This is a genomic window from Paraburkholderia sediminicola, assembly GCF_046026895.1.
Taxonomy (GTDB): Bacteria; Pseudomonadota; Gammaproteobacteria; order Burkholderiales; family Burkholderiaceae; genus Paraburkholderia; species Paraburkholderia sediminicola_C.
This window is the reverse complement of sequence record NZ_JAQQEU010000044.1, coordinates 1-57,671: the sequence shown is the minus strand read 5'-3', so window position 1 is coordinate 57,671 and position 57,671 is coordinate 1. Positions and strand designations below refer to the sequence as shown.

47 protein-coding genes and 3 pseudogenes (1 of these 50 running past the window's edge) are annotated in these 57,671 nt (G+C 62.1%); 18 read left to right on the top strand and 32 right to left on the bottom strand.

Going from position 1 to position 57,671, the window contains the following annotated elements; all coding sequences use genetic code 11:
- Nucleotides 1-1,129: the 3' portion of a propionate catabolism operon regulatory protein PrpR gene (gene prpR, locus PQR02_RS26315; protein WP_408238117.1), read on the top strand. 842 nt of this gene lie to the left of the window's left edge; only the last 1,129 of its 1,971 coding nucleotides appear in the window; the start codon falls outside the window, past its left edge; its stop codon occupies nucleotides 1,127-1,129.
- A gap of 58 nt (nucleotides 1,130-1,187) precedes the next feature.
- Here prpR and PQR02_RS26310 read toward each other — a convergent pair.
- A pseudogene (locus PQR02_RS26310) lies at nucleotides 1,188-2,098 on the bottom strand (LysR substrate-binding domain-containing protein).
- A gap of 121 nt (nucleotides 2,099-2,219) precedes the next feature.
- On the opposite strand from PQR02_RS26310, the gene PQR02_RS26305 reads away from it, so the two are divergent.
- The 3 genes from PQR02_RS26305 to PQR02_RS26295 all read left to right on the top strand — a co-directional run bounded on the left by PQR02_RS26305 (nucleotide 2,220) and on the right by PQR02_RS26295 (nucleotide 5,672).
- On the top strand, nucleotides 2,220-3,302 hold the full coding sequence (locus PQR02_RS26305) for a tartrate dehydrogenase (protein ID WP_408238123.1): 1,083 nt from the start codon (nucleotides 2,220-2,222) through the stop codon (nucleotides 3,300-3,302).
- A 422-nt stretch (nucleotides 3,303-3,724) separates the two neighbouring features.
- Nucleotides 3,725-5,083: an MFS transporter gene (locus PQR02_RS26300; protein WP_408238114.1), complete on the top strand. Its 1,359-nt coding sequence runs from the start codon at nucleotides 3,725-3,727 to the stop codon at nucleotides 5,081-5,083.
- A gap of 259 nt (nucleotides 5,084-5,342) precedes the next feature.
- A complete protein-coding gene (locus tag PQR02_RS26295) occupies nucleotides 5,343-5,672 on the top strand; it encodes a hypothetical protein (protein WP_408238111.1) in 330 nt (109 codons plus the stop codon).
- A gap of 99 nt (nucleotides 5,673-5,771) precedes the next feature.
- On the opposite strand, the gene PQR02_RS26290 is transcribed toward PQR02_RS26295, so the two are convergent.
- The 6 genes from PQR02_RS26290 to PQR02_RS26265 all read right to left on the bottom strand — a co-directional run bounded on the left by PQR02_RS26290 (nucleotide 5,772) and on the right by PQR02_RS26265 (nucleotide 13,437).
- Nucleotides 5,772-6,929: a glycoside hydrolase family 53 protein gene (locus tag PQR02_RS26290; protein WP_408238108.1), complete on the bottom strand. Its 1,158-nt coding sequence runs from the start codon at nucleotides 6,927-6,929 to the stop codon at nucleotides 5,772-5,774.
- Between the two features lie 114 nt (nucleotides 6,930-7,043).
- The gene (locus tag PQR02_RS26285; protein ID WP_408238105.1) at nucleotides 7,044-9,008 is read right to left on the bottom strand and encodes a beta-galactosidase; all 1,965 of its coding nucleotides are present in this window, start codon (nucleotides 9,006-9,008) and stop codon (nucleotides 7,044-7,046) included.
- A gap of 67 nt (nucleotides 9,009-9,075) precedes the next feature.
- Complete coding sequence (locus PQR02_RS26280; RefSeq protein WP_408238102.1) at nucleotides 9,076-9,927, bottom strand: carbohydrate ABC transporter permease; 852 nt, start codon at nucleotides 9,925-9,927, stop codon at nucleotides 9,076-9,078.
- Between the two features lie 20 nt (nucleotides 9,928-9,947).
- Nucleotides 9,948-10,853: a carbohydrate ABC transporter permease gene (locus PQR02_RS26275; RefSeq protein ID WP_408238098.1), complete on the bottom strand. Its 906-nt coding sequence runs from the start codon at nucleotides 10,851-10,853 to the stop codon at nucleotides 9,948-9,950.
- Between the two features lie 69 nt (nucleotides 10,854-10,922).
- Nucleotides 10,923-12,176: an ABC transporter substrate-binding protein gene (locus PQR02_RS26270; RefSeq protein WP_408238095.1), complete on the bottom strand. Its 1,254-nt coding sequence runs from the start codon at nucleotides 12,174-12,176 to the stop codon at nucleotides 10,923-10,925.
- A gap of 121 nt (nucleotides 12,177-12,297) precedes the next feature.
- Nucleotides 12,298-13,437 (bottom strand): ABC transporter ATP-binding protein, encoded by a 1,140-nt coding sequence (locus PQR02_RS26265; protein WP_408238092.1) that lies wholly within the window; start codon nucleotides 13,435-13,437, stop codon nucleotides 12,298-12,300.
- 205 nt (nucleotides 13,438-13,642) lie between these two features.
- On the opposite strand from PQR02_RS26265, the gene PQR02_RS26260 reads away from it, so the two are divergent.
- The gene (locus tag PQR02_RS26260; RefSeq protein WP_408238090.1) at nucleotides 13,643-14,659 is read left to right on the top strand and encodes a LacI family DNA-binding transcriptional regulator; all 1,017 of its coding nucleotides are present in this window, start codon (nucleotides 13,643-13,645) and stop codon (nucleotides 14,657-14,659) included.
- Nucleotides 14,660-14,684: 25 nt separating this feature from the next.
- Here PQR02_RS26260 and PQR02_RS26255 read toward each other — a convergent pair whose 3' ends face one another.
- From PQR02_RS26255 to PQR02_RS26230, 6 genes are all read right to left on the bottom strand, one after another.
- Complete coding sequence (locus PQR02_RS26255; RefSeq protein ID WP_408238087.1) at nucleotides 14,685-15,410, bottom strand: haloacid dehalogenase type II; 726 nt, start codon at nucleotides 15,408-15,410, stop codon at nucleotides 14,685-14,687.
- A gap of 54 nt (nucleotides 15,411-15,464) precedes the next feature.
- Complete coding sequence (locus tag PQR02_RS26250) at nucleotides 15,465-15,692, bottom strand: hypothetical protein (RefSeq protein WP_408238084.1); 228 nt, start codon at nucleotides 15,690-15,692, stop codon at nucleotides 15,465-15,467.
- A complete protein-coding gene (locus PQR02_RS26245; RefSeq protein ID WP_408238081.1) occupies nucleotides 15,683-15,841 on the bottom strand; it encodes a hypothetical protein in 159 nt (52 codons plus the stop codon). Before PQR02_RS26245 ends, PQR02_RS26250 begins: the two co-directional genes overlap by 10 nt.
- Before the next feature lie 4 nt (nucleotides 15,842-15,845).
- Nucleotides 15,846-16,847: a 4-hydroxythreonine-4-phosphate dehydrogenase PdxA gene (locus tag PQR02_RS26240; protein WP_408238078.1), complete on the bottom strand. Its 1,002-nt coding sequence runs from the start codon at nucleotides 16,845-16,847 to the stop codon at nucleotides 15,846-15,848.
- Between the two features lie 137 nt (nucleotides 16,848-16,984).
- Complete coding sequence (locus PQR02_RS26235; RefSeq protein ID WP_408238075.1) at nucleotides 16,985-18,160, bottom strand: L-rhamnonate dehydratase; 1,176 nt, start codon at nucleotides 18,158-18,160, stop codon at nucleotides 16,985-16,987.
- A gap of 24 nt (nucleotides 18,161-18,184) precedes the next feature.
- Nucleotides 18,185-19,522 carry an MFS transporter gene (locus PQR02_RS26230; RefSeq protein WP_408238072.1) on the bottom strand — a complete coding sequence of 446 codons (1,338 nt, stop codon included), beginning with the start codon at nucleotides 19,520-19,522 and terminating at the stop codon, nucleotides 18,185-18,187.
- A 139-nt stretch (nucleotides 19,523-19,661) separates the two neighbouring features.
- Here PQR02_RS26230 and PQR02_RS26225 point away from each other — a divergent pair, with 139 nt between their 5' ends.
- A complete protein-coding gene (locus PQR02_RS26225) occupies nucleotides 19,662-20,585 on the top strand; it encodes a LysR family transcriptional regulator (RefSeq protein ID WP_408238069.1) in 924 nt (307 codons plus the stop codon).
- A gap of 21 nt (nucleotides 20,586-20,606) precedes the next feature.
- Here the strand turns inward: PQR02_RS26225 and PQR02_RS26220 are convergent, their stop codons facing one another.
- Nucleotides 20,607-21,923, bottom strand: coding sequence for an MFS transporter (locus tag PQR02_RS26220; protein ID WP_408238066.1), 1,317 nt, complete (start codon nucleotides 21,921-21,923; stop codon nucleotides 20,607-20,609).
- Between the two features lie 222 nt (nucleotides 21,924-22,145).
- Here PQR02_RS26220 and PQR02_RS26215 point away from each other — a divergent pair, with 222 nt between their 5' ends.
- From PQR02_RS26215 to PQR02_RS26195, 5 genes are all read left to right on the top strand, one after another.
- Complete coding sequence (locus PQR02_RS26215) at nucleotides 22,146-23,045, top strand: LysR family transcriptional regulator (RefSeq protein ID WP_408238063.1); 900 nt, start codon at nucleotides 22,146-22,148, stop codon at nucleotides 23,043-23,045.
- A gap of 125 nt (nucleotides 23,046-23,170) precedes the next feature.
- The gene (locus PQR02_RS26210; protein ID WP_408238060.1) at nucleotides 23,171-24,493 is read left to right on the top strand and encodes an MFS transporter; all 1,323 of its coding nucleotides are present in this window, start codon (nucleotides 23,171-23,173) and stop codon (nucleotides 24,491-24,493) included.
- Nucleotides 24,494-24,552: 59 nt separating this feature from the next.
- Nucleotides 24,553-25,593: an amidohydrolase family protein gene (locus PQR02_RS26205; RefSeq protein ID WP_408238057.1), complete on the top strand. Its 1,041-nt coding sequence runs from the start codon at nucleotides 24,553-24,555 to the stop codon at nucleotides 25,591-25,593.
- A complete protein-coding gene (locus tag PQR02_RS26200) occupies nucleotides 25,590-26,270 on the top strand; it encodes an RraA family protein (protein ID WP_408238054.1) in 681 nt (226 codons plus the stop codon). The genes PQR02_RS26205 and PQR02_RS26200 overlap by 4 nt, the downstream gene beginning before the upstream one ends.
- Before the next feature lie 11 nt (nucleotides 26,271-26,281).
- Complete coding sequence (locus tag PQR02_RS26195) at nucleotides 26,282-26,680, top strand: hypothetical protein (protein WP_408238051.1); 399 nt, start codon at nucleotides 26,282-26,284, stop codon at nucleotides 26,678-26,680.
- A gap of 201 nt (nucleotides 26,681-26,881) precedes the next feature.
- Here PQR02_RS26195 and PQR02_RS26190 read toward each other — a convergent pair whose 3' ends face one another.
- From PQR02_RS26190 to PQR02_RS26175, 4 genes are all read right to left on the bottom strand, one after another.
- Nucleotides 26,882-27,205 carry a hypothetical protein gene (locus PQR02_RS26190; protein ID WP_408238048.1) on the bottom strand — a complete coding sequence of 108 codons (324 nt, stop codon included), beginning with the start codon at nucleotides 27,203-27,205 and terminating at the stop codon, nucleotides 26,882-26,884.
- Between the two features lie 72 nt (nucleotides 27,206-27,277).
- Nucleotides 27,278-28,339 carry a sugar-transfer associated ATP-grasp domain-containing protein gene (locus tag PQR02_RS26185; RefSeq protein WP_408238120.1) on the bottom strand — a complete coding sequence of 354 codons (1,062 nt, stop codon included), beginning with the start codon at nucleotides 28,337-28,339 and terminating at the stop codon, nucleotides 27,278-27,280.
- Between the two features lie 189 nt (nucleotides 28,340-28,528).
- Entirely contained in the window at nucleotides 28,529-29,911 is a 1,383-nt protein-coding gene (locus tag PQR02_RS26180; protein WP_408238045.1) for an undecaprenyl-phosphate glucose phosphotransferase, read from the bottom strand.
- Between the two features lie 41 nt (nucleotides 29,912-29,952).
- Entirely contained in the window at nucleotides 29,953-31,467 is a 1,515-nt protein-coding gene (locus PQR02_RS26175) for a mannose-1-phosphate guanylyltransferase/mannose-6-phosphate isomerase (protein WP_408238042.1), read from the bottom strand.
- A 619-nt stretch (nucleotides 31,468-32,086) separates the two neighbouring features.
- Between PQR02_RS26175 and PQR02_RS26170 the strand changes: the two genes are divergently transcribed.
- Both PQR02_RS26170 and PQR02_RS26165 read left to right on the top strand, forming a co-directional pair.
- Nucleotides 32,087-33,337, top strand: a complete 1,251-nt coding sequence (locus PQR02_RS26170; protein WP_408238039.1) for an O-antigen ligase family protein — start codon at nucleotides 32,087-32,089, stop codon at nucleotides 33,335-33,337.
- A gap of 89 nt (nucleotides 33,338-33,426) precedes the next feature.
- Nucleotides 33,427-34,062 carry a phosphatase PAP2 family protein gene (locus PQR02_RS26165; RefSeq protein WP_408238036.1) on the top strand — a complete coding sequence of 212 codons (636 nt, stop codon included), beginning with the start codon at nucleotides 33,427-33,429 and terminating at the stop codon, nucleotides 34,060-34,062.
- On the opposite strand, the gene PQR02_RS26160 is transcribed toward PQR02_RS26165, so the two are convergent.
- From PQR02_RS26160 to PQR02_RS26140, 5 genes are all read right to left on the bottom strand, one after another.
- Nucleotides 34,038-35,228 carry a glycosyltransferase family 4 protein gene (locus PQR02_RS26160; RefSeq protein ID WP_408238033.1) on the bottom strand — a complete coding sequence of 397 codons (1,191 nt, stop codon included), beginning with the start codon at nucleotides 35,226-35,228 and terminating at the stop codon, nucleotides 34,038-34,040. The two genes, PQR02_RS26165 and PQR02_RS26160, sit on opposite strands and share 25 nt — an antisense overlap.
- Before the next feature lie 64 nt (nucleotides 35,229-35,292).
- Complete coding sequence (locus tag PQR02_RS26155) at nucleotides 35,293-36,609, bottom strand: lipopolysaccharide biosynthesis protein (protein WP_408238030.1); 1,317 nt, start codon at nucleotides 36,607-36,609, stop codon at nucleotides 35,293-35,295.
- A gap of 28 nt (nucleotides 36,610-36,637) precedes the next feature.
- The gene (locus tag PQR02_RS26150) at nucleotides 36,638-37,648 is read right to left on the bottom strand and encodes a glycosyltransferase family 2 protein (RefSeq protein ID WP_408238027.1); all 1,011 of its coding nucleotides are present in this window, start codon (nucleotides 37,646-37,648) and stop codon (nucleotides 36,638-36,640) included.
- A gap of 337 nt (nucleotides 37,649-37,985) precedes the next feature.
- Nucleotides 37,986-39,110: a glycosyltransferase family 4 protein gene (locus tag PQR02_RS26145; RefSeq protein WP_408238024.1), complete on the bottom strand. Its 1,125-nt coding sequence runs from the start codon at nucleotides 39,108-39,110 to the stop codon at nucleotides 37,986-37,988.
- Nucleotides 39,111-39,173: 63 nt separating this feature from the next.
- The gene (locus PQR02_RS26140) at nucleotides 39,174-41,438 is read right to left on the bottom strand and encodes a polysaccharide biosynthesis tyrosine autokinase (RefSeq protein WP_408238021.1); all 2,265 of its coding nucleotides are present in this window, start codon (nucleotides 41,436-41,438) and stop codon (nucleotides 39,174-39,176) included.
- Nucleotides 41,439-42,857: 1,419 nt separating this feature from the next.
- Here PQR02_RS26140 and PQR02_RS26135 point away from each other — a divergent pair.
- Both PQR02_RS26135 and PQR02_RS26130 read left to right on the top strand, forming a co-directional pair.
- Nucleotides 42,858-43,820 (top strand): GlxA family transcriptional regulator, encoded by a 963-nt coding sequence (locus PQR02_RS26135; RefSeq protein WP_408238018.1) that lies wholly within the window; start codon nucleotides 42,858-42,860, stop codon nucleotides 43,818-43,820.
- Nucleotides 43,821-43,863: 43 nt separating this feature from the next.
- Nucleotides 43,864-44,871, top strand: coding sequence for an ATP-grasp fold amidoligase family protein (locus PQR02_RS26130; RefSeq protein ID WP_408238015.1), 1,008 nt, complete (start codon nucleotides 43,864-43,866; stop codon nucleotides 44,869-44,871).
- 166 nt (nucleotides 44,872-45,037) lie between these two features.
- Here the strand turns inward: PQR02_RS26130 and PQR02_RS26125 are convergent.
- From PQR02_RS26125 to PQR02_RS26105, 5 genes and pseudogenes are all read right to left on the bottom strand, one after another.
- Nucleotides 45,038-45,478, bottom strand: a pseudogene (locus tag PQR02_RS26125) (hypothetical protein); the annotation flags it as partial.
- Nucleotides 45,479-45,814: 336 nt separating this feature from the next.
- Entirely contained in the window at nucleotides 45,815-46,522 is a 708-nt protein-coding gene (locus PQR02_RS26120) for a substrate-binding domain-containing protein (RefSeq protein WP_408238012.1), read from the bottom strand.
- Nucleotides 46,523-46,535: 13 nt separating this feature from the next.
- Nucleotides 46,536-47,219, bottom strand: coding sequence for a 4-carboxy-4-hydroxy-2-oxoadipate aldolase/oxaloacetate decarboxylase (ligK, locus tag PQR02_RS26115; protein ID WP_408238009.1), 684 nt, complete (start codon nucleotides 47,217-47,219; stop codon nucleotides 46,536-46,538).
- 2 nt (nucleotides 47,220-47,221) lie between these two features.
- Complete coding sequence (locus PQR02_RS26110) at nucleotides 47,222-48,247, bottom strand: amidohydrolase family protein (RefSeq protein WP_408238006.1); 1,026 nt, start codon at nucleotides 48,245-48,247, stop codon at nucleotides 47,222-47,224.
- 69 nt (nucleotides 48,248-48,316) lie between these two features.
- Entirely contained in the window at nucleotides 48,317-49,666 is a 1,350-nt protein-coding gene (locus PQR02_RS26105) for an MFS transporter (RefSeq protein WP_408238003.1), read from the bottom strand.
- 1,257 nt (nucleotides 49,667-50,923) lie between these two features.
- Between PQR02_RS26105 and PQR02_RS26100 the strand changes: the two genes are divergently transcribed.
- Complete coding sequence (locus tag PQR02_RS26100; RefSeq protein WP_408238000.1) at nucleotides 50,924-52,684, top strand: tannase/feruloyl esterase family alpha/beta hydrolase; 1,761 nt, start codon at nucleotides 50,924-50,926, stop codon at nucleotides 52,682-52,684.
- A 92-nt stretch (nucleotides 52,685-52,776) separates the two neighbouring features.
- Here PQR02_RS26100 and PQR02_RS26095 read toward each other — a convergent pair whose 3' ends face one another.
- From PQR02_RS26095 to PQR02_RS26085, 3 genes and pseudogenes are all read right to left on the bottom strand, one after another.
- Nucleotides 52,777-53,853: a gallate dioxygenase gene (locus PQR02_RS26095; RefSeq protein WP_408237997.1), complete on the bottom strand. Its 1,077-nt coding sequence runs from the start codon at nucleotides 53,851-53,853 to the stop codon at nucleotides 52,777-52,779.
- Nucleotides 53,854-54,073: 220 nt separating this feature from the next.
- Nucleotides 54,074-55,219: a branched-chain amino acid ABC transporter substrate-binding protein gene (locus tag PQR02_RS26090; protein WP_408237994.1), complete on the bottom strand. Its 1,146-nt coding sequence runs from the start codon at nucleotides 55,217-55,219 to the stop codon at nucleotides 54,074-54,076.
- A 306-nt stretch (nucleotides 55,220-55,525) separates the two neighbouring features.
- Nucleotides 55,526-55,636, bottom strand: a pseudogene (locus PQR02_RS26085) (porin); the annotation flags it as partial.
- Between the two features lie 5 nt (nucleotides 55,637-55,641).
- Between PQR02_RS26085 and PQR02_RS26080 the strand changes: the two are divergent.
- Nucleotides 55,642-56,148: an MFS transporter gene (locus PQR02_RS26080; RefSeq protein WP_408237991.1), complete on the top strand. Its 507-nt coding sequence runs from the start codon at nucleotides 55,642-55,644 to the stop codon at nucleotides 56,146-56,148.
- On the opposite strand, the gene PQR02_RS26075 is transcribed toward PQR02_RS26080, so the two are convergent.
- The gene (locus PQR02_RS26075; protein WP_408237988.1) at nucleotides 56,060-57,226 is read right to left on the bottom strand and encodes a porin; all 1,167 of its coding nucleotides are present in this window, start codon (nucleotides 57,224-57,226) and stop codon (nucleotides 56,060-56,062) included. The two genes, PQR02_RS26080 and PQR02_RS26075, sit on opposite strands and share 89 nt — an antisense overlap.
- Before the next feature lie 40 nt (nucleotides 57,227-57,266).
- Here PQR02_RS26075 and PQR02_RS26070 point away from each other — a divergent pair, with 40 nt between their 5' ends.
- Entirely contained in the window at nucleotides 57,267-57,506 is a 240-nt protein-coding gene (locus PQR02_RS26070; protein WP_408237985.1) for a hypothetical protein, read from the top strand.
- The last annotated feature ends 165 nt before the right edge of the window (nucleotides 57,507-57,671 follow it).

Sequence of the window (57,671 nt, the reverse complement as noted above, 5' to 3'; positions counted from 1 at the left end):
GCTTGCCAGCAGCAGCGCGGCGGCGGGCACCGTGCTGACGTTTCAGGAATCGCGCGCCGTCGAGCGGCTCGATCGCACGCTGCGAGCGCGCCAGCGCGTGCAGCAGTTCGCCGCGCGATACCGGCTCGAGGATATCGTCGGCGCCTCGGCGTCTATCGAACGGGTGCGCTCGCTCGTGCGGCGCTACGCGCGCTCGGATGCGACCGTGCTGATTCTCGGCGAAAGCGGCACCGGCAAGGAGATGGTCGCGCAGAGCATGCATCAGTTGAGCGCGCGGCGCGACTTCGCCTTTGTCGCGATCAATTGCGGGGCGTTTCCCGAGGCGTTGCTGGAGAGCGAGCTGTTCGGCTACGAGGAAGGCGCGTTCACCGGCGCGCGCAAGGGCGGCAAGGCGGGGCTGATCGAAGTCGCGCACCGCGGCACGCTGTTTCTCGATGAAATCGGCGAAATGCCGCTGTCGTTGCAGAGCCGGCTGTTGCGCGTGCTGCAGGAACGCGAGGTGGTGCGGCTCGGTTCGACGGAGCCGACGCGCGTCGATATCCGGGTCGTCGCGGCGACGCATCGCGCGCTGACCGAGGGCATCGAAGCGGGCCGCTTTCGCGCCGATCTCTACTACCGGTTGAACATTCTGAGCATCGCGCTGCCGCCGTTGCGCGAACGTCCCGACGATCTGTTGCCGCTCGCCGTCGAATTGCTGCGGCAGGCCGCGGCGCGTGAACCGAGGCTGGCGGCGCGCGTGCCCGATGCGGCCGCCGCCGAACGGGTGCTGACGGGACTCGGCGCGTCGCTGCGACGTTATGCATGGCCGGGCAATGTGCGTGAATTGCAGAATGTGATCGAGCGGATCGCTGTCGAACTCGCTGACGCCGACATCGATGCCGACCCGCCGGACGAAGGCGTAACTGTCCTCACGCGTGAGATGCTGCGCGACGTTGCGCCTGAAGTCGTGGAGGCCCATGCACGCGCGGCGAAGCCTGCCGCGCTGACGCTGCGCGAGCGCAGCCGCCACGTGGAAGCCGATCAGATCCGCGCGGCGCTAGCGGCCCACGACGGCGATCGCGATGCGGTCTGCGACGCGCTCGGCATCAGCAAGACGACGTTGTGGCGGAAGTTGAACGCGGGGCGTTAGGCAGATAGGGGTGGTACGTTTCGACGCCCGGCGGTTACGTGAGCTGCGTCGACAAACTCTACGGGTTGCCGGCGCGACCCAAAACATCGAACTCGGCACTCAAAAAATCCACGCACACCCTAACCTTCGCCGACTGCGCGAGCCGCGCCGGATAAACCGCCCACACATTCGCCGGCTGCGTCACCTCGGGCAGAACCTGCTGCAACTCGCCGCTCGCGAGGAGCGCCCGCACATCCCACATCGAGCGCAGCACGATCCCGCGCCCAGCCAATGCCCATTGCACCGCGACCTCGCCATGATTGGTCGACAGCGGCCCCGTAACCTTGATCAAGGTGGTTTCCCCACGCATCTGCAAACGCCAGAGACCGAACGGATGGTCACGCTCCTTGATCGCCAGGCACGCATGCGAAGACAGATCGGCAAGCTGGCGCGGCGCGCCGTGCCGCGCCAGGTAATCAGGCGACGCGCACAGCACACGATGGTTCGATGCGAGACGCCGCGCAATCAGACGCGGCGCGATCTCATCGCCGATGCGGATATCGAGGTCGAAGCCTTCGCCCGCCACGTCGACCAGCCGGTCAACCAGATCGAGCCGCACGCTCAGTTGCGCATAGCGCTCGGAGAAGCGGGCCAGCGCCGGAGAACCGGCGGCCAAAGCCGAGGCTGCTGGAAATGCGCAGTTTGCCGGCAGGCTGGCGGCGCGTGGTGGATACGTCTTCCACCAATTGCTCGACATCGTCGAGAATTTTTTCGGCCCACGTATAGACGCGCTCCCCCGCCTCGGTAATCGCGACGCGCCGCGTGGACCGGTGCAATAGACGCGTGCCGAGCGTAGTCTCGAGCACACCGATGCGTTTGCTGACATAGGCCGCGGATACCGGCCTCTGCCGCCGCACTGAAACTCGCTTTGCGCGCCACTTCGCAAAACACGCGCAAATCGTTGAGATCGGGCGACGGCACGGTGTTCATAGGACCTTCTTGGTACACATATCGTGCACAGTCGCTTAACTAAAGCTGTCATTTTATGCGCAGCAGCAGGAATAGAATGAGCGTCTTTGAACAGTCGAACATCCCCACGGAGGAGCGCAGCATGTCGAAGAAGTATCGGATCGCGGTCATACCCGGCGACGGCATCGGCGGCGAAGTCATGCCGGAAGCCATTCGCGTGCTGGACGCGGTGAAGCAGCGCTTCGGCATCGAACTCGAGTACCAGCACATCGAATGGGCGAGCTGCGCGTACTACGCGAAGCACGGCAAGATGATGCCGGACGACTGGAAGACCCAGCTGCAATCGGCCGATGCGATTCTGTTCGGCGCGGTCGGCTGGCCGGACACCGTGCCCGACCACATCTCGCTGTGGGGCTCGCTGCTGAAGTTCCGCCGCGAATTCGACCAGTACGTTAATCTGCGCCCCGCCCGCCTCTTCGCCGGCGTGCCGTCGCCGCTCGCGGGCCGCAAGGCGGGCGACATCGACTTCTGGATCGTGCGCGAGAACACCGAGGGCGAATATTCATCGGTGGGCGGCGTGATGTTCGAAGGCACGGAGCGCGAATTCGTGCTGCAGGAGTCGGTGTTCACGCGTCACGGCAGCGAGCGCGTGCTGAAGTTCGCGTTCGATCTCGCGCAACGCCGCGAGCGCAAGAAGATCACGGTCGCCACCAAGAGCAACGGCATCGCGATCAGCATGCCCTGGTGGGACAAGTGCGCGGCCGGCATCGCGGCGCAGTACCCCGATGTCACGTGGGACAAGCAGCACATCGACATTCTCTGCGCGCGCTTCGTTTTGAACCCGGATCGCTTCGACGTGGTGGTGGCGACCAATCTGTTCGGCGACATCCTGTCCGATCTCGGCCCCGCCTGCACCGGCACGATCGGGCTCGCGCCATCGGGCAACCTGAACCCGGACCGCAAGTTTCCGTCACTGTTCGAACCGGTGCACGGCTCGGCGCCCGATATCGCCGGCAAGAATATCGCCAATCCGATCGCGATGATCTGGTCCGCGGCGATGATGCTCGACTTCCTCGGCAATTCCACAGGCAAGGAGCGCGACGCGCACGATGCGATCCTCGCGGCGATCGAGGCAACGCTGATCGAAGGCCCGCATACCGGCGACCTCGGCGGCAACGCGAACACCACCGAAGTCGGCAAGGCGATTGCGGCAAAACTCGCGTGAACCGCCTGAGTCTTTCGCTGCCCGTTAGACATGTCGGGTAATCCCGCGTTGACCCGCTGCTATCGTTTTACTTACAGTTCAATGTTCGTGTAAAGAATCACCGTTCTATACGCGAACAAACGCGCCCTGGCCTGAGCGTCCCGACTTCGCGGCAGTTGGCCACGCTGTTGCGCGACCGGCCCGGCCCACGCGCGCCACGAGGGCACAAGGCGTCTCGAAACCGGTGCGGGCCTGGCGGCCACCGTCGGAGCGTGCCGGCCGTCAGGCGTCCCATGGCATGGCATCGACCGCAAGGTGCGCCGCCGTCGTCCACACACCCGGTTCGCGGCGGACGCAGGCATCGTGTACCGCTTCCAAAAAGCGTACGATCGTAAAAAAGGGAAAGCTGCGTTTTAAAGCGCTTTTGCAATCAGGAGACCATCATGAGCCGCAGCACCGCTGTGAACGTTCAAACATTCATCAACGAACATCCTTTTTCGCCGTTCCAGTGGCTGATTTTTTTCATGTGCTTCGTGATCGTCCTGCTGGACGGTTTTGACACCGCCGCGATCGGCTTCATTGCACCCTCGCTGATCGGCGAATGGGGCATCTCCAAGCCGGCGCTTGCGCCGGTGCTGAGCGCGGCGCTGTTCGGCCTCGCGTGCGGGGCGCTCGTTTCGGGCCCGCTGTCGGACCGTCTCGGCCGACGCCTGATGCTGATCGGCTCGGTGCTGCTGTTCGGCGCGATGTGCCTCGCCTCGGCCTTCTCGACCAGCATCGATCAATTGACCGTGCTGCGCTTCGTTACCGGCGTCGGCCTCGGCGCGGCCATGCCGAACGCCGTGACGATGATGGGCGAGTATTGCCCGGACCGCCGCCGCGCGACCCTGATCAACCTGATGTTCTGCGGCTTTCCGCTCGGCGCGGCGTTCGGCGGTTTTCTCGCCGCGTGGATGATTCCGCATTTCGGCTGGCGCAGCGTGCTGCTGCTCGGCGGCATCACGCCGCTGCTGCTGTTGATCCTGTTGTTGTCGAAAATGCCGGAGTCGGTTCGCTACATGGTGGCGAACCGCAAGCCGACCGAGCGGATTCGCGCAGCGCTCGCGCGCATTTCGGGCGACGCGGTGCACGCCAACGCCTTCACGATGACCGAAAGCGCGCCGCAAACCGGCGGCAAGGGCTTGGGCGTCGTGCTGTCGCGTTCGTACATCATCGGCTCGGTGATGCTGTGGGTGGCCTACTTCATGGGCCTCGTGATCTTCTACGCGTCGATCAACTGGATGCCGATCCTGCTGAAGGACGCCGGCCTCCCGCCGCAGCGCGCGACGCTGATTTCCGCGCTGTTCCCGCTCGGCGGCGTCGGCGCGGTGCTGTGCGGCGTGCTGATGGACCGCTTCAACGCGAACCGGATCATCGCGGCTTGCTATGCGCTAACCGCGGTGAGCGTGTATTTCATCGGCCAGGCGGCCGGCAACGTGGGCGCGCTGGTGTTCATCGTGTTCGTCGCGGGCGTGTTGATGAATACCGCGCAATCGTCGATGCCGGCGCTCGCCGCCGCGTTCTACCCGACCGAAGGCCGTGGCACGGGCGTGGCATGGATGCTCGGCATCGGGCGCTTCGGCGGGATCGCGGGTTCGTTCCTCGTGGCCGAACTGACGCGCCGCCACTTCACGTTCGGCGGCATCTTCGCGACGGTCGCGGTGGCGGGCCTGCTGTCGTGCGTGGCTCTGCTGATCAAGCAGGCGGCACGGCCGCATGTGGCGACGACGACTGCCGCGAAGACGGAGTCGTTCGGGCATTGAGCGCGGGCGCGGGCTTCGGTGCCGGGTTTCGGCACCGCGCCGGCGCCGCCCGTCCACGGGCAAGCTGGATGGTCCATTGATTCTTCGAAGCCGCCGCAACTGGCGGCTTTTTCATTTGCGCCGCCCGCGCGTGAGCGGGTAAAAGAAACGGCACACGTCACTTCCCGATAAACTACGCGGTTGTTTGCCCGTGCGGATGCCGCGATGGTGGATGCCGCCATCGCCGCACCGCCGCTCATCTCAAGTCAGGATTCCGGTAATGAAACGCGTAGTCGTATCCGCGCTGCTGGCGGCGTGCCTCGCGCAACCGGCCGCTCAGGCCGTTGCACAGACAGTCAGCGATCAATGTTTTGCGATCGGCGATATCGCCGGCCAGGTCGCTTCATGGCGCGCGCACAAAAAGACCAAGGCCGAGGCGCTCGACCAGGCGGCCCGGTACTACAAGGACCCAGCCGACCGGCAAACGGTCGACGCGATCATCGAGAAGATCTTCAGCCCGGACGCGCCGCACATGACGCCCGATCAGGCCAGCATGGCGTTCACGTCGGCGTGCGTGAAGCGGAAGCACGAGCAGGCACCCGCGCAGTGATGCCTGCCGTCAACGCGGCGGGCTCGACGGCCCCGCCGCGTTGAACGAAACACATGCGCAGGCAAACGCCGTCCGCAAATTGCGCGGCCGCTACCGGCACTAGCGTCTGCGAAACGCGTCCAGCGACGGCAGCGCATTGCCGTGAAAATCGAACAGCGTGTTGTTGTCCCACTGATCGCCCGCGCCGACTTTCCATCCCACGTTCGGCGTCGGAATCCATTCCGGCTCCCACCAGAACACGCCCTTGCCGTGTCCATCGGGAATCGCCTTCACGACATCCGTCACCGCGCCAAGAAACTGCGCCTGGCCGGCCGGGGTCTGCGGATAGGTCGCGGTGCCCACGTTGGTCATCGAGTCGGGTTCCGAATCGCCGTCACTGGTCGTCCACGGATACGCGGTCTCGACCACGATCACGTCCTTGTCGTAGCGCGTCGCCAGATCGTTCGCGTTGTTCTGCAGATCGCTCAGCGAGCCCTGCCACTGCGGGTAGTAGGACAAGCTGATCACATCGAACGTGACACCGCGCTGCGTCGCGCTGTCGAACCACCAGCGGCTCGTGGCATTGTTGCCGCCGCTGTCGATATGCAGCATCACCTTGATGCGCCCGTCGACGGATTTGACCGCGTCATGCCCCGCCTTCAACAGCAGCGCGAGGTTGTCCAACTGATCGTACTTGCCGAGCGGCCACAGCATGCCGCCGGTGATTTCGTTGCCGATCTGCACCCACTCCGGATGAACGCCGTCGCGCTCGAGCATGTTCAGCACATTCGACGTGTACCCGGACAGCAGCGTGCAGGTTTCCGTGATGTCCTTGCCGGCCCATTCGTGGGGCGGATACTGCTTGCCCGGATCGGCCCACCAGTCGCTGTAGTGGAAGTCGATCAGCACGCGCAGGCCGAGCGCGGCCGCGCGGCGCGCCAGCACGCGAGCATGTTCGGCACTGTTGTAACCGGCCGCAGGGCTCTGATTGGCCGGAAAATAGTTCGGATTCCCAGGATCGTTCCAGACCTTGATACGAATCGAGTCGACGCCATGGCCCTTCAGAATCCGCAGACAGTCGAGCCGCTCGCCGTGCTCGTAGAACTTGGCGCCGTTCGCTTCGAGTTCGAGCAGCGTCGACACGTCCGCGCCCATCGCAAAGCGGCCGCCACGCGCGGCGGATTGCCGCTCCCCCGCGACGGCGGGCAGGCCCACTGTCGTGCCGACGCCCGCCGCAGCGGCAGAGGCCAGCCATCCCAGCATTTCTCTTCGGTTCATCCGTCATCCTCCATCGATTGAATGGCGGCTCTGGCAACGGCCGCCTGGTCCGGTTTGAAGCGCCTGTGTTTCACCCTCCGGTTTTCTACTTCCGACTGCACTCTCTTGCCAGTTTCAAGCGTCTTGCCACACGCAGACATCGCCGGTATTCAGGCGCGGCTCGCCGAGCACGAAACTCGCGTGAGCGGGCGCCGGCGCGTGCACCGTCTGCGGGCCGAAGTTGAACGCGAAGGTCAGCCCGCCGCGCCGGCGAATGCGCAAGCCGTCGGCCAGCAGTTGCGTGTCGATCCCGGCGTCGCGCGCCGCCTGCTGCAACACCGTGCGATGCAACGCGTGAGACAGCCAGCCCGCGACGTAGCGAAGCTTGCCGTGCGTGAGAAGCGCCGGCCACGCGTCGTCGAATTGCGCGGTAACGCGCGTCTCGCCGTTGGCGCGCACATGCTCGCGCCAATGCATGGCCGCGCCCTGCGTGCCGTCGATCGACAGCGCGGGCGCAAGGGTCGGCCGCAGCGACTCGGCTTCGAGCACCTGCATCGGCAGCACGCGCTGCAACGCGCCCGGCGGCAGATTGCCGGGAATCGCGAAGGCGTCCGTTTTGGAGCCGCTGCGCGGACCGAAGACCCACTGCGCGCGGCTGCGTTCGATCTGATCGACGAGCGCATCGTCGATCACCGCGAGGCTCGGCACGACCACGAGGCGATACGCGCCGAGGTCCGCGCGGCTCGACACGATATCCACGTCGAGCCCGAGTTCGCGCAATGCTTCGTAGTAGTCGAACGCCAGCGTCTGGTAGTCGAACGTCTTGCCATGACGCTGGATCTCGAACATCCATTGCGTCTCGTAATCGAACACGAGCGCCGTCGCCGCGCGCGCGGGCGCGCCGAGCGTCGACAGCGCCGCGCAGTTCGCGATCTCGCGCGCCGCCTGCTGCACTTCGAGGCCGCCGGGCGACAGTTCGTTGTTCGGCAGGTTGAGGCCGGAGTGCATCTGTTCCTGCGCGTACGGACACTGGCGCCAGCGGAAATACGACACCAGTTCCGCGCCGTGCGCGAACGCTTCGTAAGCCCACAGCCGCACCATGCCCTTCGCGGGCACCGGGTTCCATTGCGCCCAGTTGACCGGACCGGCCTGTTGTTCCATCACCCAGAAACGTCCCGCACCGATCGCCCGATAGCGGTCGTGGTCGAACGCGGACACGTCGGGATGCGCGGTGCGGGCGAAACGTGCCTTCTGCTCTTCCGGCAGCGCAATCGATTCCGTGCGTGCGATCGGGTAGCTGTCCCAGGCCGCGACGTCGAGCGCATTGTTTTCGGCGAAACGGTAGTGATCGAAGGTCGTGAAGAAGCCCATGAAGTTGTGCAGCAGATCCGCGGCCGGCGCATGCTCACGCAGCACTTCGATCTGTTCGCGGTGAAAGCTCGCCACCTCGTCGGACATGAAGCGGCGGAAGTCGAGCAGATGGATCGGATTGGCGTCGGTCGGCGTGAGATTCGGCAAGCCGATCGCGTCGAACGACGGATACTCCATGCTCCAGAACACGTTGCCCCACACGTCGTTCAGCGACGCGACGGTTTCGTAGCGCCGTTGCAACCACGCGTGGAAGCGCTCGAGCGCCGCAGCCGAATAGCTCGGCACGGTCTCGTGACAGCCGAGTTCGTTATCGGTCTGCCACGCGACGATCGACGGATGCCGCCCGTAACGCTGCGCCATCGCGGCGACGATACGCACGCATTCGCGCCGGTACGTGTCGTTCGAAATGTCGTAGTGGCGACGCGAGCCGAAATTCCAGCGCGTGCCGTCGGCACGCACCGGCAACACGTCCGGGTGCGCGTCGATCAGCCATTTCGGCGGCGACGCGGTCGGCGTGCCGAGCACCAGCTTCAGGCCCGCTGCCGCGAGCGTGTCGACCGCTTCGTCGAGCCATTGCCATGCGAAAAAGCCCGCGCGCGGCTCCATCCGGCTCCACGCGAATTCGGCGATCCGCACATGCGTGATGCCGAGTTCGACCATACGCTTCGCATCGTCGGCCCACATCGTGCGCGGCCATTGTTCCGGGTAGTAACAGACACCAAGTTGCATGAGAAAGTCTCGTTGTGAGTTGACGAGTTGACGAGTGACGAGTGACGAGTTGACGTCGGCCGGGTGCTCAGCCTTTGCTTGCACCGAAGGTCAGGCCGGCGACGAAGTGCCTCTGCATCGCGAAGAACATCAGCACGGAAGGCAGCGCGGCCAGCACCGAGCCCGCCGCGACCAGATTCCACGCGGTCGTCCATTGCCCCTTGAGCGCGGCGACGCCCACCGTGATCGGCGCGGCCTCGTCGCCTTGTGTGAGGCACAGTGCCCAAAAGTAGTCGTTCCACACGAAGGTGAACACCAGGATGCCGAGCGCGGCGAGCGCGGGGCGGATCAGCGGCAGCACGATACGCAGATAGACGGTCCATTCGCTCGCCCCTTCCACGCGCGCCGCCTCGATCATCTCGAACGGCAACTGCTTGATGAAGTTGCGCAGAAATAGCGTGCAAAAACCGGTCTGGAACGACACATGGAAAATCACCAGCGCCCACACGGTGTTGAACAGGCCAAACTTCAGCGCCATGTCGCGCACTGGAATCATCAGGATCTGGATCGGCACGAAATTGCCGGCGACGAAAGCGAACAGCACCGCCGTATTGCCGGGGAAGCGGTAAGTGGCCAATGCGAAACCGGCCATCGAAGCCAGCACGATCGCGCCGATCACCGAAGGCACCGTAATCAGCACGCTGTTGGCGAAGTAATGCAGCATCGGCGTTTGCGTGAGCGCGGTGCCGTAGTTTTCGAGCAGCGCGAAATGCTTCGGCCACGTCCAGTAGTCGCCTCGCGAAAGCTCGTCCGACGAGCGAATGGACGTGACGAGCACGGCGAGCATCGGCAGCAGCCAGAGCAGCAAGGCGAGCGGCAACGACGCTTTGTAGAGCGTGCGATTGAGCGGTTTCCAGCGTTCGACGGGAAGCGGATACATGACGCGTAACTCCTGGGCAATCAGTGTTCTTCGCGCAGCATGCGGCGCAAATGGAACACGATATAGACGAGCATGATGGCGAACAGCACGACCGCGATCGCGGCGGAATAGCCTTCGCGGTAGTACTTGATGGCCTGGTCGTACATGTAATAGGCGAGCACGGTGGAGCTGTCGAACGGGCCGCCGCCGCTCATCACCGCGATCAGGTCGAAGCTGCGCAGCGCGCCGATCACCGTCAGCACCACCGCCATGAACGTGGCGGGCCGCAATTGCGGCAGGATCACGTGCCACAGCAGGCGCAGGCCCTTCGCCCCTTCCATGCGCGCCGCCTCGACCACCTCGGGATTGATGCCCGTGAGGCCGGTCAGATACAGCACCATGCAGAACGGCGTTTGCGGCCACAGCGCGGCGAAGATGATGCCGAGCGTCACCGTGCGCGGATCGCCGAGCACCGGAATGCCGCGACCGACGATCAGGCGCAGCAACCCGAAGCCAGGGTCATAGAACCAGCTGAACACGAGACCGACCACCACGCCCGACAGCACGAAAGGCGCGAAGAATAGCGACTTCACGACCCGCATGCCACGCATATGCTGGTTCAGATACAACGCGAACAGCAGGCCGAGCGGGGGCGCCAGCAGGAACAGCGCGAGCCAGATCAGATTGTTCTTCAGCGCCGTGTAGAACGTGTCTGAATGAAACAGCTCGACGTAGTTGGAAAGACCGGCGAAGGTCTTCGGCGTCATCCCATCCCAGTTGTAGAAACTGAGCGAGATGCTGCTGATGATCGGGTAGATCACGCACAGACAGAACAACGCGCAGCCCGGCAGAAGAAAGAAAAACGCGGCGCGGTGCTGATGACGGCGCGTGGTCGAGACGTGACGATGCCGGGCCGCGGGTAGGCGGCGCGCTGCGGAATGAGACATGGATCGAGCCTCGTCGGAAATCGAAGGCGAGCGCCGGCCGCCGCGACTACGCGGCCGGCGTTGCGGGACTTACTTCTGGTAGATGCGCTTCCTCGTCGCTTCGAGGCGGGCGAGCACGGCGTCGAGTTGCGACGGATCGCTGTAGAACTGCTGCATGGCCTTCATGCCTTCGTCGGCCATTTCCTTCTGCATGTCGCGGTCGTAGAACTGCGCGATGCCGCCCTGCGTGTTCGCGAGCGTCTGGAAGCCGACCTTCGAGATCGCGTCGTCAGGCTCGGCGGCCTTGCTGTTCGACGGCAGCTGACCCCAGCCCTTCGCGAGATCGGCATTGATCTGCGGCTGTTCCATGAAGGCGAGCAGCTTGCGCGCGTCGGCCTTGTTCTTCGCCTTGGCCGGAATCAGCAGCACGTTGACCGGACCGTCCTCGGCCATCGGCACATTGGCGTCCATCACCGGGAAACGGAAGAAACCGATCTGATCCTTGAGGGACGGCGGAATGCTCGCCGAGAAGAACGTGCCCATCAGCATCATCGCGGCCTTGCCGTTCACGAGAAACGGCGCGATCGAATCGAGGTCGTACGAGAGCGCGTTGTCGATATAGTCGTGGTTGTCGATCAGCGTCCTCCACGTGGTGTAGACCTTCTTCACGCGCGGATCGGTATACGGAACCTGGCCCGCCATCAGCTTCTGATGGAACGCGTTGCCGTTGATGCGCAGATTCAGATAGTCGAACCATGCGGCGAGCGTCCAGCTGTCGCGCGCGGCCACGGCGATCGGCGCAACGCCGATTGCCTTCAGCTTCTTGTTGGCTTCGAGAAACTCATCCCAGGTTTTCGGCTCGCTCTTGATGCCGGCCTTCTCGAACAGGTCCTTGCGATAGAAGAAACCGTACGCGTCATAGCCGAGCGGCGCGGCGTACTGCTTGCCCTTGTAGGTCGACGCTTCCTTGACCGACGCATACTGCTGCGACCAGCCGTTCTTGGCCCAGTCGGACGACAGATCTTCGAGCAGGCCGCGTTGCGCGTAATAGGCCATCCGTTCGCCGTCGTGCCACGACACGACATCCGGCGGATCGGTCGCGAGCCAGCCGCCCATCTGCACCTTGTACGCTTCTTCGGTGATGTAGGTCACCTTGAGATCGACATCTGGATTGGCTTTCTTGAACTTGTCGAACGCGTCCTGCCATGTGGAGCGCTGATTGCCGCGCGCCGACACGTTGACGTTGAGCGTGGCGGCGTCGGCGGTGACGCTGGCTAGCGCGCCGGCCATCACGGCGGCGGCAATCGACACCTGGGCAAGACGGCGAAGGCGAAGAGCAATCATCTTGTGTCTCCTTGACTACCTTGTTGACTGACAGCGGATGGCTGCCAGCGAAGTAACCCGCTCTGTGGCGGAATTCGGTCTGGTTAACCCGGCGGCGCCTCGTTCGGCACCTTGACTACTTTCAGGCGGCGACGCGTTCGGGTTCGACCATGCTTCGCCGCAACGCGATGCCTTCCGCGTCGAACAGATGGCAAGCGGAAGGCGGAACGTGAATGCGGATGCGCTCGCCCGAGCCGATCGGCGTATCACCGGGCGCCTTTGCGATCAGCGCGCCCGTCGCGTGGTCCGCGTGAATATAGCTGTGCTCGCCGAGGCGCTCCGAGAGCACCGTCGTGCACTGGATGAACTGCTCGTCGCCGTCGAGCCGCAAATGCTCCGGCCGCACGCCGAGGGTGACCGGCTGGCCGCGCTGCAGGCGCTGCCCGTCGACGTGCGCAGTCAGCTTCTCGCCGCTTCGCGCGAGCGACACCGTCATGCTCCCGGGCTCGATCGATTCGACCGTTGCGTCGATGAAGTTCATCCGCGGCGAGCCGATGAAGCCCGCCACGAAGCGCGACTTCGGATGGTGATACAGCTCGAGCGGCGCGCCGGCCTGCGCGATGCTGCCGTAGCGCTCGGCGTCCGCGCCGGTGTGCAGCAGCACGATCCGGTCGGCGAGCGTCATCGCTTCGACCTGGTCGTGAGTCACGTAGACCACGCTCGCATTCGCAAAGCGCTGATGCAGCCGCGCGATTTCGACGCGTGTTTGCCCACGCAGCGCGGCGTCGAGATTCGACAGCGGTTCGTCGAACAGGAACACGCCCGGCTCGCGCACGATGGCGCGGCCAATCGCGACCCGCTGCCGCTGCCCGCCCGACAGCGCTTTCGGATGGCGCTCCAGCAAGCTCTCCAGTTGCAGGATGCGCGCGGCTTCGCGCACCTTGCGCTCGATCACGTCCTTCGGCTGCTTCGCGAGCTTCAAACCGAACGCCACGTTGTCGAACACGGTCATGTGCGGGAACAACGCGTAGCTCTGGAACACCATCGCCACGCCGCGCTGAGCGGAAGGCACGTCGTTGACGAGCCGTCCGCCGATGTGCAGCTCGCCCTCGCTCAGATCTTCGAGACCCGCGATCATCCGCAGCAAGGTGGACTTGCCGCAACCCGACGGCCCCAGAAAGACGCAGAACTCGTGCTGGGCGATCTTCAGATTGACGCGCCGGATCACCGGCGGATGATCACCGTATGACTTCTGTACGTCCGCGAGACGAATGGTCGCCATGCTGCCTCCGTTGGGATTTAACCGCTTAAATTTTTTGCAAAAATAAACGGCCAGCCCTTGTGCGGCAAGCATTTAATCGCTTAAATTCGAGGTTGAGGGGAAACGTCATGGTGGGTGTCTCCGCTGTGTTTTTCAGAAACTTATCAATGTCGCAAAGGGCTTACAACATTTGAATCGCATTCCCTAAATATGGGATAACCCAAAAATGGTCACGCTGTCCGAAGTGGCGAAGCGCGCGCACGTTACCGCCGCCACCGTCTCCAACGTGCTGCGCAATCGCGAGAAGGTCCGCCCGGAAACGGCCGAGCGCGTGCTGAAGGCAATCGCCGATCTCGGCTACCGGCCCAATCTGAACGCGCGCGCCCTGGCCGAGGGACGCTCTTCGACGCTCGCGCTGATGTTGTCGAACATCTCGAACCCGTTCTACCCCGAGTTCGTGCTGGCCGCCGAGCGCGCCGCGCGCAAAACCGGCCACTTCCTGATGGTGTGCAATACCGACGACGACGCCGAGATCGGCCGCGCGTACCTGAACCAGATCGCGGGCACCTTGGCCGACGGCGTGCTCGTGATGAACACGGACATCACCATCAACGATCTGTGCGCATCGGCCACGCATAGCGCGCCGATTTTGCTGGCGATGTGGGAGCACCCGGAGTCGCCGCCCGCGCTGCCGTGCATCGCGGTGGACTTCGCGCATGCGGGCGAGCTGGCCGCGCGGCATCTGCTCGAACTCGGCCATCGCGAGATCGGCCTGTTGATCGGCGACGGATGCGGCGGCTTGCAGGATGCGCGCTCGAATGGCTTTCGCGCGGCGATGCGCACGGCCGGCATCGAAGCGGATGCCGCTGCCGTGTTGCAGATTCGCGACTCGATCGACGCCGGCTACGCCGCGTGCATGCAGTTGATGGCGAACCGGCCGCAACTGAGCGCGATCTTCGCGACCAACGACCTGCTCGCGATCGGCGCTGCGCAGGCGTTGATCACGCTCGGCCGTGCGGTGCCGGACGATGTGTCGGTGATCGGCATCACCGACATTCAACTCGCGCATCAGGTGCACCCTGCCCTCACGACGGTGGCGATCCAGACGGCGGCGGTCGCGGAGTTGTCGATCGAGAGTCTGATCCGCTTGATCCAGACGCCTGAGCAGCAGCCGTCGATGGTGCTCGGGCCGTTGCCTGAACTGGTGGTGCGCGCATCGACGGGACCCCGGCGAGGGCGCTGACGCTTATCGATCCCGATGCGCCGCGTCACTTTCGCCGCAACGCGTCCTGATGCGCCGTCACGAGATCGGCCATGCTGTTGAACCGGAAGTCGAACTTCGGCTGCGAGCCCGGATTCATCGTCGCGCCGAAGCCCTGCTTCGCGTGCCACCGATAAATCCAGCACGACGCGAGACCGAATTCGTTCGCGGGCTTGTGATCGTGAAAGAGGCTCTCGGCGGTGTGCAGGATCTTTTCCTTGCCGATGCCCCGTTCGCCGAGCTTTTCCAGCATGTACTCGAAATTGCGTGGCGACGGCTTGTATGAACCGACATCTTCGGCCGTGATGATCGCGTCGAATTCAACCTGCAGCTTCGCGTTGCTATGGCTGAAGCTTTCGTTATCGACGTTCGACAGAATCACGAGCTTGTAGTGCTGCTTCAGGTAGTGCAAGGCCTGCGCCGAATCGTCGAATGCAGGCCAGTTTCGGATGGACTTGCCATACGCGGCACAGTCCGCGAGCGTGTACGGCACCCGCCATTCTTCGGCGAGACGCTTGTAGACGATAGGCAGCAGCTCCTGATAACGCAGATGCGGCGTGTACTTCTGCTGCGACGACTCATGCCGCGCATGGGCTTCGAGCACCTGGTCGCGCGTGGGCGGCGGCTCGGCGCGCTCCAGCAACGGCCGCAAGCCTTCGAAGATGCCGCTCTCCCAGTCGATCAACGTCCCATAGCAGTCGAAAGTCAACGTATCGAAGTCGGTCAGTTGCATACGGGTTTCCTCATCGGACTACAGACTCACAGACGATAAAGCGCAGCGGCGTTGTCATGAAAGAGCGCGAGCCGCTCGCGCGGCGAACGCCCGGCGACCATCCGCTTGAAGCCTGAAAAACAGTGCGTCGAGCGACACGACCACGCTATCCACCGGGAAGTTGCTCGCCAGCATGCAACGCTCGATACCGAAGATAGCCAGCGCATCGCGCACGATCGGCCCGTTGCGTTCCACACTCCAGCGTACACCCGGCTCGCCGATTCGCGAAATTTTCAGGTGCACGCGCGGCCCAGCGCGCTTCGCCGGTGGGATCGCGCGGTTCCCACTCGCCTTCCATCACAGAAGTGATGATGCGCGTCGACGATAGGCAGATCGGCATCGTCACCGCTCGCGAGGAAGCGCTCGCGCATCGTGTCGATGGCGCTCGTCATGCGTTCAGCCCACGCGGTCCATCGCCATCCGCGTGACGATGTCGAACGCCTTCTGGGTTGCGCCGACGTCGGCCTTGCCGCGCCCGTGGATGTCGAACGCGGTGCCGTGCGCGGGCGTCGCGACCGGGATCGGCAAGCCGCCGTGCACGGTGACGCCGCGCCAGAACCCCATCAGCTTCATCGCGATCTGGCCTTGATCGTGATACATCGTGACCACGCCGTCGAACGCCTTCTGGTCGCGCGCCCGCACGAAGATCGTGTCGGCGGGGAACGGTCCCTGCGCATCATAGCCGAGCTTGCGGGCCGCTTCGACAGCCGGCGCGATCACGTCGATCTCTTCGCGTCCGAACGCACCGTTGTCGCCGTTGTGCGGATTGAAGCCGCACACCGCGATGCGCGGCGCCGGGTTCCCGGCGCGCTTCAGGCCGTCGTGAATCAGTTGCACCGCGCCGACGATCCGCTGCTCCGACAGTTTCCCGCTGACGTCCTTCAGCGCGATATGCGACGTGACGCGCGAGGTCCACAGTTCGTCGAGCACGTTGAACTCGCAGAAGCTGCCGGTGTAATTGAGTTGCCGGGCGAACCATTCCATTTCGTCGCCGGTTTCCATGCCGGCCATATGCAGCGAGGTCTTGTTGACCGGCGCGAACAGCATGCCCTGCGTCACGTTGCTTTGCGTGAGCGCGAGTGCTTCTTTGAACGCTTCAAGGCTATAGCGGCCGCCGCGCTCGGTAGCCGTTGCACGTTCATAAGCGCGGTCATCGGGCAAGCGGAAATCGATCAGCGACGGCACCCCGCTTTGCCGGAACCCGGCGTCCGCGTTGTCGACGACCTGATACTCGAAGCGCTGATCCGCGATCGCCATTCCGGTCTCCAGCTCGCGCCGGTCGCCGATGATCAGAAGCTCGGCGCGCTCGCGGTTGTCGGCCTGCGCGAGCAAACGCGCGATCAGTTCGGGACCGATGCCGGCCGGGTCGCCGAGAAGCACTGCAATGCGTGGTTTCATGTTGCTAATCCGGTTCCTGTTGTGAGTCGATGCATCAGGCAAGGCCAATTCAAAAGGTACGGCGCAGATCGATCGCGATCGAGCCGATGATATAGACCCTGCCTGTCGCCGGGCGGCGCCCCGACTGCCGACGCGTGTTACTCGATAATCTTGAAATCGCCGAGATGCCTGTCGCTCAGCGTGATGCCGAGGCCCGGCGTGTCGTCGGACAGTTGCAGGTAGCCTTTCTCGGGACGCGGCTCGCCTTCGAAGATGTAGTAGAACAGTTCGTTGCCCACTTCCACGTCGAACACCGGGAAGAACTCGGACATCGGGCTCGCGGTGCTCGCCATCGTCAGATGGTAGTTGTGCATCTGCCCCGCGTGCGGAATCACCGGCACCGACCAGGCTTCGGCCATCGCGTTGATCTTGCGCGCCGCCGTGATGCCGCCAACCCGGTTCGTATCGTACTGGATCACGTCGACCGCGCGGCGTTCGAGCAGATCCTTGAAGCCATAGCTGGTGAACTCGTGCTCGCCGCCGGAGACGGGCATGATGTTCATCTTCTTCAGTTCCTGATAACCCTCGACGTCGTCGCCGATCACCGGCTCTTCGATCCAGCGCGGATTGAATTCGGCTAGACGCGGCAGCATCCGGCGGGCGTATTCAAGCGTCCAGCCCATATAGCATTCGAGCATGATGTCGACCTCGTCGCCGACCAGCTCGCGCAACAGGCGCACCTGTTCGATATTCTTCGCCATGCCCTTCGGGCCATCCTTCGGGCCGTAGCCGAAGCGCATTTTCATCGCGGTGAAGCCGTCTTCCAGATAGCCCTGCGCCTCGCCGAGGAACGCATCGCGATCGTCGTTGTTGTAGAGCTTCGACGCGTAGCACCAGATCTTTTCCTTCGTGCGGCCGCCGAGCAGTTTGAACACCGGCTTCTTGACCGCCTTGCCCATGATGTCCCACAGCGCGATGTCGATCGCCGAAATCGCCGCCATGCCGATACCCTTGCGGCCCCACGCGAGCGTGCGGCGATACATCTTCTGCCAGATGTATTCGTTGTCGAACGGGTCTTCGCCGATCGCGATCGGCGCGAGATATTCGTCGATGATCTGCTTGGCGATACGCGGCGCAAGCGCGCAATTGCCGATGCCGACCGTGCCGTCGTCGCATTCGATTTCCACCACCAGCCAGCCGTGGAAACGGAATGACCCCATCGCATCGCCGCGCTCGTAAAGAATGTCCACCGCGTTCGTACAGAAATGCGCCTGCGGCGGCACGACCTTGCCTTTCCATTCAAAGACACGCGTGCGGATATGCTTGATTTTCATGGTCGATGATTCCTTGATCCAGAGTTAATGGCCCGGGCGTTCGCCGAGCGGGACGGGACGATGGGAGACAGAGGTGGATGAGCGCGCAGCGCGCCGGAACACGAGCAGCAACGCCGCGCCGATCAGACCGACCGCCGACAGCGACAGCATCCCCGCTTGCGCCGAGCCGGTCAGGTGCTCGGCCAGGCCCTTCAGATTGGGCGCGACGAAGCCGCCGAGATTGCCGATCGAATTGATCAGCGCGATCCCGCCAGCGGCTGCGGCGCCGCCGAGATAACCGGTCGGCAGGGTCCAGAAGAGTGGCTGCACGGAGACGAAGCCGATCGCGGCGACGCAGAATGCGGCGAGCGCCAGCGTGACCGATGAGGTGAGCGCGCTCGCCGCGATGCCGAACGCCGCGAGCGCGAGCATCGCCGCCGCCCAGGTCCGATGATGGCCGTGGCGATCCGCAAAGCGAGTCACGCAGAAGGTGCCGATAATCGCCGCGATCCACGGAATGGCGGTCAGCAAGCCGACCTTGGTGCCGACGTGGCCGCCCGTGAGTCCGGCGATGCGCGTCGGCAGATAGAACACCACGCCGTACACGCTCATCTGAACCGCGAAGTAGATCAATGCGCAGAACAGCACGCGCGCGTCGCGCAACGCGGCGAGTACCGAAGCCGGCCCATGCGCGAGCTTGCGCTCGTCCTCCTCACGCAACGCGCGGTCCAGCGCATCACGCTGCGTGGCATCGAGCCACGCGGCTTTGGCGGGCCGGTCGGTCAGATAGAAGTACGCGACGACACCCACCACCGACGCCGCGAGACCTTCAACGACGAACAGCCACTGCCACGGCTGCATGCCGAACGGATTGCCCGTGTCGAGCAGCACACCCGAAACCGGGCTGCCGAGCAGCAGCGCGAGGGGGAAGCCGAAATAGAACACGCCCATCGTCTGCGAGCGCGTTCGGGCCGGAAACCAGTTGGACAGGAACAGAATGATGCCGGGGAAGAAACCCGCTTCGGCGATGCCGAGCAGCGTGCGCAGCAGGTAGAAGCTCGTCGCGTCGTGGACCAGCGCGGTGCATGCGGACACGATGCCCCACGTGACCATGATGCGGCTCATCCACACGCGTGCGCCGAAGCGGTACATCAGCAGGTTGCTCGGCACTTCGAACACGGCGTAGCCGACGAAGAAGATGCCCGCGCCGAACGCGAACGCCGCGTCACTCAAGCCCGTGTCGGCTTGCAGCACGTTCTTCGCAAAGCCGACGTTCGCGCGGTCGATGAAAGCCAGCACGTACATCAGGACCAGAAAGGGCAACAGTCTCGTGCGCGCTTTCGCAATCGCGCTGTCTAGCGCCGCGCTGGCGGTCGTCGTCATGCTTCGTCTCCTGGATTTTTAGTCGACCCGCCGGAAAGTGCGATCCGCCAGTCGTTCGATAGCCGCTAGTGTGCGAAACTATCCAATAACTGACCACTGAAAAAATCGAATCAGCTGATTCCCTGGAGTTATCGCTCACATGATCGCGCCCGCTTCCACCATTCGCAAACGTCTGCGTCTGCGTCATCTGCAACTGATGGTCGCGCTCTCGGAGACCGAATCGTTGCGGCGCGCCGCCGACGAACTGGCGATGACCCAGCCCGCGGCCACCAAAGCCTTGCAGGAACTCGAAGACACGATCGGCGTATCACTGTTCGTGCGGCACGCGCGCGGCATGGAGCCGACCGTGTTCGGCGAGGCCGTGATGCGCTATGCCCGCGTCGTGTTCGAAGATCTCGACGAGTTGCGTGAAGAACTGGCCGCCATCGAGGCCGGCGACATCGGCAAGGTGCGCATCGGCGCGGTCATGGCGCCCTCGCCCGAATTGCTCACGCACACCATCGTCAAGTTGAAGGACGCGCATCCGCGCCTGCAGATGGCGGTGACGATCGATACCAGCGACGTGCTCGTGCAGTCGTTGCAGCAGGACCAGCTGGATATCGTGATCGGCCGGATTCCGGATGGCTTTCCGGCGCTCGACCTGAGCTTCGAGACCTTGTCGGAAGAGGCTTTGTCGATCGTCGTGCGCCCGGATCATCCGGCCGCACGGGCCCGCGCGCGGCCAAAGCTGGCGGAGCTGGCGCTCTATCCGTGGATCATTCAGCCGCATCCGAGTCCGATGCGCCAGGTGATCGACCAGACCTTCCGCGAGTCGCGGGTCGCGCCGCCGGTCAGCACCGTGGAGACCTCGTCGATCCTGACCACGTTGTCCCTGCTGCGCGACTCGGACATGCTCGCGGTATTGCCCAGTTCGGTCGCGCAGTACTACGTCGAGCTCGAGGCGATCGCCGCGGTGTCCACGCCACTGCGCGGACGGCTCGCGCCCTATGGGTTGATTCTGCGTAAGAACCGGCGCATCACGCCGGCCACGCAACTGGTGATCGATTCGATTCGCGCGGCATGAGCCGCGCGTCGGCGCGCGGGTTCAACGGGCCGAACGCTCGGCGAACTCAAGCTCGCCGCCATTGCCGACATCCGCCGATGCGAGCGCGGCGTCGAGCGGAATATCCGGCCGCATGAAGAAGGTCGCGACAATGCCCACCGCGAGCAGGCCGAGTGAACCGGCGAACGGCAGCGTCCAGCTGCCCGTGCGATCCACCACGAGCCCGAACACGATCGGCGTGAAAATTCCCGCCACCGCCGAACCCGCATTAACCAGCCCGCTCGCCACGCCCACGTGCTTCGGCGTGATGTCCATCGGCACCGCCCAGATCGGTCCGATCGTCATTTCGAGGAAGAAGAACGACAGGCTCATGCATGTCGCCATCACCGGCAGCGACTTCACCACCATCACGGGAGCGAGGAACACCAGCGCGCCGAGAAAGGCCCCGATGATCACGTTGCGCCGCCCCGCCACGACATTGCGGGTGCGTTTGAGCACGCGGTCGCTGAGCACGCCGCCGGCCGTATTGCCGACCACGCCGGACAGAAACACGCCGGCCGAAAACATCGCCGAGCTTTTCAGGTCGAGACCGCGGCCGTGCATGAAGAAGGTCGGCAGCCAGGTGAAGAAGAGCCAGCCGGTCCATCCATAGCAGAAGTACACCAGCATGGTCGGCCCGATGCGTTTGAGCAGACGCCGCCACGGGGTCGGCTCGCGCGTCTTCTCGACCACCACCTTGCCGGCCGGCGGCAACTCCGCTTCTTCCAGCATGGTCATATGGCGATGCTTGCGCGGGTTGTCGGTGAAATACCATGCGTAGACCACGACCCACGCGAACGTCAACGCGCCGACCACGAAGAACGACGCACGCCACGACGAATACGCGACCAGCAACGCGACGAACGGCGGCGTGATCGCATTGCCGAGCCGCGAAAACGAATGCGTGAGCCCTTGCACGAAACCGCGTTTGCTGGACGGAAACCAGTTGGTCAACGCGCGGGCCTGGGCCGGCAAAGCCGCCCCTTCGCCGATGCCGAGCAGCATGCGCGCGCAGAACAGCGACACGATGCCGCCCGCGAGACCGGTGGCGACCGTCGCGACGATCCAGATGCTGGCGCAGGTGACGAGCGTGAGCTTCGCGCCGAACCGGTCGCTGACCCAGCCGCCGATTACCTGGCAGATGGCGTACGTATATGCGAAGGCCGCGAACACGAGACCCACGTTGGTGTTGCTCAGATGCAGGTCGTCACGGATCAGACCGGCCGCGGCCGACAGGTTGACGCGATCGAGATACATGATGAACGACATCGCGCACATGATCGCGAGAATCGTCCGGCTGACCTTGGGTCGTTGAAACATTGTCTCCTCCGTATTTTCGCCTCGCTACCCGTCTGACGCGGGAGCGGGCTGGCTGATGCGTCTACCCGGGTCCAGGCGAACGCGGCGCTCAGTTTTGTGCGGCCATTATCTGGACCCCGGCGATAATTGACCAATGAATTGTTTCGATACTGCGATCACTCCTGGTTATCGCTGCTCGGGCAATCGGCTATGCTTTTCCTTCTGGAGACCAGGAACACCGATATGAACCTCAGGGCCCTGCAGTGCTTCGTGATACTCGCGGAGGAACTCAATTTCAGCCGCGCCGCCGAGCGCCTGCATATCGCGCAACCCGCGCTGAGCCAGCAGATCCGTTCGCTCGAAGAGCGGCTCGGCACGCAACTGGTCGACCGCGCGAGACGCCCGCTGATCCTGACCGAAGCCGGCCACTACCTGCGCACCGAAGCGCGTCAGATACTCAGCTCGCTGGACCAGGCCGCGCTCGCCGCGCAGGAAATCGGTGTCGGCCGCCGGGGCTGGCTGAGCATCGGCTTCACGCGTTCTTCGATGTACAGCGTGTTGCCGCCCGCGCTCAAGGCGTTTCACAAGGCGTTCCCGCAGGTCGAACTCAAGCTCTTCGAGATGCTCACCGAGGAGCAGACCGATGCGCTGCGTGACATGCGCATTCATATCGGCATCGGCAGGCAGCCGTTGACGGTGGAAGGCTGCACGTCCTATTCATTGCTGCGCGAGCGCGTCATGGTCGCGCTCGAAGCCGCTCATCCGCTGGCGCAGCGCAAGAGCGTGCGGATCGCCGATCTCGCCGACATTCCATTGATTCTGTATCCTAAGCATCAGAACGCGCAGTTCAAACGCTCGGTGCAGTCGCTCTATCGCGATGCGGGCGTCACCCCGTTCGTCGCGCACGAAGCTTACGAAATCCAGACGGCGATCGCGCTGGTGGCGGCGGGCCTCGGCGTGACGTTCATCGGCGAATCGGTGGCGCGCCACGGGCGCACCGATGTCGTGTTCCGCCATCTGACGGGCCCGGGCTCGTCGTACCGTTCAACGCTCGCGGCCACTTTCCGTACCGACGACGCGTCGCCGCATCTGCGAGCCTTTCTGGCGTGCCTGCCCGCGCCGCTGAAAGACGGCACACTATAAGCAAAAACCTATACAAGCATAAGCAAGCGGTCTTGGACTCCTCGTGCGCGCGTTCTTATCATTGAGACGCTTACACGATAAAACGCAACGCCGGCTACGGCCGCCGCTGCATGGCAGGAGACAGCATGACCGCATTCAACGAAGCCGCCACCATGCGAAAGGTCTACGGGCGCCTGATCCCGTTGCTGTTCGCCATGATGTTCATCAACTACCTCGACCGGATCAATATCAGTTTCGCCGCGCTCGACATGAACAAGCAGTTGGGCTTCAGCCCAGCCGTGTTCGGGTTTGCCGGCAGCATCTTTTTCGTCGGCTACATGTTGCTGGAAATACCCAGCAATCTGCTGCTGCATCGCGTCGGCGCGCGTCGCTGGATCGCGCGCATTCTGCTCACATGGGGCGCGGTCGCCGCCGCCACCGCGTTCGTGTTCAACGACACGAGCTTTTACGTGCTGCGCTTTCTGCTCGGCGTGATGGAAGCGGGCTTTCTACCGGGCATTGCCGTCTATCTGACCAAATGGTTTCCGGTCCGCTACCGGGCGCGGGCGGTCGGCGGCTACATCGTCGCCGGCTCGTTTTCCGCGGTGCTGGGCGGCCCAATCTCCACCGCGCTGATGACCTACGCGAACGGCATCTTCGGTCTGCAAGGCTGGCAGTGGATGTTCATTCTCGAAGGCATTCCCGCGATGCTGCTCGGCCTGCTGACGCTGCGCATCATGACCGAACGCCCCGCCGACGCCAACTGGCTCTCCGACGATGAAAAGCACTGGCTCGAATCGACGCTCGCCGCCGAGCGCGAGGCGATCGGCGGCCGCGCTCATTTTCCGCTGCTGCGCGTGGCGAACGACATCCGCGTATGGAGTCTCGCGGGCCTGTTCGGTTGCGCGCTGGTCGGCATTTACGGGCTGTTCCTGTGGCTGCCGCAGATCGTCAAGAGTCTCGGCGATCTGAGCAATCTCGAAGTCGGCTTTCTGTCCGCCGCGCCGCCCTTGCTCGGCGTGTTGGGCACCTTCCTGATCAGCCGCAGCTCCGACCGCACCGGCGACCGCAAGAAGCACCTCGCGTTCGTCTACGGCATGAGCGCACTGGCGATCGCCGGCAGCGCGTATGCGCCGAGTCCCGTGATCGCGTATGGGCTGCTGTGCGTGACCGGCCTGTTCATCTATGCGGGCAATCCGCTGTTCTGGAGCCTCGCGTCGTCGTTCAGGACCGGCGCGGCGGGTGCCGCGACGATCGCGCTGATCAACACCGTTGCGCAGTTCGGCGGACTGGTCGGCCCCTGGAGCATCGGCCTCGTGCGCAATGCGACCGGCAACTTCAAGCTGGCCTTGCTGACGATCGCGGCGTTCCTGGTGGTCGCTACGATCATCGCGCTCGTGATGCGCGTCACGCCAGCCGAGGAGGAAGCCACCTCGCTCGCCACCGGCGAAGCCGCGCCGCGAGCCTGAGCATTCTGATCGAAACAGCGGACAGCGCTTGCCGCACGAACTAGAGAGTATTGCACAGCATGATCATCGACTGCCACGGTCATTACACGACCTCGCCGCCTCAGCACGAAGCCTGGCGCACACAACAGATAGCCGCGCTGAAGAATGGCGGCACACCGCCCCCACGGCCCTTCATCGGCGACGACGAGATTCGCGAAAGCATCGAAAACGGCCAGTTGCGCATTCAGCGCGAACGCGGCACCGACCTCACGATCTTCTCGCCGCGCGCCGCCGGCATGGGCCATCATCTCGCCGGCGCCGCAGCGAACGCGGTCTGGTCGGGCGAGTGCAACGACCTCGTGCATCGCGTGTGCGAGCTGTTTCCGCATCACTTCGTCGGCGTGTGCCAGTTGCCGCAAGCGCCGGGCGTGCCGCCCGCGAACTGCATCGCCGAATTGCGGCGCTGTGTCGAAGAACTTGGCTTCATCGGCTGTAATCTGAACCCCGATCCGTCCGGCGGACATTGGAGCGGCTTACCGCTTACGGACCGCTCGTGGTATCCGCTTTACGAAGCGATGGTGCAGCTCGACGTGCCGGCGATGATTCACGTGTCGTCGTCGTGCAATCCGAACTTCCATGCGACGGGCGCGCACTATATCAACGGCGACACGTCCGCGTTCATGCAGTTGCTGCAGGGCGATCTGTTCGCCGACTTCCCCACCCTGCGCTTCATCATTCCGCACGGCGGCGGCGCGGTGCCGTATCACTGGGGACGTTATCGCGGGCTCGCGCAAGACATGAAACGCCCGTTGCTCGAAGACCATCTGCTGAAGAACGTATTCTTCGACACCTGCGTTTATCACCTGCCGGGCGCCGAATTGCTCGCCAAGGTCATCCCGGTCGGCAACATTCTGTTCGCGTCGGAGACGATCGGTGCGGTGCAAGGCGTCGATCCGCGCACCGGCCACCATTACGACGATACGCGCCGTTATATCGACGCGATCGCATGGCTCAGCGACGCGGACCGGCACCGCATCTACGAAGACAACGCGCGCAGCGTGTATGCACGGCTGCCGCGTCAACTCGATCGACAATTCGCCGCACGGGGGGCAACGGTATGAATCCCACTTCGAATCCCATCGGATGGCGCGAATACGAGTGCGCGCCGCCAGTAAGGCCAGCCACGCTCGAAGCGTTGCGTGAGCTGGCGGTGTCGCTGCTCAGCGACAACATGGCGCGCGCGAGCGGCACGGTCGGCTTGCAGCCGTATCATCGGCCGCGGCCGATGACCGGCACCGCGCTAACGGTCCGGACGCGGCCCGGCGACAATCTCGCGATTCATCGCGCGTTCGAATATTGCCGGCCCGGCGACGTGCTGGTGATCGACGGCGCGGGCGATCTCACGCAGGCGCTGATGGGCGAGATCATGGCGACCTTCGCGCAAAGTCTCGGCGTGCAGGGTCTCGTGATCGACGGCGCGATTCGCGATGTCGGCGCGCTGCGTCAGCGCGATTTTCCGGTGTACGCGCGCGGTGTCACGCATCGCGGCCCCTACAAGCACGGCCCGGGCGAAATCAACGTGCCGGTCACGGTGGGCGGCATGATCGTGCATCCGGGAGATATCATTGTCGGCGACGAAGACGGCGTGCTCGCGATCGCACCCGCCGACGTCGACGCGGTGATCGAAGGCGCGCGCCGCCAGCAGGCGAAGGAAGCGGCTGCGCTGGCGTCGATTGCGAACGGCAACTTCGACCGCGCATGGGTCGCTCCCCAGCGGGACCGGATGATGAACACCTGACCACGAGCCACATGGCGCCATACCTGAACGCTGCAACTTTCCTTGAACTCGCGCGCGCGGCGCAAACGCGCGCCACCGTGCCTTGCACATGCACGAAAACGCCGCTGGACGGTTGGCAGTCGCAGCCGCTCTCGCTCGACGAAACGCAATTCGAGGAAATCGGCACGCTGTTGCCGCAAGACGCTCCTGAGCCGACGTTCAGCGAGTATCTGCCGGACCAGACCAGCTACTGGTCGGCCGACGCGCCGATCGCACCACGCTACTTCCCGTACAACCGCTGCGCGGTCTGGCAGTGCTCGTCGTGCAGGCGTCTTTATCTGCGCTACGTCGAAGGCGGCGGGTATTTCGTCGACCGTAGAATCCGCGCGGTGCGAGCCGAACTGATCGAGGACGTGCCTCTGCCGGAGTGACGCCGGAGCGCGCGGTGACGTCGGCGCGCTCTGTTCGGGCGAGCAGCGGCAGCGTGGAGAACCCCGTCCACGCGAACACGTTGGCGGCGCTGGCGCTCGGCTTCAGAGAGATCGCGGCAATGGCGCCAATCTTGAGCGGGGTGGCGCTGGCGCTACGGCGCAAGCGTCAAACGCAAGCAGGCCGCCACCTGAAGCCGCCCGTCATTTACCGCGCCCCGCCGACACGAACTCCTTCACGCGCCGCGCGAGATTGCCCAGCACGCCCGCAGACGGATTCGCGGCCGCTTGTCTGTGCGGCATGCGCTGCAGGTCGTGCAGGTCGTCATGAAGCGCGCGCGCATGAGCCCCGAGCGAAAACGGCCATTCGATCACTACCGCTCGCAACAGCGCCCCGCGCGGCCCCTTCTCGGCGCTGTCGATATACGCGTTGATCGCCGCCGCCTCCTGCCTCGCCGATTCATAGGATTCGGTGGCAATGAAGTCGTTCAGTCCTTCGATATGGACGCACCACAACCGTTCGCTCACGTCCCGTCTCCGTTGGGGTTCTGAAATCGCCCGCTAGATGAACAGCATCGCATGCGCCGCTGACGTTCGCACCTACGATGCGGCTCTCAGCCGCTCCCAGTTCAGGTCCGAGAAACACGGGCCCTGCGTGGCCTCGCTGAACTTCACGTCGTTGTGCTCGCCGTTCCACTCCAGCACCTGGACATGGCTGTCCGCATCGACCGTAACATCCCATCCCACACAGCGGGCAAACGGGATCTGCCTATGCAGGCCGAGCACGGTGGCGACGCACTGCGCAAATGCCGGAACCATTACGCCGGCAAAACGGACCTTCGAATCCGGATGCTCTTGCGTCGCGCCCCAATCGCTCAGGTAGCCTTCGCCGCACAGTTCGCCGGTTGCCAGGTTGACCGGCACGCAGACTTCGTGATCGGGGCGGATATGGGTCTCTTCCGCTCTGCCCAGGCGCAGGAAACACGCTCGAACGGAAATACGGCCAGCGTCGTCCACTACCGTCGTAAAGCGCAGAGTAGCCACGGACTTCGCCGCAAAAGCATTGAACAGACGGTGTTGAACCACGAATTTCTGGATCACGCCGTTGCCTAGCGACTTGATCGCTTCGCGATCGAAACTGTCTTTGTCGAAGATGTGAACACCGTTGCCCTGCTTTGAGCCATCCGTCTTGAACACCACTCGATCGCAATGCTGGAATACGACGCTCCCGAGTTCGTGCTCGGGCACCACCACACATTGTTCCGTGAAAAAGAGGCCGTTGGCGAAATAGGCCACGTCCGGAAACGTGTCGCCGTCGAGGATCAGCCGCGATACCGGCTTCAGGTTGGATATCTTGCCGTACCAGCCTTTCATGTTCGGCACCACGACACTGCCGTAGTAATTATCCGGAATCCAGCCTTCCTTGAATGTTCTGCTGAATGCGGCGTAGACACGCAGCCAGGGTGCATAGACCATGTCGCCGAACACGTCGCGCGCGTAGGTGTCGGCCAGTTTCAGGTTCGCCGGGTCGGCCCTGCCGTATTTCTCCTCTAGCAATTGCAGCACTTTCCTCGCCTGGGCGCCGTGTCCCCGGTGAAACCTGTATAGCGCCGCCTTCTTGGCGGATCGTCTCGCTATGTTTTCAACGTCTAATAACATCATTTTCCGCCCCAACCGGTAGCCGTTTGCTCTTTTAATCGGTTTCGCGCAAATGCCGGGCCGGATGCCGTCGTCGCTCGCAACCGCTGCTTGCAACGGCCGCTCGCAACCGCATCCACCCAGCGTACTGCGTACTGCCTCCCTACCCAACTACTTCTTCCTGTACCGTATTACTGGAGCCTCGATCTAATATCAGTAAGCATTGGGATGATGAAGCCCCTTGAATACAGTCGCGAAAATGATCTTTACATCCAGTCTGAACGACCAGTTCCGTAAGTAATACAAATCGTGCGCCACCCGGCCTTCCATCTTTTCGATGCGGTCGGTTTCGCCGCGAAAGCCGTTGATCTGCGCCCACCCGGTAATGCCGGGCTTGATGCGGTAGCGATGGATGTAACCGGAAACAATGTTCTGGTAGAGATCGTCGTGTTCGAGCGCGTGAGGACGCGGGCCCACCACCGACATATCGCCGCGCAGCACATTGAAGAATTGCGGCAATTCATCGAGGCTCGTGCGCCGCAAGAATCCGCCGACCCGGGTGATGCGCGGATCGTCGCGCGTCGCCTGTTCCAGCACGCCGGGCTTCTGTTCGTGCAGACGCATGGTGCGGAACTTGTAGATCTGGAAGACCCGTCCGTCGGCGCCTTTTCGGAATTGCTTGAAGAACACCGGGCCGCGCGAACTCAATTTCACTGCAATCGCGCAGGCCAGCAGAATCGGCGACACCGCGATCAGCGCGGCCAGCGCAAAGAGGCGATCGAACAGTTCCTTCTGCACCAATGCATTAGGCGGTAACGGCGAGGCGGCCAGATTGATCGTCGGCACGCCCAGGAGGTCAGTGATGCTGCCTTCGAACAGCGCGAGTGCCCGCACATCGGGCATGAATCGTATATTGACCAGGTCATTGCGAAACTCGTCGACCAGCCTGAGGATCGTGCGCTCTTCGGTGAGCGGCAACGCCAGCCAGACTTCGCCGATGTTCTGCTCGCGAACGTAGCGGGCGAAAGGGGCATGTTCTTCAAAGACCCGCACGGGCGACGTGATCGCGGCCGAGGTGTCCGGGCGCACGTTATACAGCGCGTTGGCGCGAAAACCCGCAGCGGGCGACAACTCCATCTTGCGAATGATCTCCTCGCAATGATCCCCGCATGCGGCCACCGCAACCTGCTGCAGATTCAGGCCGGCATGGCGAACGCGGCCCAACAACGTGTGTGTGATCAGGCGGCCGGCCATCATCGCGGCGCCTGCAATTCCGGTCCAGTACACGAACCAGAGCCGCGAAACAAAGTCGATCCGGTGCAGCGAGAACATCAATGCCATCGCGCAGCCCTGCACGATCAGCCAGCCAAGCGCGACCTGTCCTACCAGCGCTCTTTTGGAGCGGCCGCGCCATGATGCGTATACTCCGAGCGCCGGAAACACGGCGAGCGCAAACGCCGCGGCGAAAGCAACGAAAGCCAGATAGAAGCTTCGCTGGGAGCCCGAGTCGAATCGGATCTGGGAGGCCGCGAAAGCGCCCGCCAGGATCATCGCCACGTCGAACAATCTCGCTAACAGACCAGTAATCAATCGCATTGCAGCCCCCTGAGAGCACGCACCCGTTCGATACAGCCGATTCAGCCGCAACGTCCATACTCGTCGTCGAACCTGACAATGTCGTCTTCGCCGAGATAGGTGCCCGACTGAACCTCGATGATTTGCAGCGGCACGCGGCCGGGATTCTCCAGGCGATGGCGTATGCCCAGCGGAATGTAAGTCGACTCGTTCTCGCCAAGAAGAAACTGTTCTTCCCCGCGCGTGACGAGCGCGGTTCCGCTCACGACAACCCAGTGTTCGGCGCGGTGATGATGCATTTGCAGCGACAGCCGCGCGCCCGGCATCACGACGATGCGCTTGACCTGGAAACGGTCGCCGTGGTCGATCGAATCGTAGAAGCCCCATGGCCGGCGAACTTTTCTGTGCGCGTCGGCCTCGGGCGATTTCTCCCGCTTGATGCGCGACACCAGTCCCTTGATGTCCTGCACATGCGAGCGGTCCGCGACGAGCACGGCATCGTCCGTCTCGATCACGATCAGATTGCTGGTGCCGACACACGCCAGTAGCCGGCCGCCTTGCGAGCGTGCATACGTAGCGGTGGCGCCCTCGAACAGCACGCGCCCATTCGACGCGTTACCGCACTCGTCCTTTTCCATCGCCTGCCAGACCGCGTCCCAGGAGCCGAGATCCGACCAGCCCGCGACGAGCGGCACCACCACGCCCGCAAACGGCACGTCGGGCTTGCCTATTTGCTCCATCACCGCGTAATCGATCGAGTCGGATGGCGAGCGCAGAAATTCGGGCGCGTCCGGAACGACGCATTCATCGGTCTTCCTGGCGCCCGCGTAGGCCTGAACACAGGCGGCATGAATCTGCGGCTGAAGCCGCTCGATCATCGAGAGCCATACGGATGCACGCACCACGAACATCCCGCTGTTCCACCAGTATTGGCCCGACTCCACGTATTGAGCCGCGAGTTCGGTCGCCGGCTTCTCGACGAAACGCTCGATGCGGCGCACGCCATCCCGTATCTCGCTGCCAAGCCGGATATAGCCGAAACCCGTGTCCACATGATCGGGCGGCACGCCGAGCGTAGCGATCGATCCCGATTGCGCGTAATGGGCTGCAATGTCGATTGCGTGATGCAGCGCATTCAGATCCGCAATCGCATGATCGGCGGGCATCACGACCAGGATGGCGTCCTGTCCGTCCGCGCACGCCGCCAAGGCGGCGAGCGTGAGCGCCGGTGCGGTATCGCGGCGAGCGGGCTCGACCACGATGCGCGCATTCACGCCAATTTCCCGCGCCTGTTCGTAGGTAGCGAAATAATGCTCGGCTCCGCAGACCACCACCGGGTCCGCCGCGATATCCCATGTGCTGTTAAAACCCGCCATGCGTCCCATCGTGGCCTGAAGCAAGGTCTGATTGCCGATCACGTCGATCAGTTGCTTCGGAAACTGTTCGCGCGACACCGGCCACAGGCGCGTGCCCGAGCCGCCGGCGAGAATCACTTGCACGAGCGGCGGATAATCCACCTGCGCGTCGCCGAACGAATTGATGTCCGTGTCGCCAGCAACCGTCGTAGCCTTGCTCATAGAAAGCTCCTTTACATTGAAGCGAACCCGGTACGGCTCTCAGGACGTCTACACCAACGCGTAGCGACGTAACGCGCGCCGAGGCCTTCTTATGTGATGAATGACAGGACGTTCGTATCAGGCTGATGGAGCCAACCGTCCAGAGTGCAGCGACGGAAGATGCACGCGGCGGCCGCCCATCGGGCTCGGCCAGAAACATGAACACCAACGTGAGCGGGTTGCGGCATCACGCGTAATAGCAACGCGCATGTCGACCCGTGCCGACCGGCTGATGCCACGAACGCCGCACTCGATGAGATCAATCATAGTCAGCGTACGCTGCACTACAGCATGACTGGCGCGAACAGTTGAGGTTTTGGCCGCGCTCGTCGGGCATTTTTATTAAGCACTTGAATGTGGCCGCATTGGCCGATTGAAGGAGGGCGCGCGGCTTGGAAATCGATTGCGACACGTGGTACCGTTCACGTAAGCGGGCCGATAAATCCGGCCTTAAAGGTAGGACGCCGATATTGTCCATTGCCGATGCCACGCTGCATTTTCCTCTCCGATTCCATGCTGGCTTTCAGTGCGTGGACGGCTCTTCAAGCACTGTGCGCCATTCGTTTTTATTGGAGTCGCAATGGCTTACATATCGTTACTTGCCTTATTCCTGACTGTCACCAACCTGATACCGTTGAGTGCAGTGGGATTCGTACCGATCGTCTTTTGTTCATGGCGTTTTTTCGGCAGAACTTACCCTGCGTTTATTGCGCCACTCACCCTTTTCACACTGTTTGCCACGGTTTCCACGCTGCTCTACGACCCCCGCTCTTTCATCGAATTCGACTTCTACCGGCGTGACGGCAACTTCTTCATCTCCTATGCGCCAATCTTCGCGGGCTGCCTGTACACGCACCGCTGGGATCTGAACAAGGTGCTTCGTGCGTTCTTCGTGTTCGCGGTGCTAATCAACCTGCCGGTCTACGCCTACTACATTGTTCAGAATGGCTTACTCGCCATTTTCGCGCATGCCGAAGACAGTTTCGGGAGCTACTTCATCGCGCGCAATGCGGCCGGCGGGTTCTTTGCGATGCTGTTCTGTCTGGGCGTAGCGTGCTACCTGCAAAGGCGCAGCAGGCTGATTCTGGCGCTGCTGGCGGTCAACGCGCTGATGCTCTTCTCCACCTACAGCCGGGGCTCGTTGCTGGGCGTCGCGGTCCTGCTTCCCTACCTGTACTTTGGCCGCAAGCGCTGGATGCTAGCCACGATGATCGCCGCCATACTGGCGGCTTCGATCGGCATGGCCATTTACAATACCGACCCGACGGTCGACTACATGGGCTACACCTTCACCATCCAGAACCAGGATGCGAAGGTCGCCAACCTGAGCGTCCGCTACGAATGGCTGTGGCCGCGGGCTCTCAACTACTTCGAGCAAAGTCCGATCATCGGTCTCGGTTTCGGCTCATTCGACGACCATATCGGCAGTGTCGTCTCCTACTTCCATTTGTTCGGCGTACCGTCGGACATCACGGTCGAACATAGCGACTCTCATGCGCACAATTCCTACCTGAATATCCTCGCGGAACTCGGCATCGTAGGGCTCGCGCTGATGTTGAGCTTCTTCTGGAAGCTGATTGAATGGAGCAAACAGGGGGCGGCCGCTTCCGCGCTGATGGGCGGCGGGCAGAACTTCGCCGCATTCAGGTTTGTCGAGATTTCTTCAATCTGCCTGCTCGTGATGGCGGCAACCGAACATCGGCTGGTATCGCCGTCGAATGTCCTGATCCTGACTCTCGTCATCTCGCTGCTGCTCGCGGCGCGCGCGGTCAGTGCGGTAGCGCTCGTACCGCAACCGCAAGAGCCCGCTGTCGTTCGCCAACGCCATTAAACTGGGCGACTGACCCGCGCTCTTGCAACCGTGCAGTTAGCAAAACGCGTAGAACCGAAGAACTGAAGGACCAGAAGGCGAGAGAATTTATGTGGACTGTGTTCACCAACATCGGCGACGCCGCCGTTACGTTGCCTGTGGCGGCACTTTGCGCCGGCTGGATTGCGTTATTCAATGTGCGCCTCGCATTGCGTCTCGTCGCGACACTCGTCGCCGGCGTCGCGCTAGTGGGCCTGACAAAGGTGGTGTATGCGGGCTGGGGTGTTTCCATCCCTGCCGAAGATTTCCGTGTCATTAGTGGACATGCGGTGCTGTCGACATCCATCTGGATGATAGCCATCACCTTGCAATTGAAATGGTGGCGTCTACCGACGCTGCCGGGCATCGTTGCCGGCATGGCCATTGGGGCGCTGACCGCTATTGCCCGCCTCATGACCCACTCGCATTCCCTGCCTGAAGTGGCATCAGGCTGGCTGCTGGGCGTGGTTATGGCGTTGTTCTTCCTGCGGACCGCCGTCAATGTCGAGCTCGATCGCCTCAAGCCGGTCTGGCCGGCCCTCAGCCTTTTGCTCGTGTCCTCGCTCACCTATGGGCACGAGGCGCCGTTTGAGTATCTGATCCAAACACGTTCACCGCAACTTCATAGTCACGTGCCGTCCGTCATGGCCTTCCTTGGCCGGGTTCGCTACCGCATTCAGGCTCATGAAGCCACGTCGGCAAAATGACGCTCTTCGACAGACAGCGGGTCTCTGACAGGATACGGAAGAAACTGTTCCACGCATGCGTACGGAAGCCGCGCGTCGATGAAACTCGTCAGCGCCGTCTTGAAGTTCTCCGATGAAAAGCGCTCGGCATTGCGGCGGCACTGCCGGGGGTCGAACAAATGGGCGTTGTCTTCAAAACGGCTTACGGCTTCCAGCAACGACTCCAGGGTTTGCTCGCCAAAGAAAACGCCTGTTGGCCGATCGAGCGGCAAACCGACGACCGATTCCAGCACGCCCCCTCTGCCGAACGCAATGACCGGCGTTCCGCACGCCTGGGCTTCCACCACTGAAATGCCGAAATCCTCTTCAGCCGCGAACACAAACGCGCGGGCGCGCCGCAAATGGTCGACGAGCACGTCGAAAGGCTGATGGCCGAGAATCGTCACGTTCTCGCCGGCGACAGACTTGATCTTTTTCATCTCGGGACCGTCGCCGATCACCACGAGCCGGCGTTCCGGCGTTTGGGAAAAAGCTTTGACGATCAGGTCGATCCGCTTATACGGCACCATCCGTGAAGCGGTCACGTAAAAATCTTCCTTTTGCGTACATAACGACAAGTTGGCGAGATCGACAGGCGGATAAATGACGGTCGATTCCCGCTGATAGGCTTTCTTGATACGCCGCGCGATGAAGTGCGAATTCGCGAGGAGATGATCGACGCCGTTGGCCGAGCGCGAGTCCCATCCGCGAATGTAATGAAGCAGCACACGCGCCATCGCCGATTTGAGGCCGGTGTTCAGATGCGACTCCCTGAGATATTGATGCTGGAGATCCCACGCATAGCGAATCGGTGAATGCACGTAACTGATGTGAACCTGGTTCGGGCCGGTCAGCACGCCCTTCGCAACCGCGTGCGAACTGGAAATGACGAGGTCATAGCCGGACAGATCGACTTGCTCGATCGCGATCGGCATGAGTGGCAGGTAGGCACGGTAACGTCGACGTGCAAAGGGCATCCTTTGAATGAACGACGTGTTGACGGATTTGCCCTTCACACACTCGCGGTCTTCCAGAAAATCGACAATCGAAAAGATGTCCGCGCTCGGGAAGCACTCGATGATGTTTTTCAACACCTTCTCCGCGCCACCCGTAACGACTAGCCAATCGTGAACAATAGCAACTTTCACTTCGACCTCCTGTGAGATTGCAACCGAGACCTGCGTGGGCATTGTCCTGCTTCGTTCTCGTGCATCATTCGTCCTTCCCTGTGCCTGTCTGGGGCCGCAAACCGCACGCCATCCTAACCATGCCCATCGCGCGCTGGGCTCCCGGCACCAGACCAATCAGTTTGAGGCGGATCGTGATGCCCAACAGCATCATCGCCAGCGTCGCTTCGCCAACCACCCGAGCAGTTGCCATGCCCACTGCTCCATATCGAGGCGCAAGGAAAAGCGCCACGGCAAGATTGACCAGGCCCGACACCGCGCCTGAGATCGCAAGCAGCCGATCTTTTCTTCGCGGCACGAAAACATATAACCCGACAAACACGTTGAACGCCGTGAAGGGAAACATCCACGCGAAAATCTGCAGTACATGGGCGCCAGGGCCGAAAGCCGGGCCCAGGATCAAAGGCAGCACGAAAGGCGAAAGCGTGAGTGCGCCGCATAGAATCAGCAGTCCATAACCCATCAGCAAGATGGCGCCCCGGCGGGTCGTCGCACGCGCGCCGTCCTTGTCATCCTGCGCGAGTTGCCGCGAGATGGTGGGAATGAATACCTGCGAGGCGGGCCCCATCAGACTCAGCGCGATCGCCGCGAAACGTTCCGCCGCCCCGAAGTAGCCTACCTGTGCAGGTGTGGACAACAACGTCAACAAATAGGTCGACGACGCCGTCAGCACGACCGAACCGGACGAATAGCAGAAAAGCATTGTCGAGCCTCGCACAAGAGGAACGACGCCGGCAAGTTTCAGACGCGGCCACCCTAGTTGATACGTTGTCAGACCGTACGAAACGATCGAAGATGCCAAACCCGCGATCAGAAGACTCGCCAGCACCCACACGGCGTCGTCCGGTCCTTTCACGAGGTGGAGCACCAGCACCAGGCTCAACGCGAAGCCGAACACCTCGATCATGATCGGCGTTCGAAAGTGGTGGCGTCCCTGAAACAGCCAACCGAGGTTCAGCGCCGACACGACACCCAGCATCGTAGCCAGCAGACCGATCACGGGCTGCCCGGACAACACCGGCGAGCTGATCGTGGCCACAACACCGATACAGGCGCCCAGCAAACCCATCAGGAGCCGCGCGCTGACATGCAGCGAGTAGATGGAGTTGCACTCCGCCGCGGAGTGCGCCTTCGACACATCCCGCATGCCGACGAACGTGAATCCATAACCGACGAGCATCCATATCACATTCATCAGCGACATCGCCGCCAGTACCCGGCCGTACTCCGCAACGCCGAGAATCCTTCCGTACAACGGTACGACGATGAGGAGATAGACATACCTCATCAAATATCCGCCACAGACAAACGCGATAACGTTAGCGTTCGCGGGTCTATCCATACCGCTCTCCTTACGCGCGTTCCGGACTTCAGCGCCCAGCCGCGCGACGGCGGGCAAGCGGGTTGGAGATATAACGCACCACGAAGTCGGACAACGGCGAGTAAGGCACAAGACACAAACTTGAAAGCACCAGCGTGCCGAGCTTCTTCTTGACGCTCCAGAACGGGTTCGCGACGATCGTATGCAGATAGCCGTGAGAGTCGCGCAACATCCAGCGCCAGCGCGTCAGAAGGGTCGCGTGATAAATGCTCGAACAGAAGGACGCTTTCTCATGTGAGAAGTCATGAAATGTCGGCGGAAGTTCCAACTGCAGCCGGGCTCGGGCGATATTTCTCAAGATCGCCCACCGCATGTTGAACGCCCTCGGCGCCTTGTTGATCTGCTCCGAGTTGGCGAACGACACCGTGGCGCCGTCGGCGTTATGCACGCGGTAGCCGCCAAGCGACTTCGCCACCGTCGCGATAGGGCCGCTCAAGGCCGCCCCGTAGATTGCGTAGAAGTCCGCGCCATAACGGTTGACGCCCTCCTCCGGAACAGGAAAGATGCGCCGCAACGCGCTGACGCGATAGGCGTTGCCCGACGCAGGCGGCGACGGATAAAGCCAGCCGCCCATCAGCAGCTTGCCGCAGTCAGGAGGCGGCTCGCTGTGAGGTACATACGCGCCGGTGGGCATCCCCGCGCCATCCATCACATCGAGGCGAAATTGCACCTTGGCCCATTTACCTTCTGCGAAGAGCCGCATCACTTCGGAGACGGCGCTCGGGTACAGCACGTCATCCGAATCGAGGAAGATCACGAACTCCGTTCCGAGCGCCTCGATCGCGTAGTTGTAAGCGGAGACCTGACCACCGTTTCTCTTGAAGACGGACGAGATGCGTGTGCCGTACTGTTCAATGACGGCGCGTGAGGCGTCGGTGGAACCGTCGTCGATGACCAGTACAGTCGTTGCTGGATAGTCCTGCGCCAGCGCCGAGTCGATAGACGCGGCGAGATAGTGTTCGTAGTTGTAGTTGCAAATTACAACGGTGACCTGGTTCATGATGTCTCGACGCTATCCAAAAGATTCGGCTGTGTCGGAATCCGACAACCGTGAAACTGACGACACACCCGCAAGTGCGACGACTCATTCGCACGGGGCATGGCCCGTTCTATTCGAATGGCTATACCGCGCGACGAACAACGAAATCCGCGAAGTGCCTGGGCGGAACGTTGCCACCTCCATTGACCTGCGCTGGCGGATTGAAGCGAACCCCGGATGTGGCGTGCATCGGATCGCGCTGCCCGGCTGGGCCGGATTGTCGCCCGTGAGCACCCCACCCGCCGTCTGCTGGTACTTTCCGCTACGCGAATCATTCGCGTTCCCATGAACATAAGCACTAGCTCGTCGACGCGCTGGGCGTCAGATCGGGTAGGCGCTCGCCGGTCGCGCCATAGAGGATCTCGAGCGCCTTCTGCGCCGAGCATTCCCAACGAAACTCGCGGGCATGCAACAAGCCCATGGTCCGGTGGCGCTGCCGCAGATCCGCGTCGCTCATCATCCGCGAAATCTTCGCGGCAATGTCGTCCGCCGACGCCGCGTCGCAATACATCGCCGCCTCGCCGCACGCTTCCGGTATGGATGTGCAGGACGATGCGATCACGGGGCAACCGCAGTACATCGCTTCGAGCGGCGGCAATCCGAATCCTTCATACAACGACGGAAAAATCAGACAGCCGGCGTTCTCGTACAGCGCCTTCAATTCGCCGTCCGACACGAAGCCCGCCCACACGACCCGCCCGGAGTCCGCCGCATTCCCGGAATGCCGCGCCTCGTCAGCGTGGAAGATGCGCGAGTTCCTGCCGCCCACCACGACGAACTTGAGTTCCGACATATGGTCGAGCTTGCCGACCGCTTCGAGAACACGCTGCAGATTCTTGCGCGGATCGAGGCTGCCGACGATCACGCAGTAGCCGTCCTTCGCAAGCCCGAGACGGCTTATCACAGCGGCGTTGGAGGCGATACGGTCGAGGTGGTCCGCAGCGGGATGAACTACCGCGACGCGTGACTCATCGATCTTCAGGTGATGGCAAATACGCGACTTCGAGAAGCTCGACACCGTCAGGATCATCGGGTGCGTGCGCCGCAGCATCGCGAAGCATATCCGGTACCAGAGCCGGAACTTGCGGGAGAACCCATGCGGAACATCGTAGATCGCCATGTCGTGAACCATCACGACCTGTTTGCGCTTGAAGAGCGGATTGGTGTTGCACAGATTGAGCAGCGTCATGCCTCTGGCCGCAATGGGCAGCGTGATCTGCTCCCAGAGAGTGCCGCGCAGCCATGGGAAGCGGCGCAGGTGCTTGAGCAGCGTCCCCGGTTCCATGGCGTTTTGCGGCACGAACACTTCCAGTTCATCACCGAGCCTCGCATCCATCTGCATTGCTCTCGTGAGCTCGTACGCCACCCGCTGAACACCGGTGACAGGCTGCGAGGTGAACTTTCCGTTGATTGCAAAGGTCATCGGGTTCTCCGTTTGACGCCGTCACGAAGCGACTGGCTGCAACTGGCTTACGACCGGACGAGATCAATGCGTGGTGGTTTCGAGATCGCTGGCGTAGTTCGTCGCATAGCCGTAGTTCCGGGTACTTCGCCGCAGCGGAATGCCATTGAAGACCGCACCGGCAATTCGCCCTTCGGCACGTTCCATCTTCTTGACCGTGTCCGCGATTTCCTCCTCGCTCTGCATTCCGGAGCGCAGCACGAGCAAGGACGCGCCGGCTTCACTCGCAATGATGGAAGCGTCCGTGACCGCGAGAAATGGCGGCGTATCGATGATCACCAGGTCGTACTGGCCCGCGAGCCGCTCCAATACGTCCTTGAAGCGGGGCTTCATCAGCAATGCGGCGGGGTTCTCGGGGCGCACCCCACACGACAGGAACGTCAGGCCGTCGATACCCGTGGGCCGCAATGCGTTGCGCAAAGGCATCCGCTCCGCGAGCACTTCCGACAGGCCGCCGCGGTTGGTGCCTTCGAACAGCGACGCGAGGTGGCCGCGCCGCATATCGGCGTCGATCAGGACGACCCGCGAGCCGATCTCCGCGTGCAGGATGGCGAGATTTGCCGCAACAAAGCTCTTTCCCGCTGAAGGCGTCGGTCCGATGACCATCAGGACGTTGTTGCGCGCGTGCGCCAGATCCCGTGTGACCGCGGTGCGCACCGCGCGAAGCGCCTCAACCGAAGTGTCGTGTGGAAAACGTGCCGCAAGGACCCTGCTGTCGCCGTCGCCCGCGGAAGCTGCTATCGCTCCCACGCCGTCCGCGCTGCGGCGGAACTGCATTTCAGGGGTAATCTTGTGGAATGGCAGACTGCTTTTCCCTCCCAGACCCGCCAGTAATTTGCGTCCCCCGCCCGTCGAGAGGCGATCGAGCAGCAGTTGTTGCTGACTGAACAGAATCTCGCCGAAAACCGGCACGCTCATTCGACGTTCGACGTATCGCGGGTCCGTCACGCCGGTCAACACGTGGCGGCGCATGAAGACGAGCACGACACCGGACACCAGACCCAGCACCAGGCCACCCGAGAGAACCAGGATTGGCTGCGGCTTGACTGGACGATGCGGTCTGATCGCCTGGTCGACGACATGCGCTCCGCCTGTGGTGCTGGCGCGCCGGACCTGCAATTGCTCGGCCTTCTGGACCATCCCGAGATAAATCGTTTCCGCGACCTTCTGCGCACGAAGGAGATCGACACTCTCACGTTCGGACGACGGCATGCCGCTAAAGTGGCCATCGAATTTCGCCTTCGCGTCCTTCAATTGCGCAAGTTGCGTGTCGACGTTCTGGATCCAGCGGCTATCCGGTGTGTAGCGTGCGAGCAGTTGTGTGCGTTGCAGTTGCAGGCCCGCAATCTGCTTGTCGAGGTCCAGGCCTCCCTGCAGGTAGGCCTGCGCTTCGCTCGTCGGCTGCATGGACTGCGAATTCGAGCGGAAGTGCTTGAGTGCATCCTCGGCTTGCCTCAAATCCGCGAGCAAACGGGGCAGCTCGCCGTTAATGAATGCGAGCGTAGTCGTGTCGTTGAGCTGCCGGGACGCAATGGCGGTCACAAGATATTGCTGTGCGAGCGCATTGGCCACCTCGGTCGCCTTGTCCGGACTCGTGTCCGTATACTCTATCTGGAGAAGACCCGAGTCCTTCACCTTGTCAGTAACCTTAACCAGCTCCTCGAATCGCTTGATCGCGTCGAGTTCGTTCCAGCGAATCACCTGGAATTTCGTGCCGGGCCGCGCGTCCAGTCCTTTCACGAGCAGGGACACGCCGTTGTCCATGACGCTCTTGCCCACCGTGCCCTTCACGAGAAGTTCATCCGAAGGTCCACGCAATTCATAAGCGCCATTCTCGAGAGCGATCAGGGTCAGTTTCTCTTCCTCGAGTTCCCGCGGCACATCCATCGCCCCGATCCGAACGCGCTCGCCGCCCCATGCGAAAGACTTCAATCCCAGCCAGGGCGCCGCCGGCTCTCCTGGTGTCGCGAACTTCTCGGCGATGTCGCCCAGCACAGGCAGCTTGTTTGGCGTCACCGACACGTCGAAGCGGAATTTGTCGATCACCGGATCGAGCACCGACCGGCTGCGCATGACGGCCATCTCCGTCACAGGAGACGGCGCGGCCGGTGGCAGCATCTCATTCTGTAATGCGAGACCGAGCGCATTCGGTTCCGGCGGGTCGACTCGCACCAGTACGTCAGCGGAATAGATGGGCGTTGCAATGAGGAGATAGGCCACTGCCAACGTCAGAACCACGACAGTCGTGACCACAATTTCCCAAATGTGATCCCGCATCAGCGTGAGCATCCCGCTCACGCTGAGTTGGCCACGTTCAGTGCTGGCAGCCGGAGAGAGCGAATTCAGAGGGTAGTAATCCACCGCTTGATCCTTCCAATTTTTGATGGGCAGAGTAGCGAATCGATACTGCTCCGCTGCACCACCAGTTCGCAATCTGGAACCGCTGCCGGCCGATGTGGGTATGACACTGACCGGCAGCACCTCGGAGTGACGTGCTGGGTTGGGTTAGGTCGGAGAACCGCGTTCGATACGGCCTGAATGACGGAGGACAGTCCGGCCTGTTGCTTGTCCCGATTGCTGGTGGCGATCGGGACTGCCGACTTCCCCCAATCCTCATTTCTCCAGCAGCGATCTCACGGAATTCAATAGCCTCCATTCATTCGTATTACCAAATAATTGCTTAGTTCATTCCTTGCAACCGGGGAGATTGAGCTGGTTGCGGGAAATCCTCTGCCCCTACTTCGAAAAAGTAGAAGACATATTGGTCCACGTGATATCGACGATAGCGCCCTCTAGACCCGAGGACACGCCGAAAGAAAATTGTTTTGCGCCAATCGCGAGACTTTTGCGTGAGGACAGTTCGTTATCAGTCGCACAACCACCACGCAACGCCGATCTTCAGGATGCGGTCCGCAAACGGCGTGGAGTTCGCATCCCGAATACCCTGCGCGATGCTACCAACACAGGACCGACAGAAGCATGTCAGCAGGTGATCGCGTTTCGCCTGCTCGCGTCACGCGCCAAGTCCGACACGGCATCCAGCGATCCGGGATAACGGCGGCTGGAAATGTCCCTTCGCCACTCCATGGCGATGGAGTGTTAAACAATAGCCTTGGATCCATGCAGATTCAAAAGTCAGTCAATTGCGACTTAACTTTTCTGTGGATGTTGCAGCGAAGCATAGACTGCAAAAAACGCATTCAATCGTTATCGGCATAAATTCGGGTGCTAATGGCCGATTAAGCAGAGCGTTTTACAAATGCAGCAGCCGCAGAAAGCGTTGTTGCTAACTGCAAGTGATGTAACAGAGTTATACGGGTCAGTGCAAATGCGTTAACAGAACCTTAGAAAAAGTTCACAGAAAGAGAACATCTGTTTTGAACGCCATTCCGGTCAGCAGCCCTTGCCACGCCGCGCATATGAGCCTGCAGCAACGCTCTGGGTCCGCGTTCTGGCTGCGCATTAGTCACGGAAAAAGTTTCTTGTGGCAATAGATATTAGAACGCTTTTTCTCAAATTGCGAGGTAAGAATTTCTCTCATTATGACTATTACGCCAAAACACCCACGAATACCAGCCAAGCTCGTCCGGGAAATTTCGATGCGTTAATCTCCAAGTGGAGTGATTGGCTTGTTGGGAGAACAGCCGGACGACTTCCGCAGATCTTTTTTGCGCCACGCGTCAATGAGCATCGGAATGGATGACAGCTATGAAACACATTGGTCTCTTGGTTTTTCAGAACTGTTCAATGACAACCATCGGAGCTATCGGTGATGCTTTCCGCCTCGCCAACGAGTTCGAGAGGGATGCAGGCCAGCAAGCTCCATACAGGTTCTCGGTGCTGTCGGACGAAGGCGGCGTAGTGACCAGTTCGTCCAGCATTTCGATCTGGACGCAAAGCCTCAAACGCTACAGCCTCTCGGATTTCCATGCTTTCTTTGTCGCTTGCCGAGACGCGGCCGAAACCGCGGAATCCAACGATCGCTTTCTGGCGTGGATTTCCCTGCAAGGATCGATCGCTTCGGTTCGCATCCAGCAAGGCGCGAATCTCGCGGTGGTGTGCCGCAATCCGTTGCAATCGACTGTGCCCATCTTTCTGTTCGACGACAGAAGCGACGTCATGCAGGACGGTGCCGGTGTGACGCCTACCGACCTGGCGCTTGCGCAGATCGAGCGCGATCTGAGTTCCGAGATCGCCCGAAAGGTCGCCCGCATCCTGCAGACCAGCTATAAGGAGAAGCAAAAACCGGATCTCGACGACGCGAACATCACCACCACGACCGAGAAGATCCGCGAGTCGGCACGCTGGATCAAGGAGAACTACAGCAAGGCAATTTCGGTCGCCCAAGCCGCCGAATGCGCGGCGATGAGCAAGCGCAATTTCCAGCGCCGCTTCAAGTGCGAATTCGGTATGACGCCTCTCGAATATCTATTGCGGACGCGCTTCGAGGTTGTGTCGTCGATGCTGCGTAATACCGACTTACCCGTCGACAAAATTGCACGGCGATGTGGAATGGGCGACGGCAACCGTCTGGGCCGGCTCTTCAAAGAGCGCTACGGCATGTCGCCCACGCAATTTCGCGCCCGGCAACATTTCGAGTCCGAAGAACGGTGCCTGACACAGGAGGAAAGTTGGAGCGCCGCAACTGAGATAGTGCGCGAAGCCCCTTAAGCGTCGGACAACGCTTCGCACCGCAACCAGTTATGGATCACACATGACAACAACCAAGTCCGCCCAGTTCGATGGCGAAGCCCCCGCATCCGCCTCGAGGCACCAGGATGCTGTGGCGTCCGAAGACGATGCGGCCGCCGAGGCAGGACGAATTCCGGTAGATCCTTATCGCCTGCCGCCGCACTCGGTCCCTCTTGTCAGAAGAATGAAGGAAGCGGCGAAGTCCGTGCTGCCGGACGCGCTCTTCCTTAGTCTGTTGCATCACAAATGCATTGGCCGCTATCCCAATCTGCTTCGTCCCGCTACCTTCAACGAAAAGATTCTGCAACGCAGCCTCAGGCCCGATCCTCGCTACATCAATTTGACCGACAAGCTTCTGGTGCGTGAATACATCGCCGGCAAGATTGGCGAGGAGCATCTGATACCGTTGATCGCCGCGCCGGATGTGTTCACGCGCGAGGTCTTCGACGCTCTCCCGAATGCCTTTGTAATGAAGGCGAATCACGGCAGCAGCTTCGTCGAAGTGGTGAGAGACAAGTCGGAGACGTCTTTCGAAAAACTGCAATGTCGCGCAGCGCAGTGGCTGTCCACCGACTTTTACGACATTGCACGCGAGCGGCACTACCGTACCATCAAGCCGCGCATCTTCTTCGAGCATTTGCTTCTGGACCAGCGCGGCCAGATACCGGCGGATTTCAAGCTGCACTGCTTCAACGGACAGCCGGGTCGGCCGATCATCTACATCCTCGTGATATCGGATCGATTCGGAAGCTCGACGCATGGCGACGTGTACGACGTCGACTGGAATCATCTCGACATCGCAATCGGCTTCTACAAACGGAGCCCCGCGCCCGCGCCTCGTCCAACGAATCTGGACTCGGTGCTGAAAGCGGCACTCACCTTGTGCGAAGACTTCGACTATGTTCGCGTGGATTTGTACGCGCCAGATAACCTGGTGTACTTCGGCGAGTTGACATTCACACCGGGCGCGGGCGTATTGCCGTTCACGCCTGATCGCGTCGACTACGATTGGGGAAAGTTGCTTGTCTGAACTGAACGTGCGACGCAAAAGACGACGACGTATGGGATGACGCCGCTTGCCTGAGCCCGTTGCAGGTCATAGCGGGTCGAATTGAAGCAGGATCAAGACAATCTGGCTTCCCTTTTCCGCAGCGAAGGGAGGCCAGATTTATTGTCCGCGAAGCGCTCTCGCCGGCTTAGTTGTCCGGATTGCTCGCAGTGAAGCTCGTAAACGCGCTATACGACGGATTGATCGGCGTGCCGTTCATCATAATCCCGAACGTTTCGTTTCCGCTATCGAGCACGCAGTACATCACCGACTGGATGTTGTGATTCTTTCTCTGCTGATAGAACTCTGTCAGTTTTGCGCTGATGTAGTTCGCCCGGTAAGCCTCGGTTTGTTCCGGGCCCGTGTTCCATTCGGTGATCATGAATGGCACGCCATATCGGGCCTTGCAATAGATCGGCAGATCGATTCAAGCACCGCCGCCGTCCGTGCCGATGTTGAAAATGTCGCCGTACACTTCATAGTTGTGCCACGTCGTGATATCCCAGCGCACCGTCGGATAGCCACCGCTGCCGTCCGGTTGCATGCCGTCCCACAACGCGTCGGACGCGCCAACATCGTTCACGCAGAAGATGTCGAATTATTTCCACAATCGAGAAAATGCTCTCGAAAAAAGTCATACGATAATAAACAAACTGATTCCGCAAACAACCTTGAATAACCATGCAAGGCGATTAAAATTGTGACGGTAGAAAATGCGCTCAATGGTCTTCACGCCTCCTCACGTCTGGCTTCGTGCAGCCCGACGTGAAAAACCAGCGCAGAGCAATACAGACCATGCGTGGCCAACCGCATCGCGCAGAGGCATCCAATGAGGCGCTTAGTGCGGATGGTCCGCTCGACGCCGGGGGCGGGCGGATGTCCGCACGCGAGCCGAAGCGTTACCGCAGCACGCGGTGTACTGCGATCAGGCCGGCTCCATACCATTCCGCGACTTGGCAATATCGGCCTCAGGCGAGGTCAGAAACGTCAGCAGCGCCCGGACGGCCTCGCGCTGACTCGTCGCGACGCAAGCCGCCGCGGCGAACACGGTGGTGGCTTGAACGTCAGGCGGCAGCGTGCCGACCACGTCGATGCCCGGCAAGTGGATCAATTCGCTCAATTGCTGAACGCCCAGCGCCACGTCCCCGCGCGCGACCAGCGCCCCGACCGGGACACCAGGGGGCGCCTGCACGATGCGCGGCTCGATGAGCCCGGCGATGCCCCAACGCTCGAACAGCCGCTTCAGGTGCGCGCCGCTGGGCCCCGTCGAATAGCCGATGCTGCGCGCCGCGAGAATCGCCTCGCGAAGCGCCGCTTCGCTGCCGATGTCCGGATGCGCCTGCCCTGCCGCGACGGCAATCGCCATGCCGGAACGCGCAAGGTCCACACGGCTCGCCTGATCGACGCGGCCCGCGGCGGCCAACCGGTCGAGCGCGTCCGCCGCCAGCACGACGAATTCGAATGATTCGCCATCCTGAACACGCCGGGCCGCGTCGACGCCGCCGACCGACTCGATCGCCACGGGCTGCCCCGATAGACGCTCGTAGCTCCGCGCGAGTTCGGCCAGCACCTGGCGCGTGGCCATCGACGAGATGCCGGTGATCGGCTTGCGTCCGGTTTGCCCGCTGACCATGGTAACTGCCCTATTAGTCTTTGTAGCGCAGCCCAGCGTGTTCCAGAGGCCCGCGCATGTTGCACATATCCAGACCCAGCACGCCGGAGGCCAGCTTTGCGCGCTTTTCGCTTTCGTTTGCTTCGCGGGCGGCCGCCTTTTCGAGCACTGCTTGCGCCGACGCCGCGGGCACCACCACCACACCATCGTCGTCCGCGACGACGACATCGCCCGGCGTGACCAGCGCGCCTGCGCACACCACGGGAATATTCACCGAACCGAGCGTCGCCTTGACCGTGCCTTTCGCGGAGATCGCCTTGCTCCAGACCGGGAAGTTCATCTCGGTGAGCACGCTCACATCGCGCACGCCCGCGTCGATGATCAGCGCATGTGCGCCGCGCGCCTTGAAGCTCGTCGCCAGCAGGTCGCCAAAATAGCCATCCGTGCAGTCTGCCGTGACCCCGGCGACGACAACGTCGCCCGGGCGGGTCTGCTCGGCCGCAACGTGCAGCATCCAGTTGTCGCCCGGTTGCAGCAGCACCGTGACCGCCGCGCCGCTCGCGCGCGCGCCGACATAGATAGGCCGCATATACGGCTTCAGCAGACCCGTGCGCCCCATCGCCTCGTGCACGGTCGCCGAGCCGAGCGCGCCGAGTTGCGCGGCAACCTCGGCGTCCGCGCGCTGAATGTTGCGATAGACGACTCCAAGTTCATACATGATTACTGTCCCGTCGATTTAAGCAATGCATCCAGGCGCGGATAGACACGCCGCGCATTTCCTTCGTAAATCTTGTGACGTTCTTGCGCATCGACGTGCGCCGCTTCGATATAGCGTTTCGTGTCGTCGAAATAGTGGCCTGTCTCCGGATCGATGCCACGCACCGCGCCGATCATTTCGCTCGCGAACAGAATGTTGTCGACGGGGATCACGCGCGTCAACAGATCGATGCCCGGCTGATGATAGACACAGGTATCGAAGAAGATGTTGTTCAGCAGATGATCCTTCAGCAGCGGCTTTTTCAGCTCCTGCGCGAGTCCGCGGAAACGGCCCCAGTGATACGGCACCGCGCCGCCGCCATGCGGTATGACGAGGCGCAGGGTCGGAAAGTCGCGGAACAGATCCGACGTCAGGCACTGCATGAACGCGGTGGTATCCGCATTCAGGTAATGCGATCCGGTGGTGTGGAAGCACGCGTTGCAACTCGTGCTCACGTGAACCATCGCGGGGATGTCGTACTCGACCATCTTCTCGTAGATCGGATACCAGTAGCGGTCGGACAGCGGCGGGCTGGTCCAGTGGCCACCGGACGGATCGGGGTTCAGATTGATCGCCACATTGCCGTACTGCTCGACGCACTTGACCAGCTCCAGGATGCAGGTGGCAGTGTCCACACCGGGGCTTTGCGGCAGCATCGCCGCCGGTACGAAATTGTCTGGAAAGAGCTGGCTCACCCGGTAGCACAACTCATTGCAGATCGCGGCCCATGTGCTGGAAACCTGCGCGTCGCCAAGATGATGCGCCATGAAGCTCGCGCGCGGGCTGAAGATGGTCAGATCGAGACCGCGCTCGCGCATCAGCTTCAACTGGTTGCTTTCGATCGATTCGCGCAGCTCGTCGTCGCTGATCTGCAATTCCGACGCCTTTGGCATCCCGGACGGATTCTTGATGCCCGCGATCTGGCGGTTGCGCCACGACTCCAACGCTTTCGGCGCGGTGGTGTAGTGGCCGTGAATGTCGATGATCACCGTCTCTCCTCAGAAATTTGACTTCAGGAGCGGCGCGCTGCGACGAGATCGGCGCGCGCCGCGCATGCCTCAATGTGCAGTGTTCGGACTTGCCGTGGCCTCGCTGGCGCTCACGTGCTGGCTCACCAGGATTGCGATTGCAGCCAGTGTAGCGGGGATCGCGAGCATCGCGAGAATCGCGCCGAACTGCCATCCGAAGCCGAGCAACGCACCGCCGATCGCCGAGCCGAAGATGCTGCCGAAGCGGCCCATGCCGAGCATCCAGCTCACGCCCGTGGCACGCGCCACCGTCGGGTAACGGCCAGGCGCATACGCGTTCAGGCCGGTCTGCGCGCCGCTCATGCAGAAGCCCGCGGCAAACACCAGCAACGCCAGCGACGAAGACAACGCACCGATATAACCCAATCCGAGCACGCACAGACCGCCGCCCAGGTATGCCGCGCTGATCACCGGCGCGGGGCGGACCTTGTCCATCACCCAGCCGACCAGAACCGCGCCGACCGTTCCACCGATCTGGAACATCGCCGTAATGTTGGCGGCCGCGCTGACGGTCAGCCCGGCGTCCTTCATCAGCGTGGGCAGCCAGCCGGTCAGCAGGTAGATAACGAGCAGACCCATGAAATACGTGACCCACAGCGCGAGCGTCATCGAGCCGTAGCCTTGCGAGAACAGCACGCCGATCGGCTTGCGCGTCGGCAGCGGCGGTTCAGTGGAGACGAACACCTCGTCGCCGGCAAAGCGCGCACCACAGACCCGGCCGAGGACCGCGCCGATGCGCTGGGACGACGCGCCGCGCACCGCCAGCAAACGGGCCGACTCCGGCAACAGCCAGATCTGGAACGGGATCAGCACCAGCGGCAGCGCGCCGCCGAAAATCAGCACCGAGCGCCAGCCATGAATCGGAATCAGCCAGCCTGCGGCAAAGCCGATCAACGCCGAACCAAGGTTGAAGCCCGTGAACATAATGGTGATCAGCAATGCGCGCTTGCGCTGCGGTGCGTACTCGGAGAGCAGCGTCGTCGAGTTCGGCATCGCCGCGCCGAGGCCGATACCGGTCAGCAACCGCAGCAATGCCATCGCGCCCGGCGATTGCGTGAACGCTGTCGCGATCGTGAACACGCCGAACAGAAACACCGACGTAACCAACACCCACTTGCGGCCGATGCGGTCCGATGCCGGCCCCGCCGTCAGCGCACCGATCACCAGACCGATCGGCGCCGCGCTCATCACGAGCCCGAACGCGGGCCGGGAAATACCCCAGTCGAGAATGATGGAAGGCGCGACAAAACCCATGATGGCGACGTCCATGCCGTCGGCCGTTACGATCAGAAAACACAGCGCCACCAGGAGCCACTGATAGAGCGAGATGTGCCGTTCGTCGATGAACGTCTTGATGTCTATCCTCTTACCGCTCGTCATTCCACCTGTCATCAGATTTCCCCTATCTCCTTCATTGGTCTTATCGCGCGGTCAAAGCACTTCGCTTTGCTCCCGTTGATTGCGCTACCCGTCATGTCGTGGTGCCCCGTATTGCATTTCCAGATGACCCGAGCTGAAGGTAGCGGTTCGCCCTCCCGCTCCAAAAGGGCGGGCTAACCAGATGTGTTGAAGAAGTATCCGGGCTTCTGGTGTTCCGCATAGCCGCGCCGCAGCGGCCAAAACGCCTTCAAAATCCCTGCGGACAAGGCTGTGGCGCAATCCTGAAGCCCCTGCCGGCGCCCCCGGCGAATGCCCGTTGAAGAACACTCCGATAAGCAGATCAGATGGCTCGGGAACGAAGTCGCATAGAAAGGACTGTTCAGCCGACGCTCTTTTCCCGCATCAAGATACGAGCACACATGCGCCATTGGATTTCCGCCAGGCGCACGTTTTCATCGTCCACTCGCGGCGGCAACTTTATGCCACGAGAGCGTCGGCTTCGCCGTGACAACAGCGTGCAAACCGAAAAGTGAATGCCGCTTCAATCGACGCGCTATAGCGCGACAAAGCCGGCCAGCCACGCTGTCAATTTCAATCTCTTTCAATCTCTTTCCCCATCTAAAAAAATTATTGCGTGTTGTCGTGCAGGCGAGCGGCAATCGTCAGAGCCGCATTTCGCAAAGGCGAGCGAAGCGCTTATTCCGTGGGCCTGCGCGTGGCGTTGATCCAACCGGTAGGGTGCCTTTTACCGCCCGGTTCCGCATCATTCTGGTTAACCCCCAATTCCGCGCGCTTCCCTGCCCGGCTACCGTCGCTTCCAAACTCAGCGAGCGGGGTCAGATGTCGAGCTGCACATCTTTCGCGTTGTTCAGTGCATCTACTGGGGAAGAGAAAGAGGAAAAACCAGAATGAACGACAGCACATCAGAAGGTTGCCCGGCTTGTCCCGGCCACGAACCCAAACAAGTTAGACATCTTAATTAACTTCGATTGCTCAAGACGCGATGCGCATGCATGAACACGACGATTCGATGGCAATCGTCGTCGGCTAGGGGTGCGCGTCATCGCATCGCGAATGATCGACAAGCCCCGGCACGATCGACGATCTAAAAAGACTTTTTTGGCAACCGAAGCATTAAAAGAGGAGATGTGAATCCATGAAGATAAGTAGGCAGCACGCAAACCACGAATGCGTCATGCGGTCCGCACGCACACGTGTGGTTCCGATCGACCATGAAAACAACTCAAGGAGACAAGCGTGAGAGCTCTGCATTCCTTCGGGCTGCTCGCGCGCGTTCATGCGCGCACAGCCTCGCTGCTGACACTGTTCACCGTCTGCGTGAGCGCCGCCCTTGTCGCCGCCTGTGGCGGCGGCGGTGGCGGTCTTTCCCCCACTCCGTTGGCGGTCGTCAATCCGGTCGTCGATTGTTCGAAGCTCGCTTCGATCGACATCACCGACATGGGCGGCGCAGGCAGCTCGATCACCTCGGCTACCGTCACCGCGGCCACGGTCAATGGCGCCACCGTCAACTTCTGCACGGTGAAAGGCACGCTCGCACCGTCGAACACGTTCGAAGTCGCGCTGCCGGTTAGCACCTGGACGCAACGTTTCGCGGAACTGGGTTGCGGCGGCCTGTGCGGCAACCTGAGTGATCCGACCAAGCAAAGCTCGTTCAGCTTCAGCTACACCTGTCCGCTCGTACAGCAAGGTGGCTTCGTGACGGCTGCGACCGACATGGGACACTCGGGCCAAAGCTCCGCCTGGACCACGGACCCGCAAAAGCAGGCTGACTTTGCGTACCGCGGCCAGCACATCACGACACTCGCGGCGAAGAAGCTGATCCAGGCCTACTATGGTCAGGCGCAGAAGTTTTCGTACTTCGTGGGTTGCTCCGATGGCGGCCGCGAAGCACTGATGGCCGCGCAGCGTTACCCGACCGACTACAACGGCATCATTGCCGGCGCCCCGGCCGCTCACTTCCAGATCCAGAACTCGCTGTACCACGGCTGGAGCGTGAAGTCGAACAGCACTACCGGCGACAGCACCGGCAAAGCCGTGCTTTACGCCGACAAGGCTCAGGTGCTGCACAAGGCCGTGGTCGCGGCGTGCGGTGGTCAAACCGGCGTGCCCGACGGCCTGCTGGCCGATCCGCGCACCTGCCATTTCGACCCGGCAACGATCCAGTGCGCGAGCGGCGCGACGAGCACCGCCAACTGCCTGACCGCAGCCGAAGTCGCGACCGCCACGAAGATCTACAGCGGCCCGACGGATGCCACGACCGGCGAGCGCATGCTGGCCGGCTCGCCGCAATATGGTTCGGAAGCCAACTGGATCGGCGTCGAAGTACCGACCACGAACTCGACGGACACGCCGGTGCCTGTCACGGGTCTGTTCAGCTACTCGATCGTGACCGGTGCGTACAACCTGATCTTCACGGGTTCGCCGAGCATGCCGACCATCGACAGCTTCGGCTATCAGGACGCGAGCTTCTATCCGACCTATCTGCAGGCGAATCACCCGTTCAACGATGCGACGAGCCCCGACCTGTCCGCGTTCCAGAAGGCCGGCGGCAAGCTGATCCTGTGGCACGGCTGGGCGGATCAGCATATCTCGCCGCTCTTCACGATCGCTTACTACGAGTCCATGCAAAGCACGATGGGCGAGTGGAACGTGAACGAGTTCGCGCGGCTGTATGTCGTGCCGGGTGTCGGCCATTGCGGCGGCGGCGAGGGCTTCCCCAACATCGACCTGGTGTCGCAGATGACCGGCTGGGTCGAGCAGGCCAAGGCTCCGAATGCGGTGATGACGTACCAGACCAATTCGTCGAACGCAGTAACGGCGACTCGTCCGGTGTACCCGTATCCGGCGGTGGCGAAGTTCACCGGCTCCGGTGACTGGCACGACGGCGCGAACTACACGCAAGGCGCACCGTTGTACACCGCGTCGACTCCCACGTGGGCTGGTTCGAGTTTCTACAGGTCGTACACCGCGAAGACCCAGGGCGTCGCGGCGCCATAAGCGGGCTTCAACTACGCAGTAACGGGGCCGGCCCTGCGGGGCCGGCCTGTTGCGTACCCTCCTTCATCGGGCGTAGTGAGAGGCGTGCCGATTTATTCGGCGTTGCTTTGCTCCGCGCCATCCCACTCGAGCTTGCCGGCGGTCTTACCCGCCACCGAGTACAACGCACCCGGCGCGTTTCGCGTGCGCTGGAACGCCTCCAGCGTTTCGCCGCGCATTGCGGCGTAGATATGCAGGTCCGACACGCCGACCACCGCACCCAGCTTTTCCAGCATGAAGAAAATCACGCCGTAGTGCAGCAGGCCGCGCCAGTCGCGCCGACGCAGCATATCGCGCTCTTCATCCGACAACCCGGCCGCCGCGAAGCTCGCCTCGGGATCGCGCACGAACGCCTCGCGATGAGCCGGCTCGACCAGCTTGTGCAGATACGCGTTGATCCGGACCGCGCGCACGGCCACGTCGATCGAAAACGGATACGTGCCTTCGAGCTTCTCGGCGCCCGCCAGTTGAACGGCCATCCGCTGCCGGTGGCGCTCGACGATCGCGGCGTTCGCCGCGCCCTCTTCGCCTTCGTAGATCGCGGTGGCGATGCCCGCCATCGACGGCAGGTAGTAGCTGCGGTGCTTGCAAACGACATTGACCGACAGCGCGCCGCGCAGGGTCAGCCACATCACGACTTCCGCGCCTTCGTAGCCGCCGAGTTCGGCATATTCGGCAATCGTCATCTCGGCCAGTTGCTCGGGGTCGCGCTCGAACAGATCGAGAAAGCGCTGGTCCCATTCGACATTGTTAAAGCCCGCACGCTCGCCGTGCACCTGATGGGACAGGCCGCCGGTCGCAAGGATCGCGACCTTCAGATCCTCGGGATAGCTTTCGATCGCGCGCCTGAGCGCTTGACCCAGCTTATAGAATCGGCGCGCGCTGGGCATCGGCAATTGCAGCACGCCCATCTGCAACGGCACCAGCTTGACCGGCCACTCGGGGACGTGCGGGCAAAGCAAGGATAGCGGCGAAAAACAGCCGTGATCGAGTGTCTTGCCCTGAAAGAAGGACATGTCGAATTCCTCGGTCATCAGCGACTTGCCGATGTGCGCGGCCAGTCCCGGATGCCCGTCGATCGGCGGCAGATCGCGCGCGCCGCCCGACGCTGATCGCCAAGCTTGCCACAACGGGAGGGAGCGGGAATTGATCTATTGCTACCTTCACGTCGATCGTTCGACGTGAAGGCTCGGACGTGCGCCAATCGTGAAGGAGGCCACGCGCCCAGGATCGAGCGAGGCATCCCGGCTCGTACAACGGCGACGGGTTCCAGAACACCAATCGAAACGGGGCGGTGGAGCCCTGCTCCAACCGCCCCGCGCCGATCCGTGCCGCTTGGCGCTGACCCGCTTACATCTTCATCACGTCGACCAGCGTCTTCTTGCCATCCTTGTAGTCGTACAGCGAGATCACGCCGTGCTGCAGGTCGCCCTTCGCATCGAACGTCGTCTGACCGGTCACGCCCTTGTGGTCGGTGCCCGCGATCTTCGCGAGAACCTTCGACGGCTCGGTCGAATCCGCGCGCTTCATCGCATCGACGACGATGTACACCGCGTCATACGTGAATGGCGCATCGAACTCGATCGGATGACCGAAGCGCTTCGTGTACTTCGCCGCAAACTGCGCGCCGCCGTCCATCCGCTCGACGGCCATGCCCGCCTGCGAGCACACGACATTGCCCGCTGCCGCGCCGGCCAGTTGTGCGAGGCTCTCGGTGCACACGCCGTCGCCCGACAGCACTTTCGCGCGTAGACCGAGCTGGCGCGCCTGCTTGGCGAACGGGCCGCCGGTGGCGTCCATGCCGCCGTACATGATGGCGTCCGGATTCTCACCCTTGATCTTCGTTAGAATCGCGCGGAAATCGACCGCCTTGTCGTTGGTCGCGTCGTGCGACATGACCTTCAGGCCGAGCGCCCTAGCGGTCTTCTCGAACTCGTTCGCGAGGCCCTGGCCGTATGCCGTCGAGTCGTCGACGACGGCCACGGTCTTCACGTTCAGATTCTTCGCGGCGTAGTTCGCAAGTGCCGGGCCCTGCTGCGCATCGGTGGCGACCACCCGGTAGGTCGTCTTGAAGCCTTGCAGCGTATAGGCCGGGTTCGTCGACGAAGGCGAGATCTGCACGATGCCCGCATCGCTATAGATCTTCGACGCCGGAATCGACGCGCCCGAGTTCAGATGGCCGACCACCGCAACGACCTTGTCGTCGACCAGCTTCTGCGCGACCTGGGTGGCCTGGCGCGGATCGGCGGCGTCGTCCTGCGCGTCGAGCACCAGCGTGATCTTCTGACCGTTGATCGTCAGTCCCTTCGCGTTGATTTCCTCGATCGCGAGGCGCGCGCCGTTTTCATTGTCCTTGCCGAGGTGGGCCGAGCCGCCCGTCAGTGGACCGACGTGACCAATCTTGACGACCTGGTCGGCGCATGCCGTGGTCGCCATGCCCGCGAATGCAACGACTGCGGCGCTGATCGGCAACAGCCTGTGAAGCTTGAAACTCATGCAGAAATCTCCTCTGTGTTTTCCAACCAACTGGTTGTGATGGTCGTGAAGTTGACGAATTCGTTAGCGCTCATTGGGCGAGATGAACTGCAGCATTGGCTGGCGAATGCACCGGGCGCCCTGAATTTTGGTGCAGGACGATAGCGCAAAATGGGAAATAGCAAAAGGTTTCGACGCGGTCCGGCGTTGCCTGGTCCGTGCCTCATGGAGAAAAAAGCGAGCGCCTGGCGCGGTCAGAGCGCGGCTTGGACGCTAGCACGCATTGACCAGCCAATCGACAAAATTTGTAAATCTCGCATTATCCGCGTCGACGATCGTGCGCGTGTCGGTGTAGCCCGGGCTCGACAGCGGCGCCGACGCGCCCGTGCCCCCACGCATCACGTCGTGCGAGGCGGCCGCGCCGAATTGCGACGCGTCGGAGCATGATCGCCACGCTGATCGGCACGATCGTCGGCATGTTCGTGATCGTCTATGCGCCCGAGGTCTATCCGACGCGAATCCGCGCGAGCGGCGCCGGTGCCGCGTCTGTGATCACACGGGTTTCGTCGGTGATCGGTCCGGTCATCATCGGCGCGTTGCTGACGTATCTGAGTGTCGAGGCCGTGTTCGGCTACTTCGCGATTGTCTCGCTGCTCGGATCGATAGTGATCGGCGCGTTCGCACTGGAAACCGGCGGCCGCACACTCGATGAGATTTCCAGGTTACAGGATGCGAGACCGGCTGCACCGCCGGTAGGGAAGGGAAAAGCAAAAAAAAGCCCGTCGAATATATTCGACGGGCTTTTTGCATCACAAGCAAAGCGCGTAACCACCGCGGCTTTCTTTCAGACGGCCGCTGGAATCAGAACTTGTGGCGCAGGCCGAGCGCGACCAGTTCCTGCGTGCTGGTGCCGCCGTAGCCATAGGAGCCGATCGACGCCTGCGCGCTGACCACGGCCGTACCGTCCGCGCTCAGCGTTTCACCGCTAGCATGCTGGTATGCGCCCACCAGATAGACGTCGGTGCGCTTGGACAGGTTGTAGTCCGCGCCGAGCGAAACCTGATGGTACGTCGCGCTCGTGTTGCCACTCGATTTCGTATAGCTGTAGCCCACGCCGACCAGCAGTGCCTGCGTCGCCTGATAGTTCAGGAAGCCTTGTCCCGTGTTGAACTTCTGCGTCGACGCGAACACTGACTGCGCATCCTGCTTGTACTGCGCATTGCTGTAGCCGAGGCCGAACGTGAACGGGCCCGCGACGTATTGCGCGGCGACGCGCGCGATATTGATCGACTTCGCCGTCTGGTAGCCGAGGTTCACCAGCGAACCGTCGAACGTCCCGTCCGACGTGCCGCCCCAGGTCGTACGCTGCGCGGTCGCCACGCTCGGATTGTCCGCGACGAAGTAGCCCGCGGCGACCGACACCGGACCGTTGTTGTAAGCCGCCGCCACCGACCACGTCTGGCCCGCGCCGGTTTGGCCCGCGACGCCGCCCAATGCGTACATGCCTTCGACCTGGAAGCCCGCATACATCGGCGACAGGTACTTGATCGCATTGTTGGTGCGCGAGCTGTTGTCGAAGTTGTCCACGTCGCCGACGGTCGCGAAGGCGCTGCCGAAATAGTTGTCAGCGGTAATGCCCTGAATGAGGTCGACCAGCGGGTCGTACTGGCGGCCGAGCGTCAGCGTGCCGTAGTTGTCGCTCGCGAGACCGACGTAAGCCTGGCGGCCGAACATGCGGCTACCTTGGCCGAGTGCGCCGGTTGTCGGATTGAAGCCGTTCTCCAACTGGAAGATGGCCTTCAGGCCGGCGCCGAGATCCTCTTGTCCCTTGATGCCCCAGCGGGTGCCCGACAGATCGCCGCCGCTGCTATTGCCGAGTGCCCACAGGTTCTGATTGCCCGAGGCGTTATGCACGTAAGTGAGAGATGTGTCGATCGTGCCGTAGAGCGTGACGCTGCTTTGTGCATGTGCGGTTCCGACCGCAGCGAATGCGGTCAGTGAAATCAGACAGCGTTGGCTGAGTTTCATTTTTTTATTCTCCGGTAAATGGCGCGAGTCCGAGTGACCCATGACGGACCAAGGCAAACGTGTTGCAAAAAGCGCTGTGCCGATGGTGAGTGGCGAGGTCATCGGCGAACGGCAAAAGCGCCGCCCAAAAAAAGAGAGAGCCGCCTTGCGGCGCTCCCCTCACCTGCCGAATCGATCAGCTATCACAGCGCACGCCATTGGACGCGGACAAAAAAAGCAGGGCCACCGCGATTACAGCAATATTGTTTTGCAAACCAGCGAACAATCGCGGCCATTTTGATGAGTTAAGCGCATTGCAGATGCAGAGCATTCTTACCGGAGAGAACAAAACGTACATCGGGACATCACGTCGTTGTGAGCGGTATGAACAGCTCATTGAGCACCGCTCGCAACGAGCGATGACTTTGATTGCATTTACAACTTGCGAGTCTGCTTCGTGTCGATG

Bases quoted from the DNA above. Each gene is read 5' to 3' on its own strand.
- PQR02_RS26200 (WP_408238054.1), top strand. From the start codon at position 25,590: ATGAATCCCACTTCGAATCCCATCGGATGGCGCGAATACGAGTGCGCG.
- PQR02_RS26265 (WP_408238092.1), bottom strand. From the start codon at position 13,437: ATGGCGACCATTCGTCTCGCGGACGTACAGAAGTCATACGGTGATCAT.
- PQR02_RS26240 (WP_408238078.1), bottom strand. From the start codon at position 16,847: ATGAAACCACGCATTGCAGTGCTTCTCGGCGACCCGGCCGGCATCGGT.
- PQR02_RS26270 (WP_408238095.1), bottom strand. From the start codon at position 12,176: ATGATTGCTCTTCGCCTTCGCCGTCTTGCCCAGGTGTCGATTGCCGCC.
- PQR02_RS26130 (WP_408238015.1), top strand. From the start codon at position 43,864: ATGACAACAACCAAGTCCGCCCAGTTCGATGGCGAAGCCCCCGCATCC.
- PQR02_RS26135 (WP_408238018.1), top strand. From the start codon at position 42,858: ATGAAACACATTGGTCTCTTGGTTTTTCAGAACTGTTCAATGACAACC.
- PQR02_RS26205 (WP_408238057.1), top strand. From the start codon at position 24,553: ATGATCATCGACTGCCACGGTCATTACACGACCTCGCCGCCTCAGCAC.
- PQR02_RS26220 (WP_408238066.1), bottom strand. From the start codon at position 21,923: ATGTTTCAACGACCCAAGGTCAGCCGGACGATTCTCGCGATCATGTGC.
- PQR02_RS26230 (WP_408238072.1), bottom strand. From the start codon at position 19,522: ATGACGACGACCGCCAGCGCGGCGCTAGACAGCGCGATTGCGAAAGCG.
- PQR02_RS26170 (WP_408238039.1), top strand. From the start codon at position 32,087: ATGGCTTACATATCGTTACTTGCCTTATTCCTGACTGTCACCAACCTG.
- PQR02_RS26300 (WP_408238114.1), top strand. From the start codon at position 3,725: ATGAGCCGCAGCACCGCTGTGAACGTTCAAACATTCATCAACGAACAT.
- PQR02_RS26075 (WP_408237988.1), bottom strand. From the start codon at position 57,226: ATGAAACTCAGCCAACGCTGTCTGATTTCACTGACCGCATTCGCTGCG.
- PQR02_RS26290 (WP_408238108.1), bottom strand. From the start codon at position 6,929: ATGAACCGAAGAGAAATGCTGGGATGGCTGGCCTCTGCCGCTGCGGCG.
- PQR02_RS26245 (WP_408238081.1), bottom strand. From the start codon at position 15,841: ATGACGAGCGCCATCGACACGATGCGCGAGCGCTTCCTCGCGAGCGGT.
- PQR02_RS26285 (WP_408238105.1), bottom strand. From the start codon at position 9,008: ATGCAACTTGGTGTCTGTTACTACCCGGAACAATGGCCGCGCACGATG.
- PQR02_RS26120 (WP_408238012.1), bottom strand. From the start codon at position 46,522: ATGGTCAGCGGGCAAACCGGACGCAAGCCGATCACCGGCATCTCGTCG.
- PQR02_RS26255 (WP_408238087.1), bottom strand. From the start codon at position 15,410: ATGCAACTGACCGACTTCGATACGTTGACTTTCGACTGCTATGGGACG.
- PQR02_RS26305 (WP_408238123.1), top strand. From the start codon at position 2,220: ATGTCGAAGAAGTATCGGATCGCGGTCATACCCGGCGACGGCATCGGC.
- ligK (WP_408238009.1), bottom strand. From the start codon at position 47,219: ATGTATGAACTTGGAGTCGTCTATCGCAACATTCAGCGCGCGGACGCC.
- PQR02_RS26295 (WP_408238111.1), top strand. From the start codon at position 5,343: ATGAAACGCGTAGTCGTATCCGCGCTGCTGGCGGCGTGCCTCGCGCAA.
- PQR02_RS26155 (WP_408238030.1), bottom strand. From the start codon at position 36,609: ATGGATAGACCCGCGAACGCTAACGTTATCGCGTTTGTCTGTGGCGGA.
- PQR02_RS26260 (WP_408238090.1), top strand. From the start codon at position 13,643: ATGGTCACGCTGTCCGAAGTGGCGAAGCGCGCGCACGTTACCGCCGCC.
- PQR02_RS26175 (WP_408238042.1), bottom strand. From the start codon at position 31,467: ATGAGCAAGGCTACGACGGTTGCTGGCGACACGGACATCAATTCGTTC.
- PQR02_RS26145 (WP_408238024.1), bottom strand. From the start codon at position 39,110: ATGACCTTTGCAATCAACGGAAAGTTCACCTCGCAGCCTGTCACCGGT.
- PQR02_RS26195 (WP_408238051.1), top strand. From the start codon at position 26,282: ATGGCGCCATACCTGAACGCTGCAACTTTCCTTGAACTCGCGCGCGCG.
- PQR02_RS26090 (WP_408237994.1), bottom strand. From the start codon at position 55,219: ATGAGTTTCAAGCTTCACAGGCTGTTGCCGATCAGCGCCGCAGTCGTT.
- PQR02_RS26185 (WP_408238120.1), bottom strand. From the start codon at position 28,339: ATGATGTTATTAGACGTTGAAAACATAGCGAGACGATCCGCCAAGAAG.
- PQR02_RS26140 (WP_408238021.1), bottom strand. From the start codon at position 41,438: ATGCTCACGCTGATGCGGGATCACATTTGGGAAATTGTGGTCACGACT.
- PQR02_RS26180 (WP_408238045.1), bottom strand. From the start codon at position 29,911: ATGCGATTGATTACTGGTCTGTTAGCGAGATTGTTCGACGTGGCGATG.
- PQR02_RS26210 (WP_408238060.1), top strand. From the start codon at position 23,171: ATGACCGCATTCAACGAAGCCGCCACCATGCGAAAGGTCTACGGGCGC.
- PQR02_RS26080 (WP_408237991.1), top strand. From the start codon at position 55,642: ATGATCGCCACGCTGATCGGCACGATCGTCGGCATGTTCGTGATCGTC.
- PQR02_RS26235 (WP_408238075.1), bottom strand. From the start codon at position 18,160: ATGAAAATCAAGCATATCCGCACGCGTGTCTTTGAATGGAAAGGCAAG.
- PQR02_RS26280 (WP_408238102.1), bottom strand. From the start codon at position 9,927: ATGTATCCGCTTCCCGTCGAACGCTGGAAACCGCTCAATCGCACGCTC.
- PQR02_RS26275 (WP_408238098.1), bottom strand. From the start codon at position 10,853: ATGTCTCATTCCGCAGCGCGCCGCCTACCCGCGGCCCGGCATCGTCAC.
- PQR02_RS26225 (WP_408238069.1), top strand. From the start codon at position 19,662: ATGATCGCGCCCGCTTCCACCATTCGCAAACGTCTGCGTCTGCGTCAT.
- PQR02_RS26070 (WP_408237985.1), top strand. From the start codon at position 57,267: ATGACGGACCAAGGCAAACGTGTTGCAAAAAGCGCTGTGCCGATGGTG.
- PQR02_RS26215 (WP_408238063.1), top strand. From the start codon at position 22,146: ATGAACCTCAGGGCCCTGCAGTGCTTCGTGATACTCGCGGAGGAACTC.
- PQR02_RS26105 (WP_408238003.1), bottom strand. From the start codon at position 49,666: ATGACGAGCGGTAAGAGGATAGACATCAAGACGTTCATCGACGAACGG.
- PQR02_RS26150 (WP_408238027.1), bottom strand. From the start codon at position 37,648: ATGAACCAGGTCACCGTTGTAATTTGCAACTACAACTACGAACACTAT.
- PQR02_RS26165 (WP_408238036.1), top strand. From the start codon at position 33,427: ATGTGGACTGTGTTCACCAACATCGGCGACGCCGCCGTTACGTTGCCT.